Annotated in this window: 50 protein-coding genes and 1 pseudogene (2 of these 51 cut by a window edge); 18 read left to right on the forward strand and 33 right to left on the reverse strand. The window is 72.5% G+C overall.

Features of this window, described 5'->3' with window-relative positions; all coding sequences use genetic code 11:
- Positions 1 to 1,480, forward strand: partial view of a ricin-type beta-trefoil lectin domain protein gene (locus tag ACFZA0_RS21410; RefSeq protein ID WP_391019195.1) — the 3' portion only. It extends 410 nt beyond the left edge of the window; 1,480 of the gene's 1,890 nt are visible here — the last part of the coding sequence; its start codon lies off the left edge, out of view; the stop codon is at positions 1,478 to 1,480.
- 33 nt (positions 1,481 to 1,513) lie between these two features.
- Here ACFZA0_RS21410 and ACFZA0_RS21415 read toward each other — a convergent pair whose 3' ends face one another.
- Both ACFZA0_RS21415 and ACFZA0_RS21420 read right to left on the reverse strand, forming a co-directional pair.
- Positions 1,514 to 2,836, reverse strand: coding sequence for an MFS transporter (locus tag ACFZA0_RS21415; protein ID WP_391019198.1), 1,323 nt, complete (start codon positions 2,834 to 2,836; stop codon positions 1,514 to 1,516).
- Positions 2,837 to 2,882: 46 nt separating this feature from the next.
- The gene (locus tag ACFZA0_RS21420; RefSeq protein ID WP_391019201.1) at positions 2,883 to 3,335 is read right to left on the reverse strand and encodes an ATP-binding protein; all 453 of its coding nucleotides are present in this window, start codon (positions 3,333 to 3,335) and stop codon (positions 2,883 to 2,885) included.
- Between the two features lie 112 nt (positions 3,336 to 3,447).
- Here ACFZA0_RS21420 and ACFZA0_RS21425 point away from each other — a divergent pair, with 112 nt between their 5' ends.
- Positions 3,448 to 4,281, forward strand: a complete 834-nt coding sequence (locus tag ACFZA0_RS21425; RefSeq protein WP_391019204.1) for a Scr1 family TA system antitoxin-like transcriptional regulator — start codon at positions 3,448 to 3,450, stop codon at positions 4,279 to 4,281.
- Entirely contained in the window at positions 4,278 to 4,466 is a 189-nt protein-coding gene (locus tag ACFZA0_RS21430; RefSeq protein WP_391019206.1) for a DUF397 domain-containing protein, read from the forward strand. The genes ACFZA0_RS21425 and ACFZA0_RS21430 overlap by 4 nt, the downstream gene beginning before the upstream one ends.
- On the opposite strand, the gene ACFZA0_RS21435 is transcribed toward ACFZA0_RS21430, so the two are convergent.
- Positions 4,450 to 4,671 carry a DUF6980 family protein gene (locus ACFZA0_RS21435; protein ID WP_391019207.1) on the reverse strand — a complete coding sequence of 74 codons (222 nt, stop codon included), beginning with the start codon at positions 4,669 to 4,671 and terminating at the stop codon, positions 4,450 to 4,452. The genes ACFZA0_RS21430 and ACFZA0_RS21435 overlap by 17 nt on opposite strands.
- A gap of 232 nt (positions 4,672 to 4,903) precedes the next feature.
- Between ACFZA0_RS21435 and ACFZA0_RS21440 the strand changes: the two genes are divergently transcribed.
- From ACFZA0_RS21440 to ACFZA0_RS21465, 6 genes and pseudogenes are all read left to right on the forward strand, one after another.
- Positions 4,904 to 5,257, forward strand: a complete 354-nt coding sequence (locus ACFZA0_RS21440) for a hypothetical protein (RefSeq protein ID WP_391019210.1) — start codon at positions 4,904 to 4,906, stop codon at positions 5,255 to 5,257.
- A gap of 55 nt (positions 5,258 to 5,312) precedes the next feature.
- Positions 5,313 to 5,528 (forward strand): annotated as a pseudogene (locus ACFZA0_RS21445) (IS5/IS1182 family transposase); the annotation flags it as partial.
- Positions 5,529 to 5,734: 206 nt separating this feature from the next.
- Positions 5,735 to 6,229 (forward strand): hypothetical protein, encoded by a 495-nt coding sequence (locus ACFZA0_RS21450; protein WP_391019213.1) that lies wholly within the window; start codon positions 5,735 to 5,737, stop codon positions 6,227 to 6,229.
- A gap of 36 nt (positions 6,230 to 6,265) precedes the next feature.
- Complete coding sequence (locus ACFZA0_RS21455) at positions 6,266 to 6,589, forward strand: hypothetical protein (protein WP_391019216.1); 324 nt, start codon at positions 6,266 to 6,268, stop codon at positions 6,587 to 6,589.
- Positions 6,590 to 6,995: 406 nt separating this feature from the next.
- A complete protein-coding gene (locus ACFZA0_RS21460) occupies positions 6,996 to 7,202 on the forward strand; it encodes a hypothetical protein (RefSeq protein WP_391019219.1) in 207 nt (68 codons plus the stop codon).
- Between the two features lie 11 nt (positions 7,203 to 7,213).
- A complete protein-coding gene (locus ACFZA0_RS21465; protein ID WP_391019221.1) occupies positions 7,214 to 7,522 on the forward strand; it encodes a hypothetical protein in 309 nt (102 codons plus the stop codon).
- A 125-nt stretch (positions 7,523 to 7,647) separates the two neighbouring features.
- On the opposite strand, the gene cimA is transcribed toward ACFZA0_RS21465, so the two are convergent.
- Positions 7,648 to 9,252: a citramalate synthase gene (gene cimA / locus ACFZA0_RS21470; RefSeq protein WP_391019223.1), complete on the reverse strand. Its 1,605-nt coding sequence runs from the start codon at positions 9,250 to 9,252 to the stop codon at positions 7,648 to 7,650.
- Positions 9,253 to 9,663: 411 nt separating this feature from the next.
- Between cimA and ACFZA0_RS21475 the strand changes: the two genes are divergently transcribed.
- Both ACFZA0_RS21475 and ACFZA0_RS21480 read left to right on the forward strand, forming a co-directional pair.
- A complete protein-coding gene (locus ACFZA0_RS21475; protein ID WP_391019226.1) occupies positions 9,664 to 10,224 on the forward strand; it encodes a hypothetical protein in 561 nt (186 codons plus the stop codon).
- Positions 10,221 to 10,721 carry a GNAT family N-acetyltransferase gene (locus ACFZA0_RS21480; protein ID WP_391019229.1) on the forward strand — a complete coding sequence of 167 codons (501 nt, stop codon included), beginning with the start codon at positions 10,221 to 10,223 and terminating at the stop codon, positions 10,719 to 10,721. Before ACFZA0_RS21475 ends, ACFZA0_RS21480 begins: the two co-directional genes overlap by 4 nt.
- Positions 10,722 to 10,754: 33 nt before the next feature.
- Here the strand turns inward: ACFZA0_RS21480 and ACFZA0_RS21485 are convergent, their stop codons facing one another.
- The 4 genes from ACFZA0_RS21485 to ureA all read right to left on the reverse strand — a co-directional run bounded on the left by ACFZA0_RS21485 (position 10,755) and on the right by ureA (position 14,933).
- Complete coding sequence (locus ACFZA0_RS21485) at positions 10,755 to 11,372, reverse strand: TetR family transcriptional regulator C-terminal domain-containing protein (RefSeq protein ID WP_391019232.1); 618 nt, start codon at positions 11,370 to 11,372, stop codon at positions 10,755 to 10,757.
- 11 nt (positions 11,373 to 11,383) lie between these two features.
- Positions 11,384 to 12,427 carry an agmatine deiminase family protein gene (locus tag ACFZA0_RS21490; RefSeq protein WP_391019484.1) on the reverse strand — a complete coding sequence of 348 codons (1,044 nt, stop codon included), beginning with the start codon at positions 12,425 to 12,427 and terminating at the stop codon, positions 11,384 to 11,386.
- Positions 12,428 to 12,489: 62 nt separating this feature from the next.
- Positions 12,490 to 14,211 (reverse strand): urease subunit alpha, encoded by a 1,722-nt coding sequence (locus tag ACFZA0_RS21495; RefSeq protein ID WP_391019235.1) that lies wholly within the window; start codon positions 14,209 to 14,211, stop codon positions 12,490 to 12,492.
- Positions 14,208 to 14,933, reverse strand: coding sequence for an urease subunit gamma (gene ureA, locus ACFZA0_RS21500; RefSeq protein ID WP_391019238.1), 726 nt, complete (start codon positions 14,931 to 14,933; stop codon positions 14,208 to 14,210). The genes ACFZA0_RS21495 and ureA overlap by 4 nt, the downstream gene beginning before the upstream one ends.
- A gap of 147 nt (positions 14,934 to 15,080) precedes the next feature.
- Between ureA and ACFZA0_RS21505 the strand changes: the two genes are divergently transcribed.
- On the forward strand, positions 15,081 to 16,523 hold the full coding sequence (locus tag ACFZA0_RS21505; protein ID WP_391019241.1) for a cytosine permease: 1,443 nt from the start codon (positions 15,081 to 15,083) through the stop codon (positions 16,521 to 16,523).
- A gap of 161 nt (positions 16,524 to 16,684) precedes the next feature.
- Here the strand turns inward: ACFZA0_RS21505 and ACFZA0_RS21510 are convergent, their stop codons facing one another.
- A complete protein-coding gene (locus ACFZA0_RS21510) occupies positions 16,685 to 17,776 on the reverse strand; it encodes a branched-chain amino acid aminotransferase (protein ID WP_391019244.1) in 1,092 nt (363 codons plus the stop codon).
- Between the two features lie 279 nt (positions 17,777 to 18,055).
- Positions 18,056 to 19,099: a 3-isopropylmalate dehydrogenase gene (locus tag ACFZA0_RS21515; protein ID WP_391019246.1), complete on the reverse strand. Its 1,044-nt coding sequence runs from the start codon at positions 19,097 to 19,099 to the stop codon at positions 18,056 to 18,058.
- 164 nt (positions 19,100 to 19,263) lie between these two features.
- Here ACFZA0_RS21515 and ACFZA0_RS21520 point away from each other — a divergent pair, with 164 nt between their 5' ends.
- A complete protein-coding gene (locus tag ACFZA0_RS21520; RefSeq protein WP_391019249.1) occupies positions 19,264 to 20,880 on the forward strand; it encodes a fibronectin type III domain-containing protein in 1,617 nt (538 codons plus the stop codon).
- Between the two features lie 91 nt (positions 20,881 to 20,971).
- On the opposite strand, the gene ACFZA0_RS21525 is transcribed toward ACFZA0_RS21520, so the two are convergent.
- Both ACFZA0_RS21525 and ACFZA0_RS21530 read right to left on the reverse strand, forming a co-directional pair.
- The gene (locus ACFZA0_RS21525; RefSeq protein WP_391019252.1) at positions 20,972 to 21,109 is read right to left on the reverse strand and encodes a hypothetical protein; all 138 of its coding nucleotides are present in this window, start codon (positions 21,107 to 21,109) and stop codon (positions 20,972 to 20,974) included.
- Between the two features lie 244 nt (positions 21,110 to 21,353).
- Positions 21,354 to 22,310, reverse strand: coding sequence for a LysR substrate-binding domain-containing protein (locus ACFZA0_RS21530; RefSeq protein ID WP_391019255.1), 957 nt, complete (start codon positions 22,308 to 22,310; stop codon positions 21,354 to 21,356).
- Between the two features lie 104 nt (positions 22,311 to 22,414).
- Here ACFZA0_RS21530 and ACFZA0_RS21535 point away from each other — a divergent pair, with 104 nt between their 5' ends.
- Positions 22,415 to 23,410, forward strand: coding sequence for a zinc-binding dehydrogenase (locus ACFZA0_RS21535; RefSeq protein WP_391019258.1), 996 nt, complete (start codon positions 22,415 to 22,417; stop codon positions 23,408 to 23,410).
- A 36-nt stretch (positions 23,411 to 23,446) separates the two neighbouring features.
- On the opposite strand, the gene ACFZA0_RS21540 is transcribed toward ACFZA0_RS21535, so the two are convergent.
- From ACFZA0_RS21540 to ACFZA0_RS21550, 3 genes are all read right to left on the reverse strand, one after another.
- Positions 23,447 to 23,995 (reverse strand): GNAT family N-acetyltransferase, encoded by a 549-nt coding sequence (locus ACFZA0_RS21540; protein ID WP_391019260.1) that lies wholly within the window; start codon positions 23,993 to 23,995, stop codon positions 23,447 to 23,449.
- 149 nt (positions 23,996 to 24,144) lie between these two features.
- The gene (pruA, locus tag ACFZA0_RS21545) at positions 24,145 to 25,776 is read right to left on the reverse strand and encodes an L-glutamate gamma-semialdehyde dehydrogenase (protein ID WP_391019263.1); all 1,632 of its coding nucleotides are present in this window, start codon (positions 25,774 to 25,776) and stop codon (positions 24,145 to 24,147) included.
- A 68-nt stretch (positions 25,777 to 25,844) separates the two neighbouring features.
- A complete protein-coding gene (locus tag ACFZA0_RS21550; RefSeq protein ID WP_391019266.1) occupies positions 25,845 to 26,771 on the reverse strand; it encodes a proline dehydrogenase family protein in 927 nt (308 codons plus the stop codon).
- 142 nt (positions 26,772 to 26,913) lie between these two features.
- Here ACFZA0_RS21550 and ACFZA0_RS21555 point away from each other — a divergent pair, with 142 nt between their 5' ends.
- Positions 26,914 to 28,149 (forward strand): helix-turn-helix domain-containing protein, encoded by a 1,236-nt coding sequence (locus ACFZA0_RS21555; protein ID WP_391019269.1) that lies wholly within the window; start codon positions 26,914 to 26,916, stop codon positions 28,147 to 28,149.
- Between the two features lie 33 nt (positions 28,150 to 28,182).
- Here ACFZA0_RS21555 and ACFZA0_RS21560 read toward each other — a convergent pair whose 3' ends face one another.
- Entirely contained in the window at positions 28,183 to 28,776 is a 594-nt protein-coding gene (locus ACFZA0_RS21560) for a TetR family transcriptional regulator (RefSeq protein ID WP_391019271.1), read from the reverse strand.
- Between the two features lie 110 nt (positions 28,777 to 28,886).
- Between ACFZA0_RS21560 and ACFZA0_RS21565 the strand changes: the two genes are divergently transcribed.
- Complete coding sequence (locus ACFZA0_RS21565; protein WP_391019274.1) at positions 28,887 to 30,530, forward strand: MFS transporter; 1,644 nt, start codon at positions 28,887 to 28,889, stop codon at positions 30,528 to 30,530.
- Between the two features lie 90 nt (positions 30,531 to 30,620).
- On the opposite strand, the gene serA is transcribed toward ACFZA0_RS21565, so the two are convergent.
- The 6 genes from serA to ACFZA0_RS21595 all read right to left on the reverse strand — a co-directional run bounded on the left by serA (position 30,621) and on the right by ACFZA0_RS21595 (position 40,644).
- Positions 30,621 to 32,216 (reverse strand): phosphoglycerate dehydrogenase, encoded by a 1,596-nt coding sequence (gene serA, locus ACFZA0_RS21570; RefSeq protein ID WP_391019277.1) that lies wholly within the window; start codon positions 32,214 to 32,216, stop codon positions 30,621 to 30,623.
- Between the two features lie 285 nt (positions 32,217 to 32,501).
- Positions 32,502 to 33,503, reverse strand: a complete 1,002-nt coding sequence (gene ilvC, locus ACFZA0_RS21575; protein ID WP_391019280.1) for a ketol-acid reductoisomerase — start codon at positions 33,501 to 33,503, stop codon at positions 32,502 to 32,504.
- Between the two features lie 134 nt (positions 33,504 to 33,637).
- The gene (ilvN, locus tag ACFZA0_RS21580; RefSeq protein ID WP_391019283.1) at positions 33,638 to 34,162 is read right to left on the reverse strand and encodes an acetolactate synthase small subunit; all 525 of its coding nucleotides are present in this window, start codon (positions 34,160 to 34,162) and stop codon (positions 33,638 to 33,640) included.
- Between the two features lie 26 nt (positions 34,163 to 34,188).
- A complete protein-coding gene (locus ACFZA0_RS21585) occupies positions 34,189 to 36,039 on the reverse strand; it encodes an acetolactate synthase large subunit (RefSeq protein ID WP_391019286.1) in 1,851 nt (616 codons plus the stop codon).
- Positions 36,040 to 36,284: 245 nt separating this feature from the next.
- Positions 36,285 to 39,485, reverse strand: a complete 3,201-nt coding sequence (locus ACFZA0_RS21590) for an EAL domain-containing protein (RefSeq protein WP_391019288.1) — start codon at positions 39,483 to 39,485, stop codon at positions 36,285 to 36,287.
- Positions 39,486 to 39,681: 196 nt separating this feature from the next.
- Positions 39,682 to 40,644: an NAD(P)-dependent oxidoreductase gene (locus tag ACFZA0_RS21595; protein ID WP_391019291.1), complete on the reverse strand. Its 963-nt coding sequence runs from the start codon at positions 40,642 to 40,644 to the stop codon at positions 39,682 to 39,684.
- Positions 40,645 to 40,719: 75 nt separating this feature from the next.
- Here ACFZA0_RS21595 and ACFZA0_RS21600 point away from each other — a divergent pair, with 75 nt between their 5' ends.
- Positions 40,720 to 41,718 carry an aldo/keto reductase gene (locus ACFZA0_RS21600; protein ID WP_391019293.1) on the forward strand — a complete coding sequence of 333 codons (999 nt, stop codon included), beginning with the start codon at positions 40,720 to 40,722 and terminating at the stop codon, positions 41,716 to 41,718.
- Positions 41,719 to 41,846: 128 nt separating this feature from the next.
- On the forward strand, positions 41,847 to 43,034 hold the full coding sequence (locus ACFZA0_RS21605; protein WP_391019296.1) for a PQQ-dependent sugar dehydrogenase: 1,188 nt from the start codon (positions 41,847 to 41,849) through the stop codon (positions 43,032 to 43,034).
- A 54-nt stretch (positions 43,035 to 43,088) separates the two neighbouring features.
- Here ACFZA0_RS21605 and ACFZA0_RS21610 read toward each other — a convergent pair whose 3' ends face one another.
- The 11 genes from ACFZA0_RS21610 to ACFZA0_RS21660 form a co-directional block, all read right to left on the reverse strand.
- A complete protein-coding gene (locus ACFZA0_RS21610; RefSeq protein WP_391019299.1) occupies positions 43,089 to 43,424 on the reverse strand; it encodes a DUF6191 domain-containing protein in 336 nt (111 codons plus the stop codon).
- A gap of 198 nt (positions 43,425 to 43,622) precedes the next feature.
- Positions 43,623 to 44,255, reverse strand: coding sequence for a hypothetical protein (locus ACFZA0_RS21615; protein ID WP_391019302.1), 633 nt, complete (start codon positions 44,253 to 44,255; stop codon positions 43,623 to 43,625).
- A 283-nt stretch (positions 44,256 to 44,538) separates the two neighbouring features.
- Positions 44,539 to 46,050: an Asp-tRNA(Asn)/Glu-tRNA(Gln) amidotransferase subunit GatB gene (gatB, locus tag ACFZA0_RS21620; RefSeq protein WP_391019304.1), complete on the reverse strand. Its 1,512-nt coding sequence runs from the start codon at positions 46,048 to 46,050 to the stop codon at positions 44,539 to 44,541.
- A gap of 15 nt (positions 46,051 to 46,065) precedes the next feature.
- On the reverse strand, positions 46,066 to 46,308 hold the full coding sequence (locus tag ACFZA0_RS21625; RefSeq protein WP_391019307.1) for a hypothetical protein: 243 nt from the start codon (positions 46,306 to 46,308) through the stop codon (positions 46,066 to 46,068).
- Positions 46,305 to 47,798, reverse strand: a complete 1,494-nt coding sequence (gatA, locus tag ACFZA0_RS21630; RefSeq protein ID WP_391019309.1) for an Asp-tRNA(Asn)/Glu-tRNA(Gln) amidotransferase subunit GatA — start codon at positions 47,796 to 47,798, stop codon at positions 46,305 to 46,307. The genes ACFZA0_RS21625 and gatA overlap by 4 nt, the downstream gene beginning before the upstream one ends.
- Positions 47,799 to 47,803: 5 nt before the next feature.
- Complete coding sequence (gene gatC / locus ACFZA0_RS21635; RefSeq protein WP_067164579.1) at positions 47,804 to 48,100, reverse strand: Asp-tRNA(Asn)/Glu-tRNA(Gln) amidotransferase subunit GatC; 297 nt, start codon at positions 48,098 to 48,100, stop codon at positions 47,804 to 47,806.
- Between the two features lie 935 nt (positions 48,101 to 49,035).
- Positions 49,036 to 51,279, reverse strand: a complete 2,244-nt coding sequence (locus ACFZA0_RS21640; protein WP_391019312.1) for an EAL domain-containing protein — start codon at positions 51,277 to 51,279, stop codon at positions 49,036 to 49,038.
- A 275-nt stretch (positions 51,280 to 51,554) separates the two neighbouring features.
- Entirely contained in the window at positions 51,555 to 53,750 is a 2,196-nt protein-coding gene (ligA, locus tag ACFZA0_RS21645; RefSeq protein WP_391019315.1) for an NAD-dependent DNA ligase LigA, read from the reverse strand.
- A 16-nt stretch (positions 53,751 to 53,766) separates the two neighbouring features.
- The gene (locus ACFZA0_RS21650; protein WP_391019318.1) at positions 53,767 to 54,774 is read right to left on the reverse strand and encodes a methionine synthase; all 1,008 of its coding nucleotides are present in this window, start codon (positions 54,772 to 54,774) and stop codon (positions 53,767 to 53,769) included.
- A 73-nt stretch (positions 54,775 to 54,847) separates the two neighbouring features.
- Positions 54,848 to 55,537 (reverse strand): SDR family oxidoreductase, encoded by a 690-nt coding sequence (locus ACFZA0_RS21655; RefSeq protein ID WP_391019321.1) that lies wholly within the window; start codon positions 55,535 to 55,537, stop codon positions 54,848 to 54,850.
- Between the two features lie 81 nt (positions 55,538 to 55,618).
- Positions 55,619 to 55,994, reverse strand: the 3' portion of a protein-coding gene (locus tag ACFZA0_RS21660; protein ID WP_391019323.1) for a TIGR00730 family Rossman fold protein. 164 nt of this gene lie beyond the right edge of the window; the window shows 376 of its 540 coding nt (coding positions 165-540); the start codon falls outside the window, past its right edge — the gene reads right to left on this strand; its stop codon occupies positions 55,619 to 55,621.

The following is a 55,994-nucleotide window of genomic DNA, read 5'->3' on the forward strand; positions in this document are numbered from 1 at the left end:
CAACCCGATGGGCGCCTCCGACCTGGCCCGCTACGGCTACACGTACGACGACGTCGCGGCCGGGTCGAGCGACCCGAACCTCACCTCGTTCTCGATCGCGCACGACCTCGCGGACGTCGTCCCGCTGACGAAGCAGGCGCTCCAACTCGACCCGCAGCTCACGGTGATGGCGTCGCCGTGGACCGCCCCGGCGTGGATGAAGGACAGCGGCAGCCTCAACGGCGGCTGGCTGAAGGCCGAGGACTACGGCGCCTACGCGTCGTACTTCGTGAAGTATCTCCAGGCGTACCAGGCGCAGGGCGTGCCGGTGAAGTACGTGACCGTGCAGAACGAGCCGACGTGCTGCTCGGGCTACCCGTCGATGAGCTGGAACGCGTCCGGGCTGGCCTACTTCACCAAGAGCGAGCTGCTGCCCAAGCTCCAGGCGGCCGGCCTGAGCACCAAGGTGCTCGCGCTGGACTGGAACTGGGACACCTACGACGGCTACGCGGCGCAGACCGTGGGCGACGCGGCGGTCCGCTCGCACCCCAACTTCGGCGGGATCGCCTGGCACGGGTACGGCGGCGACGTCGCCGAGCAGACCACCGTGCACAACCTGTACCCGACGCTGGACGCGTTCGGCACCGAGCACTCGGGCGGCACCTGGATCGCCAACCAGCAGCGCGAGGACATGAACAACATCATCGACTACACCCGCAACTGGGCGAAGTCGGTGACCAAGTGGTCGCTGGCCGTGGACCAGAACATGGGCCCGCACAACGGCGGCTGCGGCACCTGCACCGGCCTGGTCACCGTGCACAACGGGGACGGCGCGAGCGGCACGGTCGACTACACCGTCGAGTACTACACGATGGGCCAGCTCACGAAGTTCGTCCGGCCCGGCGCGCAGCGGATCGCGTCCACGGCCTCCAATGCGGTGCCGAACGTGGCCTGGCGCAACCCGGACGGCTCGAAGGCGCTGATCGCGTACAACGACGCGTCCACCGCCAAGACGGTGACCATCAACTGGGGCGGCCAGCACGCCACTTACTCGCTCCCCGGCAAGACGTCGGCGACCTTCACCTGGTCGGGCACGCAGGGCTCGGGCGGCTCCGCGCAGACCGGTGCGTTCACCGGGCTCGCGGGCAAGTGCCTGGACGTGGCGTCCGGTTCGAGCGCCAACGGCACGGCGGTGCAGCTCTACGACTGCAACGGCTCGACGGCCCAGCAGTGGACGGTGCAGGCGGACGGCTCGGTCCGGGCGCTCGGCAAGTGCCTCGACGTGACGTCCGCCTCGACCGCCGACGGCGCCAAGGTCCAGCTCTACGACTGCAACGGCACGGGCGCGCAGCAGTGGTCCTACAACGCCTCGACCGGTGACGTGGTCAACACCGCGGCGAACAAGTGCCTCGACGTGACGGACAACTCGTCGGCGAACGGGGCGCGGGCGCAGATCTGGTCGTGCACGGGGGCGGCCAACCAGAAGTGGCATCTGGGGTAGCGGACACCCGCGCCCCCGGGCCGGTGGCCGGGGTCAGGCGGCGATCGCCGCCTCCTCGGCCGCCGCGCGCTTCTTCTCCCGCATCCGCACCGCGTGCGGGTTGGTGCGCTCGTCGTACGCCATCAGCCCCGGCAGGCACAGCACCAGCAGCCCCATCGCGCCGACGCACAGCAGGCCGCCGGACCACACCGACGTCCGCACCCCCCGCCACGCGGCGATCGAACCGGAGCGCACCTGGCCGAGCTGGGGCCCCACGGAGTACGACAGCAGTTCGATCCCGGCGAGCCTGCCGCGCAGTTCGTCGGGGATGGTCTGGTTCCACATCGCGGACCGGAAGATGCCGCTCACCATGTCCCCGCCGCCCGCGACGGCCAGGCACAGCAGCACGAGCCACACGTTCCCGCACAGTCCGGCGACGGCGATCGCCCCGCCCCACACCGACGCGGCGAGCACGACGGCCCGCCCGTGCCGGTGGACGCGGGACGTCCAGCCGCCGGTCAGCCCGACGACCAGGGCACCGGCCGGGGCCGCCGCGTACATCAGGCCGAGCGACCACTCGGCGTGCAGTTCGTCGGCGAGGAACGGCAGCACCGCGAGCGGCATCGCCAGGAACATCGCGGCGAGGTCGACCGCGTACGTACCCAGCAGCTCCTTGCGCCGCCAGGCGTACTGGGCACCCTCGGCGATGGCCCGCAGCGACGGCTTCACCGCCTCCTTCGCCGCCGGGGCGGCCGCGATCCGCACGATCAGCACCAGGGACACCGCGAACGTCAGCGCGTCCGCCGCGTAGGCCCAGCCGAGCCCGGCGTACGCCACGACGACACCGGCCAGGGCGGGTCCGGCGACCCCGCCGACGGTCCAGCGCAGGGAGTTCAGGGAGGCCGCGGCGGGCATGTGGTCGTGCGCGACGATCCGCGGCCACAGGGAGTCCAGCGCGGGGCGCTGCACCGACACCAGGACGGACGTCACCGCGGCGATCACGTAGAGCGGCCACACGGCGGGGTCGGGCAGCACCGCGTTGAGCAGCAGCAGTCCCGCCATCAGCCCGAGGCCGGCCTCGGTCCAGACGATCAGTTTCCGTTTGTCGACGGCGTCGGCGAGGGCGCCGCCGTACAGCCCGAACACGATGAGCGGCACCAGCTCGACGGCCCCGACCGCGCCGACGGCTGCCGCCGAGTCGGTCAGGTTCTTCAGCTGGACGGGCACGGCCACGAAGGTCAGGAAGCTGCCGAAGCCGGATATGAGCCCGGACAGCCACAGCCGCCGGAAGTCCTGGGAGGCGTGCCAGGGGGCGAGGTCGGGGAGCAGGGCGCGCAGGCGGGAGGGCGGCGGCGGTGCGGGTACGTCGTCGTTCACAACCGGCAATGATCCGTTGCCACTCGCGGTTCGGACAAGTCGGTATCTACGTGACCGTGATCTCCGCGGCCCGTGCGGTGCGTGCGGGCTCCGCGGCGCGGAACTCGCACCACACCGTTTTGCCGGGGTGCCGCGGCTCGACGCCCCACGTGTCCGCGAGGGCGGCGACGAGCAGCAGCCCGCGCCCGCCCTCCGCCTCCGGCGCCACCCGCAGCCGGGGCTCGCCGCCCCCGCTGTCGGCGACCTCGACGCGGAGCACTCCGTCGCCGCGCAGGGCGAGCCCCAGCCGGAACCGCCGCCCGGCCGGCACCCCGTGCAGTACCGCGTTGGTCGCCAACTCGCTTACGCACAGCAACAGTTCGTCGTACGGCTGGGGCACGCCCCACTCCCCCAGCACGGCTCGGGCGAACTCCCGCGCCAGGCGTACGGATCTGCGGTCGCGCGGACAGTCGACGGTGCGGGTGAGAGCGGCGGGGGCCTGGCCCGTTGGGACATTCATGAGACGACTGTCACAAGCTGTGACTACGCTCGGGCAGGGAGTGAGGTCGTAGAGAGATTCCCTACGAGTCCACTACGAGCGGTCGGCACGCGCGCGGGGGAAGGGACGGTGCATGCGCACGGGGAATTCGGGTTCGGGATCGCCGAAGAGGGTCAGCTCGTGGCGAGCGGTGGGTTCGCTCGTCGCCCACTACCGCAAACGGGCCGGGCTCACGCAGGAGCGGCTGGCGGAACTGGCCAGCATCAGCGTGGACACGGTGGCGTCGATCGAGCAGGGCCGGCTGGCTCTCCAGCCGGACAGGGCGGAACAGTTCGACCAACTGCTCGACACGGGCGGGGCGTTGGCGGTGCTGGTGGCGGAGATGCCGGTACGGGAGAAGGTCGTGCAGTTCGCGCAGTCGCTGGTGGACCATGAGCAGGAGGCGGTCAGCCTGCTGACCTACCAGACGCAGTTGGTACACGGGCTTCTGCAAACCCGCGAGTATTGCTTGGCGACCTTCGACGCCCGCTACCCAGCGCTCGGCAGCGAGACCGCTGAGCAATGGGTGAACGCCCGCATGGAAAGGCAGTTGATCTGGCAGCGCGAACAGCCGCCCGTGGGGCACTTCATCATGGAGGAGAGCATTCTGCGTCGCCGGGTGGGCGACGACCAGGTGATGCGGGACCAAATCCGCCAAATCCTGGAGTACGTTGCCCCGGTCCACATGAGCATCCAGATCATGCCGATGGACCGCATGCCACACGCCGGCCTGGCAGGACCCATGACACTGCTGGAAACCGCCGAGCGCCAGCACCTTGTCTACCTGGAGGTGCAGCGCGCCAGCTTCCTCGTGGAGGACCCCGTCGAGGTCAGTGACTACTACCTGAAGTATGGAATGCTGCGGTCACAGGCTCTCTCGCCGGATGAGAGCGTGCGCCTCTTGCGCGGACTGCTAGGAGACCGATGAGCACCACCCTTCAGTGGTTCAAGTCCAGCTACAGCAGCAACGAGGGCGGCGAATGCGTCGAGGTGTCCACCGCACCCTCCGCCGTCCACGTCCGCGACTCCAAAGTCACCCCCCGGACCGCCCCCGTCCTCCGCGTCACCCCCACCGCCTGGTCCGCGTTCCTCGAACTCACCCGTGCGGACTGACTGTTGAGGACCCCAGGCTCTGCCCGCACCAGGGGCAGAAGTCGACGGTGATGCTCGACGTGCCGCCGTCGTGGATGATCAGCCCGTACTCCCCGGAGCCGGCGTCGAAGACGATCAGCGCGTCCGGACAGGCGTGGGGATCGTCGTGCAGGTCGCAGCGCATGTTCGCGTGGCTGGTCATCGTCTCGCAGCAGTGGCTGGCCATGGCCCTCGGTTCCTCGTCCTGAGCAGGGCTGCCGCCCGCGTCTTCCTGCCAAGTTTCCCTGCCGCCGTTGGCCGGATGTCACCAGTGGCCTCGTTTCGTCACTTCTCTTGGCAAGGGCGTGTCCGACGGGTCGCGTGACAGTCTCGGGCGCTGGTCGTTCCCGTCGAAGTGGGGCGGGGTGGCTTGAACGTCGTTTCCTTTGGTTGTCAGTGCAGGGTGGGAGCCTCCTGGCATGAGTTACGACCTGGCTGTCTGGGAAGGTGACCGACCAGCGGACGACAGGAGCGCCCGCCGGACCTTCGAGGATCTGTACGAGCGCTACCTCGAAGGTGAGATCGAGGTAGCTCCATCGGAACGCATCACCGCCTATGTCGACGCGCTGCTCGAACGGTGGCCCGATGGGGAGGAGAGATCGCCTTGGTCGGTCGGGCCGTTGATCGCCGATGCCTCCGGTCCCGTCATCTACTTCGGGATGGCCTGGAGCCGAGCCGAGGAAGCATCGTCCTACGCGGCAGCCGTCGCGGACTCGATGGGGCTGATCTGTTTCGACGTGCAGGAGGACCAGATCAGAAACCGCGCACGCTGACCAGCCGGCGATAGCCGATGAGGGCTGCGGCGATGCCGACGAAGGCGAGGAGGTGCCGGATAACCAGCGTGCCAACCGGCGGCGGCGTGGACGTGCGGGCGGCCGGCCCGCGGGCTTCGGCATGGCGCGGTACGCCCGCAGGAACGAAGTCGAACACCTGATCAACAAGTTGAAGGCCAACCGGGCCGTGGCAATGCGCTTCGACAAGAGGGCCTCTGTCTTTCACGGGACGATCACCGTTCCCGCGATCCGGTTGTGGCTCCGGCCGTGACAGGGCCGGTCTCAGTTGGCTCCGTACTGCCGGGCGGTGTGCCGGATCTCGTGTGCACCACCTGGCCTCTCCAGGAGCATGGTCCCTATGAGTCCCGTCTCTGACACGGCGAAAGGGCGATCGGAGATGCGACCTTTTGGCCCTTCTGGGTGGTGATGCCGGTGACCACGTCATCCTGAGCACCGATCAGCGCTACGACAGGAAGCATGATCACTTCACTTCGCCGCGGCACGGTCCTCAGTTCGGTCGCCCTCGTGGCAAGCGTCATCGCTCCCGCGGTGGCCGGGCACGCCGAGACCGCCACGGCCCGGAACAGCGCGTCGTCAGTCAGCCGTGCCATCTGCGACGGGAAGTCGCAGAACACCACCGTCAAGGTCTACAAACGCGGCGCCACCAGCGTCCCCCTGCGATGCGGCACCTCAACGTGGGGCTTCCGCCACGTGCAGCATCGCTGGAACGATGCCTTCGACCGCGAGATCGCCCTGGCCGTGTCACGGGGCGAATCCAACGCGAGCCACACCATCTACATCACGTACAGGAGCAAGTGCAAAGAGCACTTCCGCGTCGTCGTGAACCATGGCGCGCTGAACGGCAAGGGCGTCGCTCCCCAAGGCGTCATCACGGCGTACCACCGGGTCGTCTCGGGTGCTGCCGGTGCAGAACGAGCCGCAGGGCCCTGCGGCGTCCTTGAAAGCATCTGACAACGACCGTTCATCCCAGCCCGAAGGGAAGTCTCCATGGCATGGGACCACGAAGCGGTCCTGCACGGACTGCAGACAGCCGTGCAACCCGACGGCCCGGCGGGAGCCACCATCCATATGCGTCATGTCAGGCTCCGTGAGCCTTCAGACCGTACGGAGGGCGCGGTGACCGCCGAATTGAGGGTCACTCAACCCGAAGGGGGGACCGAGACCTGGGCCTTGCATCTCCCGCTGGACACCCGCGACGCATCCTTGCCCGAGCAGGCACTGGTCGCGACCGTCCAGGCAAACGTCATGGAGTGGTGGCACCTCAAAGACCAAGACCCCCAGACAGCCCGGCTGGCCCGCCGCATCTCTTGACCGTCACGGCCTGGAGGAGGTCAGAACACCGTGACTCCGACGATGGGTCTCCGGTCGTCGGAGCCACGGTCGGACGGAGCGCCACGGCAGTCGGCAGCGGAGTGCGGCTGCACCGGGCCGCCTCGCACGCACCACGGGCACCAGGCCACGGGTCGCAGCGACTGGCAGATCACGCCACCGGCCGCCCCGGCGAGCCAGAGGTGGCAGATGCGGTTCCAGCAACGACCACTCGCGATTCGTTCGATCCCCCGCCCCATGACCGGACCAACGAGCATCCAGTCAGAGGGTCCCCTGATCCGCCGGACAGGCCACTACGACCCCCGGATCTACTCCGCGCTGCCCAGCGCGGTGGCCACCGCCGGCAACCGGCGGCTGCACACGACGAGCAGACACGTGGACCGCATCGTTGTTCGAGACTCGCTGGACCACCAGGACGAAGCTGAAGGCAGGCGACCGCCTCGACCTTGAATTGAGTTTGAAAACACGGGAGTTGCAGGGCGACCTGCCGACCGTCGAATACCCGACGGTAAGCTTGATCGACATGGGCAACCACATCACCCAGCGGCAGACCGGCCGAACCACGCTGTCACGGAGCGATTCGACGTGGGAATAGTCCCCGACTGGGTGTTCATCCTGCCCGCGGTGATCCTCGTGGGATGGGTCCCGGTCTGGTGGGTGAGCCGGCGGCTCCGGTGGATTCTGTTGGCCGGCGCGGGAGTTGTCTGCGTGTTCTTCGTCGTCGCCGGCCGCGACGCGAACGCGCGCATGCCCGACCCGCCGGCCGGTTGCGCACCGCTCTTCGCGTGCATGGACTACAGCGCGGTCGATGTGATCGTGTCCGGTCTGCTCGGTCTTGTGTGCTGCCTGGTGCTGGTCGTGCTGACGCTTGTGGGTGAGCTCGTCGTGCACGTCCGGCGTCGGGCCTCTGCCTGACCGGGGCCTGTCCTGCCCTGCACTGCCCTGTCCGAACTGCCGCCCCCGCGGCGGCGGTTGACCCGCCGCCGCTCTCCCCCCGGGGCACGGGACCGGGGAACCGGACCGCCGCCGCTGCTCCTGCTCTACTCCGCCGGCTCGACGCCCGCGCGCAGCAGGCCGAACGTGTACGCGTCCTCCAGTGCCTGCCAGGACGCCGCGATGACGTTCTCCGCCACGCCCACCGTTGACCACTCGCCCTCGCCGTCCGACGTGGCGATCAGGACGCGGGTGGTCGAGGACGTGCCGTGCCTGCCCTCCAGGGTGCGGACCTTGTAGTCGACCAGTTCCAGGCGCGCGAGCTGCGGATAGATCTTCTCCAGGGCCACCCGCAGCGCCCGGTCCAGGGCGTTGACCGGGCCGTTGCCCTCCGCCGTGCTGACGTGGCGCTCGCCCTTCGCCCAGAGCTTCACCGTGGCCTCGTTGGCGTGCGTGCCGTCGGGGCGGTCCTCGACGATCGCGCGCCACGACTCGACCTTGAAGTACGTGCGGGCGCGGCCCTCCGCCTCGGCGCGCAGCAGGAGTTCGAAGCTCGCGTCGGCCGCCTCGTAGGTGTAGCCCTGGAGTTCGCGCTCCTTGACGCGGGCGACGACGCGGCCGACCAGTTCGCGGTCCCCGCCGAGGTCGACGCCGAGTTCCTTGCCCTTCAGCTCGATCGACGCGCGGCCCGCCATGTCGGACACCAGCATCCGCATGGTGTTGCCGACCTGCTCGGGGTCGATGTGCTGGTACAGGTCCGGGTCGACCTTGATCGCGGAGGCGTGCAGGCCGGCCTTGTGGGCGAACGCCGAGACGCCCACGTAGGGCTGGTGCGTGGAGGGGGTCAGGTTGACCACCTCGGCCAGCGCGTGCGAGATGCGGGTCATCTCGCGCAGCTTGCCCTCGGGCAGCACCTTCTTGCCGTACTTCAGCTCCAGGGCGGCGACCACGGGGAACAGGTTGGCGTTGCCGACGCGCTCGCCGTAGCCGTTGGCCGTGCACTGCACGTGGGTCGCGCCCGCGTCGACGGCGGCCAGCGTGTTGGCGACCGCGCAGCCGGTGTCGTCCTGCGCGTGGATGCCGAGCCGGGCTCCGGTGTCGGCGAGGACGGTCGTGACGACCGCCTGTACCTGCGCCGGGAGCATCCCGCCGTTGGTGTCGCACAGGATGACGACGTCCGCGCCCGCCTCGGACGCCGCGCGGACGACGGCCTTCGCGTATGCGGGGTTGGCGCGGTAGCCGTCGAAGAAGTGCTCGCAGTCGACGAAGACCCGGCGGCCCTGGGCGACGAGGTGCGAGACGGTGTCGCGGACCATCTCCAGGTTCTCGTCGAGGGTGGTGCGCAGGGCGAGTTCGACGTGCCGGTCGTGCGACTTGGCGACCAGGGTGATCACGGGGGCGCCGGAGTCCAGCAGCGCCTGGACCTGCGCGTCCTCGCTCGCCCTCCCGCCTGCCCTGCGGGTCGCGCCGAACGCGACGAGCTGGGCGTGCTGGAAGGGGACCTCCGCCTGCACCCGGGCGAAGAACTCGGTGTCCCGGGGGTTGGCGCCGGGCCAGCCGCCCTCGATGAAGCCCACACCGAAGTCGTCCAGGTGCCGTGCGATGGCCAGCTTGTCCGCGACGGTGAGGTTGATGCCCTCCCGCTGGGCGCCGTCGCGCAAGGTGGTGTCGAAGACGTGGAACGAGTCGTCGAGCTCGCTGGTTTCCGTCATGGTCTGAAGACTCCTGTGTTGGATCTCGGTCTACCGGAATAACCGGCTCCACCGTCCTCCAATAATCCCTCGCGCTTCGCCGCCGGTTGCTGGTGGGCCGGAAAACGAAAAAACCCCTCGCGGGTGCGAGAGGTCTGCGCGCGGGTCGAGGGCGAGGGTGTCCGTCCGTACGTGGTCGTACGGGACGGTCACTGCGGACCGGCGCGCCTGCTGCCAATAATCATGGCGAATGAGAGCACGGGGGAAGTCTGGCACAGGCCCGGGGCGCCGCACCGGGTGTCTCACGATACGGTCCGCATTCGCTCGTGATACGGGCCACTTCCCGGCGGGCCCCGGCGTCCCCGGACGACCGCCGGGGACCGGGTCCGGCCCCCGTGGTCCTCTCCCCCGGCGGGACGGCAGGATGGGCACATGTCCGAGCCGACCGCACCCGCGTCCCCACCCGTCCCCCACGCCCCGTCCGTTGCCGCGCTGCCCGCGGCCGTGGACGCCGACGCCCTGCTCTCGCTGGCCGGGGAGCACCACACCCGTGCGGTGCGCGCGCTCGGCGTCGAGCACGCGGCCGGGCACCTGGTGAAGGTGTACGCGATCGAGGCGCCGGGACGCCGGCTGTCCGCGTCCGGCACCCGGGCGGCGCTGCTGGCCGCCGCCGACCACCTGGCGTCGGGCGGGCTGCGCGGTTCGCTGGGCCTCGCGACGCTGATCGTGCACGCGGGCGGCGACGGCGACTACGTCCTCGTGCACACCTGGATCGAGGGCTACATGTCCGACCTGCTGATCCTGACCGGTCCCGCCGACCGGCCCGGTGAACTGCGGCCCGGCCGCCAGGGGCTCGCGCCCTGCGTGTGGGAGGCGGCGGTGTTCGCGCACGAACGGGACGCCCTCGTGCGGCACGTGCTGGTCGGCTCCGGGCCGCTCACGGACCGGCTGGCGGACTGGGGCGCGGACGTGCTGGAAGGCGACGTGCGGTGACGGGCTCCGCGGGTGTCCCCCGGGTGCGGGCCGCGCGCCCCGGGGACATGGCCCAGGTGGCCGAACTGGCCGCCGAGCACGCGGCGTTCGAGAAGGCGTCGCCGCCGCCCGCCGACCTGGCGGCGCGGCTGGAGCGGCTGCTGTTCGCGGACGGCGCGCGGCTGCGCTGCTTCGTCGCAGACCCGGGCGGGGACGACGGCCGTCTGCTCGGGTACGCGACGTGCGCGCCGGAGATGTCCACCTGGCACGGCACCGAGTACCTGCACATGGACTGCCTGTTCCTGCGCGACGGCTCCCGGGGCCACGGTCTGGGGCCCCGGCTGGTCGCGGCGGTGGTCGAGGAGGCCCGGCGGCTCGGGCTGGACGCCGTGCAGTGGAACACCCCGGACTGGAACGTCGACGCCGTCCGCTTCTACGACCGGCTCGGCGCCCGGTCCTCCACCAAGCGCCGGTTCACGCTGGAGGTGGAACCGGCGGCCGCGCGAGGGCGTAGCTGAATAACACGCTGTGCGGTCCCCGCGTGCGCGTGGTCAAGGCCTGAGGTCGTCGGCCGCGCCCAGCGTCTCGTCCGTGAACTCCCTTACGTGCTCTAGTACTTGTGCCCGGTCCGCGCCCCGCAGGCCGATCGCCACGTGGATCGAGAAGCCGTCGAGCAGGGCCCTCAGCCGGGCGGCGAACCGGTCGGGGTCGACCGCGCGGAACTCGCCGCGCGAGACGCCCTCCGCGACCAGTGCCACCAGGTCGCGGTGCCAGGCGCCCTCGATGGCGGCCTGGCGGTCGCGGGCGTCGTCGCCGGCGTCCTTGGAGCGGTTCCAGACCTCCAGCCACAGCGTCCAGTGCGGGTCGCCGTGCCCCTCGGGGACGTACAACTCGACGTATTCCGCGAGGCGTTCGCGCGCCGAGGTGTCCGTGCGGGTGAGGAGCCGGCCGCGGCGGGCGCCGAGGCGCTGCTCGCTCCACTCCAGGGTCCGCAGCAGCAGTTCGTCCTTGGAGCGGAAGTAGTACGCGAGGTGGCCGCTGCTCATGCCCACCTCGCGGCCCAGCGCCGCCATGGTCAGCTTCTCCAGACCGCGCTCGGCGATCATGCCCATCGCGGCGGCGAGGACGTCGTCGCGCGGCGGCGCGTTCCTGCGCGGCCCGGCCACCATTCCCGCTCCCCTCAGTCCACTCTCGGCTGCTGCTGCGTGATGCAGTGGATGCCGCCACCGCCCGCGAAGATCGTACGGGCGTCCACGAGGGTGACCGTGCGGCCGGGGAACAGCCGGCGGAAGACGGCCGCCGCCTCCTGGTCGCGGGGGTCGTCGAAGCCGCACAGGACGACGCCGCCGTTGCAGAGGTAGTGGTTGATGTACGAGTAGTCGGCCCAGTGGCCGTCCGCCTCCAGGACGGTGGGCGCGGCGACCGGCACGACCTCCAGCGGGCGGCCCGCGGCGTCGGTGCTCGACCGCAGGATGCCGTGGATCTCCCGGGTGACCTCGTGGTCGGGGTGGGCCGGGTCCGGCTGGTGGTGGGCGACCACGACACCGGGGCGGGCGAACGCGGCGACGATGTCGACGTGGCCCAGGGTGCCGAAGCCGTGCGGCGGGTAGTCGCCGGTGAGGCCGCGCGGCAGCCAGACCGCCTTGCGGGTGCCGAGGTGGGCGTGCACCTCGGCCTCGACCTCGGCGCGGGTCCAGCCGGGGTTGCGCTCCGGGCCGAGCTGCACGGTCTCCGTGAGCAGGACGGTGCCCTCGCCGTCCACGTGGATCGCGCCGCCCTCGTTGACCAGCCGCGAGGCGTACGTACGGGCCCCGGCGAGGCCCGCGACCTCGGCGCCGATCCTCGCGTCGTGCTCCCAGCGGGCCCAGCTCTGGGCGCCCCAGCCGTTGAACGTCCAGTCCACGGCGGCCAGTCGGCCCCTGCCGTCGGTGAGGAAGGTGGGGCCGATGTCCCGCATCCACGCGTCGTCCAGCGCGCGCTCGACGACGTCGACGCCGGGGCCCAGCAGGTCCCGCGCCGCGGCGGAGGAGCCCGGACCGCAGACCACGGTGACCGGCTCGAAGCGGGCGACGGCGCGGGCGACCGCCGCCCAGGCGGCGCGGGAGGCCGCGAGGTCCCGGGGGTCGTCGAAGGTCGGGTTCGGGCCCGGCCAGGCCATCCAGGTGCGCTCGTGGGGCGCCCACTCGGGGGGCATCCGGAAGCCGTCGGCGGCGGGGGTGCGCACGGCGGCCGGCTCCGCGGCGGTGCTCGGGCTCTGGGGCTGCGCAGTCATCGTGGCGGTGGTCCTCACAGGAAGTACAGGCGGTTGAGGGAGACCGACTCCGCGGGCTCCGAGCGGACGGGGTCGCCGTCGAGGGTGACCAGACCGGTGCGTCCGTCCACGTCGACCGACCCGGTACGGGAGTTGAGCAGCAGGTCGGCGGGGCCGATGCCGCGCGTGCCGCGAACGGCCACGCGGCGCCTGCGTGTCGGCATCCTGTCGTCGGCGGTTTCCAGGGCGGCGCGCGCGACGAACGCGACGGAGAGATCGGCGGCGGTGGCACCGTGCGCGCCGAACAGCGGTCCCAGCACCAGGGGTTCGCAGGTGTCGGTGGCGGCGTTGGGGTCGCCGGTGACGCCGTACGCGGGAAAGCCGGACTTCAGGACGAGTTGGGGCTTCGCGCCGAAGTACTCCGGCCGCCACAGCACGATGTCCGCGAGCTTCCCGGTCTCGATGGAGCCGACCTCGTGCGAAATCCCGTGCGCCACGGCCGGGTTGACGGTCAGCTTGGCGATGTAGCGCAGGACCCGGGCGTTGTCGTCGTCGGGGCCGTCACCCTCCAGCGGGCCCCGTTCGGCCTTCATCTTCGCGGCCATCGCGAGGGTGCGGCGCACCGTCTCCCCGGCGCGGCCCATGCCCTGGGCGTCGGAGGAGGTGATGCCGATCGCGCCCAGGTCGTGCAGCACGTCCTCGGCGCCCATCGTCCCGGCGCGGATGCGGTCGCGGGCCATGGCGGCGTCGCCCGGCAGGTCCGTCTTCAGGTCGTGGACGGAGACGATCATGCCGTAGTGCTCGGCGACCGCGTCGCGGCCGAAGGGCAGCGTGGGGTTGGTGGACGACCCGATGACGTTCGGGACGCCCGCCATCCTCAGCACGTTGGGGACGTGGCCGCCGCCGCAGCCCTCGATGTGGAAGGCGTGGATGGTGCGGCCCTCAAGGACGCGGAGGGTGTCCTCCACCGACAGGCACTCGTTCAACCCGTCGCTGTGCAGGGCGACTTGGACATCGTGCTCCTCGGCGACCCGCAGCGCGGTGTCCAGCGCGCGGGCGTGGGCGCCCATGTCCTCGTGCACCTTGAAGCCGCAGGCGCCGCCCTCCGCGAGGGCCTCGACGAGCGGGGCCGGGTCGGAGGACGAACCCCGGGCCAGGAAACCGATGTTGACGGGCCACGCGTCGAAGGAGTTGAACGCGTGCCGCAGCGCCCAGGGCGAGTTGACGCCGACGCCCCACACCGGGCCGAACTCCTGGCCGATGATCGTGGTCACCCCGGAGGCGAGCGACGCCTCCATGATGCGCGGGGACAGCAGGTGCACGTGCGGGTCGACGGCGCCGGCGGTGGCGATGAGCCCCTCGCCGGAGACGATCGAGGTCCCGGTGCCGACGACGACGTCCACCCCGTCGAGGGTGTCGGGGTTGCCGGCCCGGCCGATCGCGTGGATGCGGCCCTCCCGGATGCCGACGGACACCTTGCGGATGCCCTGCACGGCGTCGATCACGACGACGTTGCTGATCACGACGTCGCAGGTCTCGCGGACGGCGGCGGCCTTCAGGTGCAGTCCGTCGCGGGCGGTCTTGCCGAACCCGGCCAGGAACTCGTCGCCGTACCGCTGGGAGTCGGACTCCACGCGGACCGTCAGTCCGGAGTCGCCGAGCCGGATCCGGTCGCCGGCGCGGGGGCCGTGCGTCGCGGCGTACTCGTACGGGGTGAGGCGGCGGGCCTCGGCGGGGTGGCCTCCGGGGCGGCTCATCGTTCGTCCTCCTGGTCAGGGGATTCCGGTTCCGGCGCGCCCGCCGGTACACCGAGGTAGCCGCAGGCGGCGGCCCGGCGCAGCGCCTCCTCCTTCGCCCCCGGTGCGTCGAGGGGGCCGTCGACCAGCCCGGCGAACCCGATCGCGACGCGGTCGCCGCCGATCGGCACGAGCCCGACCTCGGCGCTCTCGCCGGGGCCGAGGCGGACGGAGGAACCGGCGGGCACCGCCAGGCGCATGCCGTAACCGGCAGCCCGGTCGAAGGCGAGCCGCGGGTTGGCCTCGAAGAAGTGGAAGTGCGAGGTCACGGAGACCGGGACGGCCGCGGTGTTGGTGACGGTCAGCCGCGACACCGGTGCCGGGTCGGTGTGCCCGGGGCCGGGCAGCAGGGCGCCCGGCGCCCCGTCGCCGAGTGCCCCGCCGCCGATCGGGTCCGTCACCACCGCGAGACGCGAACCGTCGTCGAAGACCGCCTCGACGTGCACCTCGGTCACCACGTCGGCGACGCCGGGCAGCACGTCGGCCGGGCCGAGCACCGAGCGGGCCGCCGCGACCGCCTCCGCGAGGCGCCTGCCGTCGCGGGCCGCCTCGCACACGGTGTCGGCGATCAGGGCGGTGGCCTCCGGGACGTTGAGCCGCAGGCCGCGGGCGCGGCGGGCGCGGGCCAGTTCGGCGGCGCCGAACAGCAGCAGCCGGTCTCGTTCCGTGGGGGTCAGACGCACGGCGCGGCACCTCCGGGGGCGGGAGTACGAGGAACGGACTTTAGAACAACACTCTAACCACGCGATTCATCGGCGCGAAACATTGACGTCGGACCATCGACCACGTCACATTGAACGTCGTTCTAAACGATCGAGGGAGAGCGCCCCATGCCCATAGAGCAGCGCGGAGTCGACACCGTCCCCGACGCGGAACGCACCAGCGGACCGCACGACCTGGTGTCGATCCTGCTCGGGTCCAACCTGTGCCTCGGCGTGATCGTCTTCGGCTGGCTGCCGCCCTCGTTCGGCCTCGGCTGGTGGGCCTCGGTCTCCTCGATCGTGGCGGGCACGGTCGTCGGCACGCTGTTCACCGCGCCCCTCGCCCTGGTGTCGCTGCGCACCGCAACGAACCTGTCGACGTCCTCGGGCGCCCAGTTCGGGGTGCGCGGGCGGCTGGTGGGCTCGGTGGTCGGGCTGCTGCTGGCCCTCGGCTACACCGCCCTGACCGTGTGGATCGGCGGCGACGTGATGGTGGGCGTGCTGCACCGCCTGTTCGGACTGCCGACCGGTGGCACCGCCTACGCGGTGGTGTACGCGGTGCTCGCGGTCGCGACGGTCGTCGGCGCCGTCTACGGCTACCGGGTGCTGCTCTCGATCTCCCGCGTCCTCGCCGTGGGCATGACCGCGCTGCTCGCCGTCGGCGTCGTCGCGTACGCGCCGCACTTCACGACGGCCGCGCTGCCCGGGGCGGGCGGCTACCTGCTCGGCGGCTTCTGGCCGACCTGGCTGCTGGCGACGGTGGCGGCCGGCCTGTCCGGGCCGATCGCCTTCATCACCCTGCTCGGCGACTACACCCGCTACATCTCCCCCGTGCGGCACACCTCCCGCCGGGTGCTGCACGCCACCTGGGCCGGGCTGGTCGCGGGGCTGCTGGTCCCGCAGCTCTTCGGCACCTTCACCGCGTACGCGGCCCACGCGGCGCTCGACTACGCCGGCCCCCTGGTCGACGCCTCCCCCACCTGGTACCTGGTGCCGCTGCTGATCGCGGCGTCGGCCGGTTCGGTGGGCAACTCGGGCCTGATGCTCTACTCGATGGGTCTCGACCTGGACGCGATCCTGCCGCGCGCCTCGCGCGCCCGCGCCACGTGCGCCGTCGCCGTGGTCGCGACGGCCTGCGTGTTCGTGGGGCACTACGCCTGGAACGCGCAGTCGGCGATGACGTCCTTCGTGCTGCTGCTCACCGCGATCGGCACCCCGTGGGCCGTCATCACGCTGATCGGCTTCGCGCGCTGCCGCGGGGTGTACGACGCGGACGCGCTCCAGGTCTTCAACCGCCGCGCGCGGGGCGGCGCCTACTGGTTCCGGGCCGGCTGGAACGTCCCGGCCACCGTCGCCTGGGCACTCGGCGCGTCGGTCGGGCTGCTGGCCGTCTCGCTGCCCTCGTACCAGGGGCCGCTGCTGTCGCTCACCGGCGACGTGGACTGCAGCTTCCTGCTGTCCGGGCTGGTGGGCGGCCTGCTGTACCTGGTGCTCACGCGCCGCCCGGCGGGCCCTCCCGCGCCGGACGGGCGGGCGGGCGTACCGCTGGAACGGGTGGGCGGGGAACGGTAGTTGCCGGGGCGGCGAGGCGACCGGGGCGCGCGGGGCCGCGCGCCGCGGCCCCGCTCCCGGAACCCCGCCCGCAACGCGCCGGCCCCGGACCGCGCGTGCGGTCCGGGGCCGGTGACACGGTGCAGCGGCGCCCCCGTGACGGGGGGCGACCGCCCTGCCGGTCAGCCCAGTTCGTGCATCCAGCCGTGCTTGTCCGCGGTGATGCCGCGCTGGATGTCCAGCAGCGCGCCGCGCAGCCGCAGGGTGACCTCGCCGGGCTCGCCGTCCGCCGACTGCTGCCACTCGGCGTTCGCGCGCTTGACCGTGCCGACCGGGGTGATCACGGCCGCCGTGCCGCAGGCGAAGACCTCGGTGAGCGAGCCGTTGTCCGCGTCGTGCTGCCACTGCTCGATGGAGACACGGCCCTCCTCGGCCTCGTAGCCGAGGTCGCGGGCGACGGTGAGCAGCGAGTCGCGGGTGACGCCCTCCAGGATGGAGCCGGTGAGGGTGGGCGTGATGATCTTGTTGCCGTACACGAAGTACAGGTTCATGCCGCCCAGCTCCTCGACCCAGGTGTGCTCCACCGCGTCGAGGTAGCAGACCTGGTCGCAGCCCTGGGCCGCGGCCTCGGCCTGCGAGAGCAGGGAGGCGGCGTAGTTGCCGCCGGTCTTCGCGTCGCCCATGCCGCCGGGCACCGCGCGGACGCGGTCCTCGGCGACCCAGATGGAGACCGGCTTGACGCCGCCCGCGAAGTAGGCGCCGGCCGGGGAGGCGATGACGATGAACAGGTACTCGTTGGCCGGCTTCACCCCGAGCCCGACCTCCGTCCCGATCATGAACGGGCGCAGGTAGAGGGACTCCTCGCCGCCGTGCGCCGGCACCCATGCCTTGTCCTGCGCGACGAGCAGGTCGCACGCCTCGACGAACGTCTCGACCGGCAGTTCCGGCATGGCGAGGCGGCGGGCGGAGGACTGGAAGCGGCGCGCGTTCATCTCCGGGCGGAAGGTGGCGACCGAGCCGTCGGGACGGCGGTAGGCCTTCAGGCCCTCGAAGATCTCCTGCGCGTAGTGCAGGACGTTGGTGGCCGGGTCGAGCGGGATCGGCGCGTACGGCACGAGCTGGCCGTCGTGCCAGCCGCGGCCCTCGGTCCAGCGGATCGTCACCATGTGGTCGGTGAAGTGGCGGCCGAAGCCGGGGCTGGCCAGGATCGCGTCGCGCTCCGCGGCGGAGAGCGGACTTGCGGAGGGCTTGAGCTCGATCGTGGGCGTCGTCATGAGTGGTTTCGTCCTTCACCGGTTGTAGTGACGGGCCGCGCACACGCCCGCACGGCCGGTGGCCAGTGTTAGGACGTCCGAGCATCCCCCCGTACCGCGGCTCCGCGTTCGATTATCGCGCGGCGCCGGTGGTGGTGGAAAACGGGGTGGACGCGACCCTGGGTTCGATGGTGACACCCGGCGACGAAACGGAAAAGCCGCCGGGTGCGGATGCGGCCCGGCGGCTTCGAGGGGGAACCCGCCCCGGAGGGGGGTTCCCGTGCTTCGAGTACGCGGCCGTCAGCCGGCTACTCGTACGGCGAGCGCGTCGCCGATCTCCGTGGTCGAGCGGGGCGCCTCGTCCTGGCGGTCGGCGAGGTCGGCGGAGACGGCGTCCTCGATGCGGGCGGCCTCGCCGTCGTAGCCGAGGTGGCGCAGCAGCAGGGCGACGGACAGCACCGTGGCGGTGGGGTCGGCCTTGCCCTGGCCCGCGATGTCCGGGGCGGAGCCGTGCACCGGCTCGAACATCGACGGGAACGCGCCGGTCGGGTTGATGTTGCCGGAGGCGGCGACGCCGATGCCGCCGGAGACGGCCGCGGCGAGGTCGGTGATGATGTCGCCGAAGAGGTTGTCCGTCACGATGACGTCGAAGCGCTCGGGCTGGGTGACGAGGTAGATCGTCGCCGCGTCGACGTGCACGTAGTCGGTGGCCACGTCCGGGTACTCGGCGGCGACCTTGTTGAAGACGTTCGTCCACAGGTGGCCGGCGAAGGTCAGTACGTTGTTCTTGTGGACCAGCGTGATCTTCTTGCGCGGACGGGCCTGGGCCCGCTCGAACGCGTCGCGCACGACCCGCTCGACACCGAAGGCCGTGTTCACGGAGACCTCGGTCGCGACCTCGTGCTCGGTGCCCTTGCGGATGGTGCCGCCGTTGCCCGTGTACGGGCCCTCCGTGCCCTCGCGGATCACCACGAAGTCGATGTCGGGCCGGCCGGCCAGCGGGCTGGCGACGCCGGGCAGGAGCTTCGACGGGCGCAGGTTGACGTGGTGGTCGAACGCGAAGCGGAGCTTCAGCAGGAAGCCGCGCTCCAGCACGCCGGACGGGACCGACGGGTCGCCGATGGCGCCGAGCAGGATCGCGTCGTGCCGCTGGAGGTCGGCGAGGTCGGCGTCGGTGAGGGTGTCGCCGGTGGCGTGGTAGCGACGGGCGCCGAAGTCGTACTCCTTGGTCTCCAGCTTCACATCCTGCGGGAGGACGGCGGAGAGGACCTTGAGGCCTTCGGCCACGACTTCCTGGCCGATGCCGTCACCGGGAATCACTGCGAGATCGATGCTGCGAGACATGGCGGCAGCGTACTCCTCGTCCCATGGAATGACACTCGTGTCCGGCATGCGGACGGGGTGGGCGCGGCTCGGGCACGGCTCGGGTCTCACCGACACCGGGGCGCCCGGCACCGTTCACCCGTACGCGGCAGGGGCGTTGGGGCACGGCGGGAAGTATCCCCGCCATGACCGCATCCTTCGGGACAACACCCCCGGAACACCCGGAACCTCCCGTCCCCGCCGTCGGCATCCCGTCCCGGCTCGCGCGCTCGATGAGCATGGCCGAGCAGTACGAGTACCTGCGCACCCGGCTGACCCGGCGCCGCACGCTGGTGACGGCGGGCGCCGTGGCGGGCGGCCTGCTGGCGGCCGGCTGCTCGGCGGACGGGGCGACCCCCGCCGTCCGGCGGACGACGGCGGGGCCGGCGTCCGCGACCGGGGCCGCCGCGGGCTCGGCGGTCGTCCCGTTCGGCCGTCATCTGGCGTTCGGCGCCGATCCGCGCACCCGGATGCGGATCTCCTGGCAGGTGCCGCTCGCGGTGCGGCGGCCGTTCGTACGGATCGGCACGGCACCCGACCGGCTCGGCGCCCGCGTCGACGCCGAGCTGCGCGCCCTGCGCACCCCGGAGCAGCCGGGCGTGCGCGCGGCGGTCGAGCAGTACTACGCGCACGCGGCCCTGGACGGGCTGACACCGGGGACGACGTACTACTACGGCGTCGGGCACGACGGCTTCGACCCGGCGTCGGCCGCCCGCCTGCACACGGTGCGGTCGTTCCGCACGGCGCCCGCGCGCCCGGAGGCGTTCGTGTTCACCGCGTTCGGCGACCAGGGCGTCAGCGAGGCCGCGCTCGCCAACGACCGGGTGCTGCTCGCCCGCGACCCCGCGTTCCACCTGCACGCGGGCGACATCTGCTACGCCGACTCCAAGGGGCTGGGCAAGGAGTCGGACATCTACGACCCCCGGGTGTGGGACCTGTTCCTCGCGCAGAGCGAGCCGGTGGCCCGGTCGGTGCCGTGGATGGTGACGACCGGCAACCACGACATGGAGGCCTGGTACTCCCCGGACGGCTACGGCGGCCAGCTGGCCCGCTGGTCCCTGCCGGACAGCGGCTTCGACCCGCGCGGCACGCCGGGCGCGTACACCTTCACGTACGGCAACGTGGGCGTGGTGGCGCTGGACGCCAACGACGTCTCGTACGAGATCCCCGCCAACCTCGGGCACAGCCAGGGGCGGCAGACGGCCTGGCTGGACCGGACGCTGGGCGGGCTGCGGGCGTCGGCGGCGGTGGACTTCGTGGTCGTCCTCTTCCACCACTGCGCCTACTCGACGTCGACCCACGCCTCGGACGGCGGGGTGCGCGCCGCGTGGGTGCCGCTGTTCGACAAGCACCGGGTGGACCTGGTGATCAACGGCCACAACCACGTCTACGAACGCACCGACGCGCTGCGCGGCGGCGCGGTGGGCCGGACGGTGCCGGTCGGCGCGAGCACCGACCCGACGCGGGACGGCGTCGTGTACGTGACGGCGGGCGGCGGCGGCAAGGACCTGTACGCCTTCCCCATCGGGGTCGCCGACACCTACGAGGGGCACACCCGAGGGCACCGCGAGGTCCCCTCGTACCACTGGACGAAGGAGCGGCACCGCTCGGCGGAGCACGCCGAGTGGTCGCGGGTGCGGTACACCGGCCACTCGTTCCTGTCGGTCGCGGCGCGGCCGGGCCCCCGGCCGGTGCTGGAGGTCTCGGCGCTGTCGCAGGAGGGCCGGCGGGTCGACCACTTCGAGGTGCGGCGCGGCGGGTGAGCGACGCCCGTGCCGCACCGCACCTCACCGGCACGGCTCCCGGTCGGCGGGTGAACCCGCTTGCGGGCGCGGGCTGTTGAGGGCGGTGGCGTCAGCGGCCGTGGCCCGTCTCGCCGCCGTTGTCGCGGCGGTCGAGGGCGCGCTGGAGGGCGGCTGCGGCGTTCTTGCGGTCGGACTCGCTCGTGCGGGAGGCGTGGCGGACGCGGCGGCGGACGGTCGTCTCGGCCATGGGAAATCGACTCCTTCGAGATTCCGGAGTGCGGAAGGGATTGCGAGACGCCGAGGGGGGCGGGGAGCCGTGCCGCAGGGGTTGCCTGCGCGGGGCACGCTCACGACCGCCGATCGCCGGATCTGGCGAGACGTTCGGCTCCTACAAAGCTAAGGGAGCGGAGGTCATCTGTCTCCACAATTACTCGGACTTCCTACTATCTGAGACGGAAACTCAAGCCGAGTGTGCTTCACCTGCGGAAACGTCAGACGGCCAGGTGGCGTACGGCGTCGTGCCGGACCGCGCGCAGCTCCCGCACGAGAGAGCGCACGGCGAGGGTCCGCGCCGACTCGGGAGTGGTGACGTGACCGATGCGACGGGTGGGGCGGCCGGGACCGAGAGCGGTGATCTCGACGGTGAGCGGTGCTCCGCTCAGGGAGAGCACCGGCATCACCGCCATGCCGAGACCGATGCCCACCATCGAGAGCACCGCCCCGTCGTCCTCCGCGCGCACGGTCGCCGTCGGCAGCCAGTCCTGCGCGGCCCACCACCGCCGCGTGGACGACGAGCAGTTCTCGGTCCAGTCGACCAGCGGCAGCGAGCGCGGGTCGGGATGCCCGGCCGGGTGGACCAGGGCGTAGGGCTCCTCCAGGAGCACCTCCCCCACCACCCCCGGCGGCAGCGGCACGGCCGTGCCCAGGGTCGCGATCCCGATGTCGGCCCGCCCGGCGGCGACCTCCCCGGCCACCCCGGCGCCGACCTCCCGCACCACGCGCACGGTCGGCTCCAGGCCCGGATGCCGTGCGGCCAGCCGTTCGAGGGCCGGCGGCAGCAGGTGCAGGGCCGCGCTGCGGAACGCGGCGACGCGCAGCGGCCCGGCCGCAGTGTCGCCGCCGTCCGGCCCCGCGCCGGCGCCCCGCGCCTCCGCGACCAGCGCCTCCAGCATCCGCAGCACCCGCCGGGCGTGCGCGACGGCGCGTTCACCGGCGGCCGTGGGGCGGGCGCCGTGCCGGCCGCGGTCGAACAGCACGACGCCCAGCTTGCGTTCGAGGGTGCGCACGGCGTGGGAGACGGCGGACTGCGTGGTGCCGAGGGCGGCACCGGCCGCCGAGAAGCCGCCCTCGCGGGCCACGGCGACCAGCACGCGCAGCTCCTGCGGCGCGAGGTCGGGGACGGAGGCCGGCGCGCCCCGGGTGCTCGGTCGCGGACCAGGTGTGCTCATCGTGGGGGCTCCCGCCTGCGCGTATGCGGACGTCTCATGGACCCGGACGTTCCATGAGCCCAACCCGGTGCCCGGCGCCGGAATTCCGCCCTAGCGTCGCCGCCATGACCGAGACCGCGCTCACCGTGCAGCAGACCTCCCGTCCGACCGGCTTCCCCACCGCCGCCCACTTCCGCTTCGCGGAGTCGCCCGTGCCGGAGCCCGCGCCCGGCACCGCCCTGGTGGAGAACCTCTACTGGTCGGTGGACCCGTACCACCGGGAGATGATGGACGGCGACTTCGCACTGGACGCCCCGCTGGAGGGGCGTGCGCTCGGCCGGGTCGTCGCGTCCCGCGAACCGGCCCTGCCCGAGGGCGAGATCGTCTTCCACCGGCACGGCTGGCGCACCCACTCCGTGGTCCGCCCGGACGAGGTCCGGCACCTGCCGCACCATCAAGGGGTGCCGCTCTCGGCGTACTTGGGCGTGCTCGGCGGCACCGGGCTGACCGCGTACACGGCCCTGACCCGGATCGCCCGGCTGCGCGAGGGCGACGACGTGTTCGTGTCGGCCGCGGCCGGCGGTGTCGGCACCGCCGCGGGACGGTTCGCGCGGCTGCTGGGCGCCGGCCGGCTCGTCGGCAGCGCGGGCGGCCCCGCGAAGGTGGCGTACCTGACCGAACGGGTCGGCTACGACGCGGCGTTCGACCACCGGGCGGGACCCGCGGCCGACCTCCTCGCCAAGGCCGCGCCCACCGGGATCGACCTGTTCGTCGACAACGTGGGCGGCGGTCAACTGGGCGCCGCGATCAGCGCGTTGCGGCCGCGCGGCAGGGTCGTGCGGGTGGGCACGATCAGCCAGTACAACCACCCGGACGCCCCGCCCGTCGTCCTCGACCACGCCGGGGTCGTCGAGAAGAGCCTGCGTATCGAGGGGTTCCTGGTGCGCGACCACCTGGATCTCCAGGAGGAGCTGTACGCGTTCGCCGTGCCCCATCTCCTCGCGGGACGGCTGGAGTCGGACGAGACGGTCGTCGACGGCTTCGAGCGGATCGTGGAGGCGTTCCTGTCGATGCTGCGGGGCGGCAACACGGGCAAGACCCTGGTGCGCGCGACGCGGTGAGTCCAACCCGCCCGCACGGCAGCAGAGTTGACGGGCTCAGAGCACGTCGCCCTCGCGCCAGTCGAAGACCAGCGGGTGCGCCGGGTCGAGGGGCGCCCCCGGCGTCGGGCGGACGAAGGTGCTGTCCTCCTCGTCGGACAGCCGGACCGGGCCCTCGGGACCGTGGGCGTGGACCTGCCCCGCCCACAACTGCCAGCCGCGCGAGCGGTACAGGTGCGCGCCCTCGTCGCTGGCGGAGAGCGCGCCCAGCTCGTACCGGTCGTCGAGGACGGCCTCCAGTTCGGCCATGACCAGGGCGCCGAGGCCGCCGCGCCGCGATCCCGGCCGCACGGCGACCGCCTCGACGTACCCGGTGCGCAGGACCCGGCCGCGGTGCTCGACCTCGCGCGGGACGACGCAGCCGTGGGCGGCCAGGCCCCGTTCGTCGGACAGCAGGACGTGGGTGCCGCCGAGGGCGTGCGCCCAGTCGTCGTCGCCGAAGCCGCCGTCGAAGGCCGCGTCGAGGAACGCGTGCAGCTCTCCGAGTGCGGCGAGGCCGAGCTCGCCGGTGCTGACGACGCGGGCGGTGTGCGGGCGGAGAGTCATGAGGTCAGTGTGGTCGAAGCAGCGGCCGCGCGGGGGCTGTTGGGGCACCGGGACGATTTTCCGGGTCCGGAACGCGCACGGGCCGGGCCCCGCTCCGAGGAGCGGAACCCGGCCCGGTGACCGGCCCGTTGGGGGGAACGGGCCGGAGATCAGCCCATGTGCGGGTAGGTGTAGTCGGTCGGGGAGACCAGCGAGTCCTTGATGGCGCGGGTCAGCGTCCAGCGCATCAGGTTCTGCGGGGCACCGGCCTTGTCGTTGGTGCCGGAGGAGCGGCCGCCGCCGAAGGGCTGCTGGCCGACGACGGCGCCGGTCGACTTGTCGTTGATGTAGAAGTTGCCGGCGGCGTAGCGCAGCTTGTCGGCCGTGTGGGCCGCCGCGGCGCGGTCGTTGGCGATGACGGAACCGGTCAGGGCGTAGTCGGAGACCGACTCCATCTGCTCCAGCATCTCGTCGTACTTGTCGTCCTCGTAGACGTAGACGCCGAGGAACGGGCCGAAATACTCGGTCGTGAAGACCTCGTTCTCCGGGTCGGTGCACTCGACGACGGTCGGGCGCACGAAGTAGCCGACCGAGTCGTCGTAGCTGCCGCCCGCGACGACCGTGCAGGTCGGGTCGCTCTTGGCGCGGTCGATGGCGGCCTTGTTCTTCGCGAAGGCACGCTCGTCGATCACGGCGCCGATGAAGTGCGACAGGTCGGTGACGTCACCCATGGTCAGGCCGTCGACCTCCGCCGCGAACTCCTCCTTGAAACCGGAGTTCCAGATGGAGGCGGGGATGTAGGCGCGCGAGGTGGCCGAGCACTTCTGGCCCTGGTACTCGAAGGCACCGCGGGTCAGCGCGGTCTTCAGCACGGCGCGGTCGGCGCTCGGGTGGGCGACGAGGAAGTCCTTGCCGCCGGTCTCGCCGACGAGGCGCGGGTAGGCGCGGTACTTCTCGATGTTGTTGCCGACGGTCTTCCACAGGTGCTGGAAGGTCTTCGTCGAGCCGGTGAAGTGGATGCCCGCGAGGTCGCGGTGCTCCAGGGCCACCTCGGAGACGGCGATGCCGTCGCCGGTCACCAGGTTGATGACGCCCTTGGGCAGCCCGGCCTCCTCCAGGACCTGCATGAGCAGGACGGCGGCGTGGGTCTGCGTCGGGGACGGCTTCCACACCACGACGTTGCCCATGAGGGCCGGGGCGGTGGGGAGGTTCGCGGCGATGGCCGAGAAGTTGAACGGCGTGATCGCGTAGACGAAGCCCTCCAGCGGGCGGTGGTCCATGCGGTTCCACACGCCGGCCGAGTTCGCCGGGGGCTGCTCGGCCAGGATCTGGCGGGCGTAGTGGACGTTGAAGCGCCAGAAGTCGACGAGCTCGCAGGGGCAGTCGATCTCGGCCTGCTGGGCGGTCTTCGACTGGCCGAGCATGGTGGAGGCGGCCAGCGTCTCGCGCCAGGGGCCGGACAGCAGCTCGGCGGCGCGCAGGATGATCGCCGCGCGGTCGTCGAAGGACATCGCGCGCCACGCGGGGGCGGCGGCCAGGGCGGCGTCGATCGCGTCCTGGGCGTCCTCGCGGGTGGCGTTGCGGCCGGTGCCGAGCACGGCCTTGTGGTTGTGCGGCTGCACGACCTGGAAGGCGTCGCCGCCGCCGAGGCGCTTCTCGCCGCCGATGGTCATCGGCAGGTCGACCGGGTTCTCGGCCAGCTCCTTGAGCCTGGCCTCCAGCCGGGCACGCTCGGGCGAACCGGGGGCGTAGCCGTGCACCGGCTCGTTGACGGGGGTGGGGACCTGGGTCACGGCGTCCATGGGTTGCGTAACTCCTTTGCTGAGCGGGGCGCTTGAGCTTGCGGGGGCGGCGGGGGCCGGTCCGGGTGTCAGCCCTTGCTGATCATCGAGCGGAGGAAGAAGCGCAGGTTCGCGGGCTTCTCCGCGAGGCGGCGCATGAAGTAGCCGTACCAGTCGGTGCCGTAGGCGGTGTAGACGCGCATCCGGTGCCCCTCGGCGGCCAGGCGCAGGTGCTCGTCGCCGCGGATGCCGTACAGCATCTGGAACTCGTACTCGTCGAGCTTGCGGCCGGCCTGCCGGGCCAGCTCCTGCGCGATGGTGATCAGGCGCGGGTCGTGCGAGCCGACCATCGGGTAGCCGTCGCCGAACATGAGGATCTTCAGGATCCGCACGTACGCCTTGTCGATCTCCGCGCGCTGCTGGTACGCGACCGACGCGGGCTCCTTGTAGGCGCCCTTCACGATGCGGACGCGGCTACCGGCGGCGGCCAGGCGGCGGGCGTCGTCCTCGGTGCGGAACAGGTACGCCTGGATCACGCAGCCGGTCTGCGGGAAGTCCTTCCGCAGCTCCTCGTGGATGGCGAACATCGAGTCGAGGGTGGTGTGGTCCTCGGCGTCCAGGGTGACCGTGGTGCCGATCGCGGCGGCGGCCTCGACGACGGGGCGCACGTTGGCGAGGGCCAGCTCATGGCCGTTCTCCAGCGCTTGGCCGAACATCGAGAGCTTCACGGACATCTCGGCGCGGGTGCCGAGGCCGAGGTCCTTGAGGTGGTCGATCAGCTCCAGGTACGCGTCCCGGGCGGCGGCGGCCTGCTCCGGCGTGGTGATGTCCTCACCGACGACGTCCATGGTGAGTTCGAGGCCCTTGTCGGTGAGGTCCGTGATGATCGGCACGACGCCGTCGACGGTCTCGCCGGGGATGAAGCGGTCGACGACCTGCTTGGTGACCGGGGCGGCCGAGATCAGGCGGCGCATCTTGTCGCTGCGCGAGGCGGCGAGAATCACGGGACCCAGCACGGGGCACCTCCACTGACGGGGCCGTAACGGCCGTGACCCGGCCGATCTGGCACGGCACGGGGAACCACCGTGAAACCTAGGGACCCTTTCGATCCTCGGCCACGGACACCTGTCACGCATCCGTGCCCCGGATCTCAGACAGATGTATGAAGGTTTCCGGCGGGTGCGGGACAATGGCCTCGTGACGTCGGAATACAGGGGCGACTACCAGGAGCTGGTCGACGAGATCTCGGAGCTGCTGGACGCTCCGGCGACGCTGGAGAACCGCGACTTCGAGCTGATCTCGTTCGGCGTGTACGACAGTGAGCAGGACCTCGACGCCGCCGCCCTGGACCCCGTGCGCACCCGCTCGATCCTCACCCGCCGCTCGACCGCGGCGGTCCGCTCCTGGTTCGAGGGGTTCGGCATCACCCGGGCCACCGGCCCGGTCCGCATCCCGCCCACCCCGGAGGCCGGCGTGACCCGCGGCCGGATCTGCCTGCCGGTACGCCATCGGGGTGTCGTCCTCGGATACGTGTGGCTCCTGGACGGCGAGCCGGGCCCCACCGATCAGCAGCTCGCCGCCGCGATGGAGGTCACCGGGCGGATCGGCGCGCTGCTCGCGGACGAGGCGCAGGCCGGCGCCGACCTGACGCGCGAGCTGCGCGCGGTGCTGACGGCCGAACGGGGCTGGCAGCGGGACATGGCGGTGGCCGCGCTGCGCACGGCGCTCGGCACGCGCGGCGAGGGCCCGCACACCCTGGTGTGCGTCGCGCCGTGGCCCTCCGCCGACCCCGACGACGCCCCCTCCGCGCGGGCGGTGCCGCACGTCACCGCGCTGTGCACGGCGCCGTGGGGCGCGAGCGCGCAGTGCCTGGCGGTGCTGGTGCGGCTGCGCGCGACGGACGTACGGGCCCCCGCCCTGACGGTCGCCGCACGGCTGCTGCGGGAACGCGCGGAGACCTGGAGCGCGACGGACCGCACCGCGCGGGCCGCCGCCGGGGTGGGCGAACCCCGGGGCGGGCTGGGCGAGTTGGACGCGGCCTGGCAGGAGGCGGCGGGCGCGGCGCGGGCCGCGCTGGCGGAACCGCGGTTCGGCCCGGTCGCGGAGTGGTCCGCGATCGGGCCGTACCGGCTGCTCACGACGCTGCCCTCGGACGCGGCCCACGACCCGGCGGTCGCCGCCCTGCTCTCCCCCGCCCAGCGGGAGCTGGCCCGCACGGCCGAGGTCTACCTGGACTGCGCGGGCCAGGCCGGCCGCACCGCGGCCGAACTGGGCATCCACCGGCAGACGTTGTACTACCGCCTGTCCCGCGTCGAGCAGCTCACGGGCCTGGACCTGGACGACGGCGAGGACCGCCTGCTGCTGCACATGGCGCTGAAGGGGGCGCGGCTGTAGCGCCCCGGACGAGGGGCGCCGGGCGGTCAGAGGTCAGCCCCGCGGTCCCGCGTCCCCGAACCCCGCCGTCACCCGCAGCAACCCCTCCGTGAGCTGCTCGCCGCTCGGGGCCGACTCCGGGTCGAAGGTGTGCTGGACGATCAGGCCCGACATCAGGCACATGTACAACTGGCCGAGCGTGTCGATCTGTTCGTCGGTGACCTCCGGCTCCGGGATGTCGTGGAGCATCGACACCAGGCCGCGCCCGCCCTCCCGCTGCGCCACCGCCAGGTGCTCGCGGACCGCCGGGATGCTGTCCCCCATCGCGATGACCTCGATGCTCAGGTGCCAGATCGAGTCCGGTTTGCCCATCGTGGCAACGACGTTGGACCACACCGCGCGGAACCGCTCCGGCGAGCCCGGCGCCGTGGACGCCACGTCGGCGGCCGGGTCGAAGCTCTCGGACTGGTCCCCCACCAGCGCCACGTACGCCTCGGCGAGCAGGGCGTCCTTGGAGCCGTAGTGGTAGCCGATGGACGCCAGGTTGGCGCCCGACGCCCGTGCGATGTCGCGCGCCGTGGTGCGCGCGAACCCCTTCTCCAGCAGGCAGCGCCTGGCACCTTCGAGCAGATCCTCACGGTTTCCCATGCGCGCCACCCTACCCGCGCCTGGGACAACCGTCCCATACGGGCGTACCATACGAGCGTTCTATACGTGCGTACTAGACAAGCGTTTAAGACGCCCGTACATTCACCGTCATGACGAACCCGCCGAGCAATCCGCCGAGCACCCCGTCGTCCGCCGCCCCCAACTCCCTTGCCGGGCGCCGGGAATGGACCGCGCTGTGCGTGCTGATGCTGCCGCTGCTGCTGGTCTCCATGGACGTCTCCGTCCTCTACTTCGCCATCCCCGCGATCACCGCCGACCTGGAGCCCAGCTCGACGCAGCAGCTCTGGATCTTCGACATGTACGGCTTCGTGCTCGCCGGCCTGCTGCTGACCATGGGTTCGCTCGCCGACCGGATCGGGCGGCGCCGGCTGCTGCTGGCCGGCGCGGCGGCCTTCGGGCTCGCCTCCGTCGCTGCGGCCTACGCGCAGACCCCGGGCCAACTCATCGCGGCGCGGGCGGTGTTGGGGGTGGGCGGCGCCACCCTGATGCCGTCCACCATGGCGCTGGTGCGGCAGATGTTCCGCGACGCGCGGCAGCGGGCGAAGGCCGTCGCCGTCTGGTCCGGCGTGATGACCGGTGGCGTCGCGCTCGGCTCGGTGCTCAGCGGTGTGCTCGTCGAGAACTTCTGGTGGGGCTCGGTCTTCCTCGTCAACCTGCCCGCCATGCTGATGCTGCTGGTGCTCGGACCGATCCTGCTGCCGGAGTCCCGCGACCCCGCGCCGGGCCGCTTCGACCTGCTGGGCGTCCCGCTGTCGCTGGCCGCCGTGCTGCCGGTGATCTGGGGGCTGAAGGAGATCGCGGCCCACGGGGCACACCCGGGGTACGTCGCCTCCCTCACCGTGGGGCTGCTGTTCGCCGCCCTGTTCGTACGGCGGCAGCGCACCGCGGCGGTGCCGATGATCCCGCCGTCGCTGTTCCGGGCCCGCGGCTTCGGTGCCGCCGCGGGGCTCAACCTCGTCGCCGCGTTCGCGATGATGGGCTCGGCGTACTTCACCACGCAGTACCTCCAGTCGGTACTGGGCAAGTCCCCGCTGTCGGCGGCCCTATGGTCGCTCGTGCCGTCCGTCGTCATCGGCGCCGCCGCCCCGCTGGCGGCCTCCCTGGTGGCCCGCGGGGTGCGGCGCCCGGTGGTGGTGGCCGGCGGGTTCACCGTGTCGGCGGCCGGGTTCGCGCTGCTGGTCCCGGCCGGAACGGACTCGCTGTGGCTGGTGCTGGCCGGGGCGGGCGTGCTGGCGGCGGGCATCGTCGTGGTGATGTCGCAGATCACCGACCTGGCGCTGTCCACCGCACCGCCGGAGCGGGCCGGTACCGCCTCCGCCGTGCTGGAGACGGGCCAGGAGTTCGGCGGCGCCCTCGGCATGGCGGTGCTGGGATCGGTCGGCACGGCCGTCTTCCGCGGCGGGATGCCCGACGGCGCCCCGGGGCCGGCCCGCGAGACCCTGGGCGGCGCCCTCGCCGTCGCCCGCGCCCTGCCCGCACGCGCCGGGGCCGAGCTGACCGCGACCGCCCGCACGGCGTTCACCCACGGCATGACCGTCGCGGCGGTCTGCGCGGGCGCCCTGCTGCTGGCGGCGGCAGTCGCGGCCCTGCTGATGCTGCGCGGCGCGACAGGCGGGCCGGAAGGCGGAGGCGAGGACGCCGGCGGCGCCGGGGCGGCGGACCTGCCCGGTCGGCGGGCCGAACCCGGCACCCGGCCGGCACCCGCCAACGCCGCTCGGGCACAGGCGGGTTGAGCGCGGGAACGACGAGGGGCCCGGTCCGTCCGCAGCTGCGGAACGGGCCGGGCCCCTCGTCGTCGGCGGGCAACCGGCGCCCGCCCGTGGTCAGTTCTGCAGGTTGACCGAGCGCACCGAGGTGGCGCCGGTCTCGGCGGCGATCTCCGCCAGCACCGGCGCGGGGACGGTGTCGTCCACGGTCAGCACGGCGAGCGCCTCGGCGCCCGCCTCACCGGCCCGGGAGACCTGCATGCCCGCGATGTTGATGCCCGCCTCGCCGAAGACCCGGCCGACGGTGCCGACGACACCGGGACGGTCCTCGTAGCGCAGGACGACCATGTGGTCGGCGAGCGCCAGGTCCACGTCGTACTCGCCGACGGCGACGATCTTCTGGAGGTGCTTGGGTCCGGCCAGCGTGCCCGAGACCGCGACCTCCTCGCCGCCGGCGAGCGTGCCGCGGACGGTGACGACGTTGCGGTGGTTGGGCGACTCCGAGCTGGTGGTCAGCCGCACCTCGACGCCGCGCTCCTGCGCGAACAGCGGGGCGTTGACGTACGACACCGTCTCGGCGACGACGTCCTCGAACACGCCCTTGAGCGCGGACAGTTCGAGCACCTTCACGTCGTGCTGGGTGATCTCGCCGTACACCTCGACGTCGAGCCGCACCGCGACCTCGCCCGCCAGCGCGGTGAAGATGCGGCCGAGCTTCTCGGCGAGCGGCAGGCCCGGCTTGACGTCCTCGGCGATGACGCCGCCCTGGACGTTGACCGCGTCCGGGACGAGTTCACCGGCCAGCGCGAGCCGCACGGAGCGGGCGACGGCGATGCCGGCCTTCTCCTGCGCCTCGTCGGTGGAGGCGCCCAGGTGCGGGGTGGCGACGACCTGGTCGAACTCGAACAGCGGGGAGTCCGTGCAGGGTTCCTTGGTGTACACGTCGAGGCCGGCGCCGGCGACGCGGCCCTCCTTGAGCGCCGAGTACAGCGCCTCCTCGTCGACGATCCCGCCGCGCGCGGCGTTGACGATGCGCACGGTCGGCTTCACCTTGCGCAGCGCCTCGTCGCCGATGAGACCGACCGTCTCGGGGGTCTTCGGCAGGTGGACGGTGATGAAGTCGGAGACTTCGAGCAGCTCGTCCAGCGTGAGGACCTTGACGCCCATCTGCGCGGCCCGTGCAGGCTGGACGTAGGGGTCGTACGCGACGACCTTCATGCCGAAGGCCGACATGCGCTGCGCGACGAGGGCGCCGATGCGGCCGAGGCCGACCACGCCGAGGGTCTTCTCGGCGAGTTCGACGCCGGTGTACTTGCTGCGCTTCCACTCGCCGTTCTTGAGCGCGGCGTTGGCCTGCGGGATGTTGCGGGCCGTGGCGAGCAGCAGGCCGCAGGCCAGCTCCGCGGCGGTCACGATGTTGGAGGTCGGCGCGTTGACGACCATCACGCCGGCCTTGGTGGCGGCGGAGACGTCGACGTTGTCCAGACCGACACCGGCGCGCGCGACGACCTTCAGGCGCTTGGCGGCGGCGACCGCCTCGGCGTCGACCTTGGTCGCGGAGCGGATCAGGATCGCGTCCACGTCGGCGAGGGCGGGGAGCAGTTCGGCCCGGTCCGCGCCGTTGCAGTGGCGGATCTCGAAGTCCGGACCGAGCGCGTCCACGGTGGCGGGCGACAGCTCTTCGGCGATGAGTACGACAGGTTTCGAGCTCACGTGGGTCCTCACAAGTCCAAAGCGTGCGGACGGCCGTCCCGACGGCCGCAGGCGGAGGAGGGGTGCCGGGGCGTTGACTCCCCCGGCCGCGTGGAAGACGCACGACTCTGTGGGCCTGACGCGTATGTGTCCAGCAGTGTAGTGGCGCCGGCTGCATCGTCATGCGCCCCTGCGTAAGGATCACCCGTCCGTGGCTGGACGGGATGGACAACACCAGGACGCCGCAATGGGTCCGGATGTGCCCGGAGGGGCCGGGGAGTTGTGCCCCGGCCCCTCCGTGAAGGCTTACGCCTCCTCGTCGTTCACCCAGCTCATGAGCTTGCGCAGCTCCTTGCCGGTGGTCTCCAGGAGGCTCTTCTCGTCCTGGCTCTTGTACTCGTTGTACTTCTTCAGGCCCGAGTGGTACTCGTCCATCCAGTTCTTGGCGAAGGTGCCGTCCTGGATCTCGGCGAGGACCTTCTTCATCTCGGCCTTGGTGGCGTCCGTGATGATCCGCGGGCCGGTGATGTAGTCGCCCCACTCGGCGGTCTCCGAGACGGACCAGCGCATCTTCTCCAGGCCGCCCTCGTACATGAGGTCGACGATGAGCTTCAGCTCGTGCAGGCACTCGAAGTACGCGATCTCGGGCTGGTAACCGGCCTCGGTCAGCGTCTCGAAACCGGCCTTGACCAGGGCGGCGGTGCCACCGCAGAGGACGGCCTGCTCACCGAACAGGTCGGTCTCGGTCTCCTCGGTGAAGGTCGTCTTGATGACGCCGGCGCGGGTGCCGCCGATGCCCTTCGCGTACGAGAGGGCCAGCGCCAGGCCGTTGCCCGACGGGTCCTGCTCGACGGCCACGATGCACGGAACGCCGCGGCCCTCCTCGTACTGGCGGCGCACCAGGTGACCGGGGCCCTTGGGGGCGACCATGCAGACGTCGACGTTGGCCGGCGGCTTGATGAAGTCGAAGCGGATGTTCAGGCCGTGGCCGAAGAACAGCGCGTCGCCGTCCTTGAGGTTGTCCTTGATGGACTCCTCGTAGACCTGGGCCTGGATCGGGTCCGGGACCAGGATCATGATGACGTCGGCCTCGGCGGCGGCCTCGGCGGGCGTCACCACGCGCAGGCCCTGCTCCTCGGCCTTGGCCTTGGACTTGGAGCCCTCGTGCAGACCGACGCGGACGTCGACACCGGAGTCGCGCAGCGACAGCGCGTGGGCGTGGCCCTGGCTGCCGTAGCCGATGACCGCGACCTTGCGGCCCTGGATGATGGACAGGTCGGCGTCAGCGTCGTAAAACAGCTCGGCCACTTTGGGTTCTCTCCTTGGGGTGCAGGTGTTGCGTCCCACCGTATGACGGGGCGGGCGAGGGAGGTTCGGGGGTCTCGCGATGCGGGCGGCACCGCGGGGGCGGGCGGCCGTCGTCCGGGCCGCCCGCGCGGGGGTCAGGCGGAGCGGTCGAGGGCGCGCAGCGACCGGTCGGTGATCGAACGGCCGCCGCGGCCCACGGCGATGGTGCCGGACTGGACCAGTTCCTTGATGCCGAACGGCTCCAGCATCTTCAGCATGGCCTCCAGCTTGTCGCTGCCGCCGGTGGCCTCGATGGTGACGGCCTCCGGGGAGACGTCGACCGTCTTGGCGCGGAAGAGCTGGACGATCTCGACGATCTGGGAGCGCGTCTCGTTGTCGGCGCGCACCTTCACCAGGACCAGTTCGCGCTGCACGGCGGCGGCCGGGTCCAGCTCGACGATCTTCAGGACGTTGACCAGCTTGTTGAGCTGCTTGGTGACCTGTTCGAGCGGGAGCGCCTCGACGTTGACCACGATGGTGATGCGGGAGATGTCGGGGTGCTCGGTGACACCGACCGCGAGGGAGTCGATGTTGAAGCCGCGGCGGGAGAACAGCGCGGCGATCCGGGCGAGGATGCCCGGGGTGTTCTCCACCAGGACGGAGAGCGTGTGCTTGGACATGGGGGACCTACCTCTTCCTGCGGCTCTCAGTCGTCTTCGTTGTCGCCGAAGTCCGGGCGGACGTCACGGGCGGCCAGGATCTCGTCGTTGGACGTGCCGGCGGCGACCATCGGCCACACCATGGCGTCCTGGTGGACGATGAAGTCGATGACCACGGGCCGGTCGTTGATCGCGTTGGCCTCTTCGATGCACTTGTCCAGGTCGTCCACGGACTCGCAGCGGATCGCGTAGCAGCCCATGGCCTCCGCCAGCTTGACGAAGTCGGGAACCCGCGTCCCGGCGCTCGGCTCCTTGCCGCTGGCCCCCGGTCCGGAGTGCAGCACGGTGTTGGAGTAGCGCTGGTTGTAGAAGAGGGTCTGCCACTGGCGGACCATCCCGAGGGCGCCGTTGTTGATGATGGCGACCTTGACCGGGATGTTGTTCAGGGAGCAGGTGGTGAGCTCCTGGTTGGTCATCTGGAAGCAGCCGTCGCCGTCGATGGCCCACACCGTGCGGTCGGGTGCCCCGGCCTTGGCGCCCATCGCGGCGGGCACCGCGTAGCCCATCGTGCCGGCGCCGCCGGAGTTGAGCCACGACGCGGGCTTCTCGTACTGGATGAAGTGCGCGGCCCACATCTGGTGCTGGCCCACGCCCGCGGTGAAGATCGTGTCGTCCGGGGCGAGTTGGCCGATGCGCTGGATGACCTGCTGCGGGGAGAGCGAACCGTCGGCCGGCTGGTCGTAGCCGAGCGGGTAGGTCTCGCGCCAGCGGCTGAGGTCCTTCCACCAGGCGCTGTAGTCGCCCTGGTGGCCGTCCGCGTGTTCCTTCTGCACCGCCTGCACGAGGTCGGCGATGACCTCGCGGGCGTCACCGACGATCGGCACGTCGGCGATGCGGTTCTTGCCGATCTCGGCCGGGTCGATGTCGGCGTGGACGATCTTCGCGTGCGGCGCGAAGCTGTCCAGCCGGCCGGTGACCCGGTCGTCGAAGCGGGCTCCGAGGGCGACGATCAGGTCGGCCTTCTGCAGCGCGGTGACGGCGGCGACCGACCCGTGCATGCCCGGCATTCCCACGTGCAGCGGGTGGCTGTCGGGGAACGCGCCGAGCGCCATCAGCGTGGTGGTGACGGGCGCTCCGGTCAGTTCCGCGAGGACCTTCAACTCGGCGGTGGCGTTGGCCTTCAGGACACCGCCGCCGACGTAGAGGACGGGCCGCTTCGCGGAGGTGACGAGCTTGGCGGCCTCGCGGATCTGCTTGGCGTGCGGCTTGGTCACCGGGCGGTAGCCCGGCAGGTCCATGACCGGCGGCCAGGAGAACGTGGTCTTCGCCTGGAGCAGGTCCTTCGGGATGTCGACGAGGACGGGGCCCGGACGGCCGGTGGAGGCGATGTGGAACGCCTGCGCGACGACCCGCGGGATGTCCTCGGCCGCGGTGACCAGGAAGCTGTGCTTGGTGACCGGCATCGAGATGCCGACGATGTCCGCCTCCTGGAAGGCGTCCGTGCCGATCGAGGACGACACCACCTGGCCGGTGATCGCGACCAGCGGCACCGAGTCCATGTGCGCGTTGGCCAGCGGGGTGACCAGGTTGGTGGCGCCGGGACCCGAGGTCGCCATGCAGACGCCGACCTTGCCGGTCGCCAGCGCGTATCCCTCGGCGGCGTGGCCCGCGCCCTGCTCGTGGCGGACCAGGACGTGGCGCACCCGGGTCGAGTCCATGAGCGGGTCGTAGGCGGGGAGGATCGTGCCGCCCGGGATGCCGAACACCGTGTCTACCCCCACCTCCTCGAGAGAGCGGATGAGGGACTGCGCACCCGTGACGTGCTCGGGCGCGGACGGCTGTCCTCCGGAACGGGGCCGCGGCTGCGGGTGACGGTCCCCGGTGGCCTGCTCGGTCATCGGCATTCTCTTCTCGAAGCTGAGGGTGTTTTGCGTACTTCGTGCGGTGTTCTGGTGTTGTCCGGAGGGTGTCCGTGCAACAAAAAACCCCTCGTGCCGTGAGGCAAGCGAGGGGAGCGCGCCGGTGTGGGTCGCTGGGGATTCCGGATGCCCATCCGGTGGTTCCCAGCTCAGCCGACGCGCTGTCCAAGTACGAGAATTCGGGTGCGCATGGAACTGACCCTCCCCCCGGCACGCACTCAGTGTCAAGTGGGTGGGACGGGAGTCTCATTATGTGAGCGCAGGCTTGAGCCTCCCCCGAGGATCGCTGCAACGCCGGGCAGCACGGTGGCCGGAGCGCCCGCGGCGAAGGCGATCTGGCTGGTGGGGTGCGGTACCGGGTAGCGGCCGGACACCAGCGCGCGGCGCAGCCGGTACTCGTCGAGGCCGGCGGAGAACGCCATGCCCTGGCCGTGCGTGCAGCCCATCGCCCGCAGCGCCTCGACCTGTTCGGGCAGGTCGACGCCGTCCGCGACGGACTGCATGCCGAGATCGGTGGCGATCCGCAGCAGCCCGCTGGTGATCTTGTGGAGCCGGGCGGACTCCACGACTCCCTCCACCAGGCCCCGATCCAGCTTCAGGACGTCGACCGGGAGCCGCCGGAGGGCGGTGATCGCCGCATAGCCGGAGCCGAAGCCGTCCAGCGCGATACGGACGCCGACGCGCCGCAGGGCGTTGAGGCGGCGCTCCAGTTCGTCGAGGCCCACCCGCGGGTCGGGGTCGGCCAGTTCGATGACGAGGGAGCCCGACGGCAGACCGTGCCGGGTGAGCAGCGCCTCGACGGACCCCAGCGGCAGGGAGCGGTCGAGCAGGCGGCGGACGCTGGTGCGGATCGTCACCGGCACGGGCAGGCCCGACGCGGCACGCTCGGCGGCCTGCGCGACGGCCTCCCTGAGGACCCAGCGGCCCAGTTCGGCGGTGCGGTCGGCGTCCTCGGCGACCCGCAGGAACTCGGCGGGCGTGAACGGCACGCCCTGCGGGGCGCGCCAGCGCGGCTGCGCGGCGACGGAGGTGATCCGGCCGTCCTCCAGCCTGACCACGGGCTGGTGCAGCAGGGCGAACTCGCCGTCGCTCAGGGCGGCGCGCAGCCGCGTGGCCAGCTCCGCCTTGCGGGCGACGTCCTGCTGCATCTGCGGCGCGTACAGCTCGACGCGGCCCTTGCCCGTGGACTTGGCGCGGTACATCGCGAGGTCGGCGTTGCGCAGCAACTCGCCCGCCCCGACGGCCGGTTCGGCGAAGGCGACGCCGATGGACGCGGCGACGCGGACGTCGTTGCCGTCGATGAGGTACGGCTGCGAGAGGGTCAGCCGCAGCCGGTCGGCGAGGTCCAGGATGTGCTGCTCGCGGGCGGCGTGGTCGCTGCCGCCGTCGCCGACGATCAGGGCCGCGAACTCGTCGCCGCCGAGCCGCGAGGCGGTGTCCCCGTGCCGGACGGCGTCCTGGAGCCTGCGCGCGGCCTGCACCAGCAGTTCGTCACCGGCCTGGTGGCCGATGCTGTCGTTGACGGCCTTGAAGCCGTCGAGGTCGATGAAGAGCACGGCGGTGCCGCGGTCGGAGAGCCTGCGGCCGGCCAGTGCCTGCTGCACCCGCCGGGTGAACAGGGCGCGGTTGGGCAGGTCGGTGAGCGGGTCGTGCTCGGCGTTGTGCTGCAACTGGGCCTGGAGGCGCACGCGTTCGGTGACGTCGCGGCTGTTGAAGATCAGCCCGCCGTGGTGCCGGTTGACGGTGGACTCGACGTTGAGCCAGCCACCGGCGCCGGAGCGGAAGCGGCACTCGATACGGGTGGTGGGCTCCTCGACGGGGCTCGCGGTGAGGAAGCGGCGCACCTCGTGCACCACCTCGCCGAGGTCCGACGGATGGATGAGGCCCGCCAGTTCGGTGCCGACCAGGTCCTCGGCGGCCCGTCCGTAGACGCCGGCGGCGGCCGGGGAGACGTACCGCAGGACGCCGTTGGGCGCCGCGATCATGATGACGTCGCTGGAACCCTGCACCAGGGAGCGGAAGTGGTTCTCCTTGTGCGCCAGTTCCTGCGTGAGGGTGATGTTGTCGAGCAGCATGATGCCCTGCCGGACCACCAGCGCGAGCACGACCGCGCCCGCGGTGACCAGCACGACGCGGTCGACGCTGTTGCCGCTGAGGACGTTGTAGAGCACGCCGAGCGTGCAGACCGCGGCGGCCAGGTACGGCGCGAGGGCCGCGAGCGAGCCGGAGATGGGGCGGGCCACCGCGTACCGGCCGGCCTCGCCGGGCAGCGGGGACGGGACCGCGGAGGTGTCGGGCCCCGGGGACGGCCGCCCCGGTACGTGACCGCGCACCACCCGGGTGTGCCCGTCGCCGTCCGCGTCGGTGCGCGGGGCGGCCCAGGGCGCGTACGCGAGGAGCAGCGAACCGGCGAACCAGCCGGCGTCGAGCAGTTGCCCGGAGCGGTAGTTGTAGTGCAGCAGGGGCGAGGTGAACAGGGCGTCGCACATCACGGTCAGGGCGAGGGCGCCGATGGCGGTGTTGACCGCGGAGCGGTTCATCGCGGAGCGCCGGAAGTGCAGCGCGAGCACCATGCTGACGAGGGCGATGTCGAGCAGCGGGTAGGCCAGCGACAGCGCGGCGTGCGCCACGCTCGGCCCGTCGAAGCGGGCGGCCTGCGCGAGCGCGAGGCTCCACGACAGGGTGAGCAGCGAGCCGCCGATCAGCCAGGCGTCGAGGCCCAGGCAGATCCAACCCGCCTTGCTGACCGGCCTCTTGGCGAGGACGAGCAGGCCGACGATGGCGGGCGGGGCGAAGCAGAGGAAGAAGAAGTCCGCGCAACTGGGGCTGGGCACCGGCTCGTCGAGGACGACCTCGTACCAGCCCCACACCGCGTTGCCGAGGGCCGCCATGGTCGAGGAGATCCCGAACAGCAGCCAGGCCGGTCGAAACCGGACCCGCCGTCGGCGCGCGTAGAGGAAGCACGAGACGGCGGCGCTGCCGGCCGCGAGGCTGAGGCCGAAGTCCCCCATGAACAGGGCGGCTTCGGGCGATCCCCAGCCCACGGCGGAACCCACCGCGTAACCGGCGCAGACCAGGGCGAGCAGCAACTGGCGGGCCAGGCTGCCCGCGCCGCCCGCGGCCGGCGGGCGGGGCAGCAGCGGCCCCGGGCGGCCCTGCGGGCGCGGGGCCGCGTCGAGAGTGCCGGCGGAGGACGGCGACGGGCTCACCGGGGCCTCCCGGTCCGTGCCGCCGACGGGTCCTGGTCCCGCCGCGCCGCCGGTGACTGGCGCCTGCGGCCACCGCGGCCGCGGGGCGGGTGGCCCTGCGGGCCGGGCGGGCTCTCCGGCCTGCCGGGGTGTTCGGCGCGGGGGCGGCGAACATGCGCCGCCGTCGTGCGCCAGGGTCGCCGCCGGCGGTTCCGCCGCGTCGGATCGCTCGTCCATTGGCCGTGCATCGCCCGTCGCCCCCCTCACAGTCTGAAACGTGTCCCCGGCGCCGAACGGTCAACGGCGCAGCCCCTGTCGGGACGATACACCAGTCTCGTCACTCAGGGACATAGTTCCTCTACGCTCCGTGACGACCAGGGGAGTTGCGGGCACGCTCCGCCTCCGGGGGCTCGCGGACGGTGCCCGAAACGGATCACGCGTCCTCCCCTCCCGTCGTCAGGATCACGTTACGCAGTGGTTCACCGCGCGTGTATCGATTCAACTGGTCGGCCAGCAACCGCTTGGCGCGCGGCAGGAAGGCGGAGGTCGGACCGCCGACGTGCGGGCTGATCAGCACGCCCGGCGCGCTCCACAACGGGTGCCCCGCGGGCAGGGGTTCGGGGTCGGTCACGTCAACCGCCGCCGTGATGCGCCCCGTTGCCAGCTCGGCCACCAGCGCTTCGGTGTCGACGACCGCGCCCCGGGCCACGTTGACCAGCAGGGCGCCGTCCTTCATGCGGGCCAGGAACTCCGCGTCCACCAGGTGGCGGGTGGCGTCGGACAGCGGTGTCGACAGGATCACGACGTCCGCCTCCGGGAGCAGGGCGGGCAGTTGGGCGACCGGGTGGACCGGGCCGCGCTCCGTCGTGCGCGCGGAGCGGGCGACCCGGTCCACCCCGGCGACCTCGAACGGCACGAGCCGGTCCTCGATCGCGGCGCCGATCGAGCCGTAACCGACGATCAGCACCCGCCGGTCGGCGAGCGCCGGGTGGAAGTCGCCCTGCCAGTGCTGCCGTTGCTGCTGCCTCACGAAACCGGGCACCCCGCGCAGCGAGGCGAGGGTGAGGGTGAGCGCCAGTTCCGCGGTGCTCGCCTCGTGGACGCCGCGGGCGTTGCACAGCCGCACCCCGGGCGGCAGCGAGGAGACCGCGGGCAGCACGTCGTCGATCCCGGCGGTGAGGGTCTGCACCACCTCCACGTTGCGCAGCCGCGCCAGCGGCCGGGTCTTGACCGGCTGCCGCTTCATGTACGGCACGACGTACACGGCGCAGTCCGCCGGATCGCCGGGAAACTCCTGGTCGCCGTCCTCACCCCCGTCCCAGAACAGGTAGCGGGGCCCCTCGGGGAGTCCCTCGATCTCCTCCGGGCGGACGGGAAGCCATACGTCGGTGCTCATGCCAGGAGGCTATGTCAGGGGCCGTGCAGGCAGAGGTTAGGTTGGGGGTGGCGGGAGAGGGAGGGGCACGACCAGGTGGAGCGCAGGACGATCGGCGCGACGGGACTCTCGGTGGGCGCCGTCGGGCTGGGGTGCATGCCGATGAGCTGGGCCTACAGCGGCTCGCGCCAGCGCGGCGACGAGTCGCTGCGGACCGTGCACGGCGCGCTCGACGCGGGGACCACGCTCCTGGACACCGCCGACATGTACGGCCCGTTCACCAACGAACTGCTGCTGGGGCGGGTGTTGAGACAGCGGCGCCGGGAGGCGTTCGTGTCCACGAAGGTCGGCCTGCTGGTCGGCGAGCAGCACCTCGTCGCCAACGGCCGCCCCGGGTACGTCAGACGTGCCTGCGACGCCTCGCTGCGCCGCCTCCAGACGGACGTCATCGACCTGTACCAACTGCACCGCGCCGACCCGGAGGTGCCCGTGGAGGAGACCTGGGGCGCGATGGCGGAGCTCGTACGGGCGGGAAAGGTACGGGCGTTGGGGCTGTGCGCGGTGGGCGCGCGCGCCCGGCGCCGGCCGGGGGCGGGGCTGTTCGACGCGACGGTGCGTCAACTGGAGTGCGTGCAGCAGGTGTTCCCGGTGAGCGCCGTGCAGGCCGAACTGTCCGTGTGGTCGCCCGAGGCGCTGGAGCGGCTGCTGCCGTGGTGCTCCGCGCGCGGCGTCGGGTTCCTGGCGGCGATGCCGCTCGGCAACGGCTTCCTCACCGGGACGCTCGTGCCGGGCGAGGGGTTCGAGGCGGACGACGTGCGGGCCCGGCATCCGCGCTTCACCGCCGAGATGATGGCGGCGAACCAGCCCGTCGTGGCCGGCCTGCGCCGCATCGCCGCCCGGCACGGCGACGACGTCACCCCCGCGCAGGTGGCCCTCGCGTGGGTGCTGGCGCAGGGCCCGCACGTCGTGCCGGTGCCGGGGGCGAAGCGGGCGCGCTGGGCGGCCGAGAACGCCCGCGCCGCCGCCCTGGCGCTGACGCCGCGCGACCTCGCGGAGGTGGCCGCCCTGCCCGCCGCGCGGGGCTCCTGGGACTGACGGGACGGCCCTCGCGCGGGGACGCCGGGCGCGGACCACGCGCGTACCGGTGCCCCGGACCGGGAACCAGGGGGACGCGGGCGGTGTAGACAGGAAGAGACCGCCGCGCCGAGAGGACCCGAGGGACCATGAACGTGCACCGTCGAACCGCACAGGCCGCCTCCGCCCCGGCCGCCGTGCTCGCGCTGCTGCTGGCGGCGGGCTGCTCCTCCGGGGACGGCGGGTCCGCCGACGGGGGCGCCACCCCCGGCGCCCCGGCCACCGCCGCGACGTCGCCGTCCGCGGCCCCGTCGCCGGAGACGGCGTCCGCGCCGCCCGCGAAGGGCACCGTGCGGGTGCTGCGGACGGTGGCCACGGGGCTGAAGAGCCCGTGGGGCGTGGCCCCGCTGCCGGACGGCGACGGCCTCCTCGTCGCCTCCCGCGACGAGGGCACCGTCACGCGCGTCGACACGGCGACCGGGAAGAAGACCGAACTGGGCGAGGTCTCCGGGGTCTCCCCGGCAGGCGAGGGCGGCCTGCTCGGTCTCGCCCTCTCCCCCGACTTCGGCTCCGACCACATGGTCTACGCGTACTTCAGTTCGGCCTCCGACAACCGCATCGTGCGGATGCTCTACGACGACAAGAAGCCGGCCGGCGAGCAGCTGGGCGCCCCGAGCACCGTCTTCAAGGGCATCCCCAAGGGCTACATCCACAACGGCGGCCGGATCGCCTTCGGCCCGGACGGGATGCTGTACGCGGGCACCGGCGAGAGCGGCAAGCAGGGCCTGTCCCAGGACACCAAGTCCCTCGGCGGCAAGATCCTGCGGCTCACCCCGGACGGCGAGCCCGCGCCGGGCAACCCGTTCCCGGACTCGCCGGTCTACAGCTACGGCCACCGCAACGTGCAGGGCCTGGCCTGGGACCCGGAGCAGCGGCTGTTCGCGTCCGAGTTCGGCCAGGACACCTGGGACGAGCTGAACGCGATCAAGCCGGGCGCCGACTACGGCTGGCCGGACGCCGAGGGCACGTCGAAGAACGCGAAGTACACGAACCCGATCGCCCAGTGGCACACCGACGACGCCTCGCCCAGCGGCATCGCGTACGCCGACGGCTCGATCTGGATGGCGGGGCTGAAGGGCGAGCGCCTGTGGCGCGTCCCGCTCGACGGCACGAAGGCGTCGGCGGACCCGCAGTCCTTCCTGAACGGCAAGTACGGACGGCTGCGCACGGTGGTCGCGGCCGGGGACGACAGGCTGTGGCTGGTCACCAGCAACACGGACGGGCGCGGGGACCCGAAGGCGGGCGACGACCGGATCCTGGAGCTGCGGGTGTCCTGACGGGCCCGGGTCCGGGCCCGTCGTCGGGAGGCGGGCCGGGCACGGGCGGGACGCTCAGGGGGCGGCGGGGTCCGGCGGCACGGCGTCCGCCGCCGGACCGGCGTCCGCCGCCGGTCCGGCGTCGCCGGACGGTTCGGTGCCTCGGGACGGTTCGGTGCCTCGGGACGGTTCGGCGCCGTCAGGAGCCGGATCCGCCGGTTCTGCCGGGTCTGCCGGTTCCGCCGCGTCCCGGTCCCGCTTGCGGACCACCACCTTGCCGGACGAGAGGTCTATCGGGCCGCGCCCGGGATCGCCGTCGCCGACGTCCTCGCGCGTGAGCTCCAGCCGGTTCTGCTCGTCGTGGGTGTGCTTGCGGCCCGGGGAGAACAGTTCCTCGAAGGCGTTGAACACGGTGTCCCATCCCTTCGGCCGCGGGCGCGGTCACCCCTCCATGGTCACCCCGTCGCGTGCAAAGGGCACGAAATTCCGCTCCGGGCGCACGGGCGACGGCCGCGGTCCGGGCACCCGGACCTGCGGCGGGCACGCGAAAGGGCCCCGTCCGGCGCTCTCGCGCCCGGGATGCGGGGCCCTCTCGGAAGCGTTCGCGGGTCAGCTCGTGGACGGCAGCCCGAGCAGCACGTCCGTGTACTTCAGGACGGCGAGCAGCAGGCCGATCACGCCCAGCACGACACCCGCCCAGGACACGGACTTGATCCACACGGCCTGCGGCTTCCCGGGCACGCCGAACGCGGGCCGGACGAGCACGACGACGCCGACGATCAGCGCGATCAGCGCGAAGGCGCCGCCCCAGAGGGCGCTGGTCTGCCAGGAGTCGCCGTAGATCGACTTGACCTGGGTGGCGACGCTGGCGGAGCTGGACGTCTGGAGCTGGCCGACGAGCTGCTGGCGGGCGGCGGCGACGGTGCCGATCCAGCTGCCCGAGAGGGAGACGAAGCCGAGCGCGGCGGAGACCACGGCGGCGGCGCCCATGGCGACACCGGTCGAGCCGTCCTGCTCGTGCGCGTGCGCGCCGAACTCGTCCACGCCGAACGCCTCGTCGTCGGCGTCGGCGATCTCGTCGCTCTCCGCGGCCTCGTCGGTCGCGGGGGCGGTCACGCCGGGCGTGGTCGCTGCGGCGGCGTCGCTCTTGGTGACGTCCGTGGTGGGGCCCGTCCTTTCCTCTTCGGCCTTGGCCGCGGCGCCGTTCTCGGCCGCGGCCTCGTCAACAGTGTTGGTTCCCATGTCTGGCACGGTACGGACGCTCTCTGAGAGGGGTCTTAATAATCGTTTCCGGGGCTGCGCGCGCGTGCTTGGCGCCACGCGCGCGGGCAGGCCGACGATGCTCACCACTCCACACGGTGCATGCCACGCTCGTCAAACGTCCGGTCGACAATCGCGCGCATCGCACGTGTCACCCCGCTGTCGCCGCTCGTGCCACCGCCCCGGACGCGGCCCCCGGACGCACCGCGGGGGGCACGCGTCCCGAGGACGTCGCGCCCCCCGCAGGGATGCCGGTGCCCGGACGTCAGCCCTCGACGCCCAGCCGTTCCAGGATCAGTTCCTTCACACGGGCCGCGTCGGCCTGGCCGCGCGTGGCCTTCATCACCGCGCCGACCAGTGCGCCGGCCGCGGCGACCTTGCCGCCGCGGATCTTGTCGGCGACGCCCGGGTTGCCCGCGATGGCCTCGTCGACGGCGACCGTCAGCGCGCCGTCGTCGGAGACGACCTTCAGGCCGCGCTTGTCGACGACCTCGTCCGGCGTGCCCTCGCCCGCGAGGACGCCCTCGATGACCTGGCGCGCCAGCTTGTCGTTCAGGTCGCCCTTGGTGACCAGCTCGGTCACCCGCGCGACCTGCTGCGGGGTGATCGGCAGGTCTTCGAGCGAGGTGCCCGACTCGTTGGCGCTGCGCGCCAGTTCGCCCATCCACCACTTGCGGGCGGACGCGGCGTCCGACCCGGCGTCGATCGTCGCGACGATCAGGTCGAGCGCACCGGCGTTCAGGATCGACTGCATGTCGGTGGCCGAGATGCCCCACTCGTCGAGCAGGCGGGTGCGGCGCACCAGCGGCAGCTCCGGGAGCGCGGCCCGCAGCTCCTCCACCCACGCGCGCGGGGGCGCGACCGGCACGAGGTCCGGCTCGGGGAAGTAGCGGTAGTCCTCGGCCTCTTCCTTGATCCGGCCCGAGGTGGTCGAGCCGGTGTCCTCGTGGAAGTGGCGCGTCTCCTGCACGATCGTGCCGCCGCTGTTCAGGACCGCGGCGTGCCGCTGGATCTCGAACCGGGCCGCCCGCTCCACGGAACGCAGCGAGTTCACGTTCTTGGTCTCGGACCGCGTGCCGAACTTCTCCCGGCCGTGCGGGCGCAGCGACAGGTTCACGTCGCAGCGCATCTGGCCCATCTCCATGCGCGCGTCCGAGACGCCCAGCGCGCGGATGACCTCGCGCAGCTCCCGCACGTAGGCGCGGGCGACCTCGGGGGCACGCTCTCCCGCGCCCTCGATCGGCTTCGTGACGATCTCGATGAGCGGGATGCCGGCCCGGTTGTAGTCGAGCAGCGAGTGCGAGGCGCCGTGGATGCGGCCGGTGGCACCGCCGACGTGCAGCGACTTGCCGGTGTCCTCCTCCATGTGCGCGCGCTCGATCTCCACGCGGAAGGTCTCCCCGTCCTCCAGCTGCACGTCGAGGTAGCCGTTGAAGGCGATCGGCTCGTCGTACTGGGAGGTCTGGAAGTTCTTCGGCATGTCCGGATAGAAGTAGTTCTTCCGGGCGAAGCGGCACCACTCGGCGATCTCGCAGTTCAGCGCGAGGCCGATCTTGGCCGCCGACTCGACGCCGATCGCGTTGACGACGGGCAGCGCGCCGGGCATGCCGAGGCACACGGGACACGTCTGCGAGTTGGGCTCCGCGCCCAGCTCCGTGGAGCACCCGCAGAACATCTTCGTCTTGGTGCCGAGTTCGACATGGACCTCAAGGCCCATGACGGGGTCGTACGACGCCAGCGCGTCCTCGTACGACTCCAGTTCGGTCGTGGTGGTCACGGTGAAACTTCCCTCTCAGCCCAGCAGGACGTCGTCGTCGCCCAGCCGCTTCAGCTCGCGGTAGAGAATGGCGAGACCGGTGACGATGGCCGCGGCGGACACGGCCGCGTCGATCAGGCGCAGCGTGTCGTTCTCGACGCGCGCCTTCTTTGCCTGCTTCGCGACACTCAGCGCGCCGAACGCGGTGGTGGCGATGGACAGGTACGTGCCGGACTTGGACTTCTTGAAGCCCTTGGCCTTCGACATTGCGTTGCTCACAGCGACGGAGCCTCCTCAAGCAGCGGGTGCCCCCACCTTTCCACGAAGGCGGCCTCCACGGCCGCTCCGACCTTGTACAGCCGGTCGTCCTTCAGGGCCGGGGCGATGATCTGGAGGCCCACCGGGAGGTTGTCCTCGGGGGCCAGACCGCACGGCAGCGACATGGCCGCGTTGCCCGCCAGGTTCGTGGGGATCGTGCAGAGGTCGGCGAGATACATCGCCATCGGGTCGTCGGCCCGCTCGCCGATCGGGAACGCCGTGGTCGGCGTCGTCGGTGACACGATGACGTCCACCTGCTCGAACGCCTTCTCGAAGTCCCGCGTGATGAGCGTGCGGACCTTCTGCGCGCTGCCGTAGTACGCGTCGTAGTAGCCGGAGCTGAGCGCGTACGTGCCGAGCATGATGCGGCGCTTGACCTCGGGGCCGAAGCCGGCCTCGCGGGTCAGCGAGGTGACCTCCTCCGCGGAGTGCGTGCCGTCGTCGCCCACGCGCGCGCCGTAGCGCAGCCCGTCGAAGCGCGCCAGGTTCGACGAGCACTCCGAGGGCGCGATCAGGTAGTACGCGGAGAGCGCGAGGTCGAAGGACGGGCAGTCCAGCTCGACGATCTCGGCGCCCAGCTCCTTGAGCAGCGCCACCGACTCGTCGAACCGTTGGATCACACCGGCCTGGTAGCCCTCGCCGCGGAACTGCTTGACCACGCCGACGCGCATGCCCGCCACGCTGCCGTTGCGGGCCGCCTCCACCACCGGCGGGACCGGGGCGTCGATCGACGTGGAGTCCATCGGGTCGTGCCCGGCGATCACCTCGTGCAGCAGCGCCGCGTCCAGGACCGTACGGGCACAGGGGCCGCCCTGGTCGAGCGACGACGAGAACGCGACCATGCCGTAGCGCGAGACCGCGCCGTACGTGGGCTTCACGCCGACCGTGCCGGTGACGGCGGCCGGCTGGCGGATCGAGCCGCCCGTGTCCGTGCCGATCGCCAGCGGGGCCTGGTACGAGGCGAGCGCGGCCGAGGAGCCGCCGCCCGAGCCGCCGGGGATGCGGGTCAGGTCCCACGGGTTGCCCGTCGGGCCGTACGCGCTGTTCTCCGTGGAGGAGCCCATCGCGAACTCGTCCATGTTGGTCTTGCCGAGGATCACGACGTCGGCGGCCTTCAGCCGCTTGGTGAGCGTCGCGTCGTACGGCGGGATCCAGCCTTCGAGGATCTTGGAGCCGACCGTGGTCGGGATGCCCTCGGTGGTGAAGATGTCCTTCAGCGCGAGCGGGACGCCGGCCAGCGGGCCGAGCTTCTCGCCCCGCTCCCGCTTCGCGTCGACGGCGCGGGCCTGCGCGAGGGCGCCCTCGCGGTCGACGTGCAGGAAGGCGTGCACCTTCTCGTCCACCGCCTCGATGCGGGCGAGGTGGGCCTCGGTGACCTCCACGGCGGTGAGGTCACCGGCGGCGATCTTCGCGGCCGTCTCGGCCGCGGTGAGCTTGATGATGTCCGTCATGGCTGTTAGTCCTCCCCCAGGATCTGCGGCACCTTGAAACGCTGCTGCTCCTGGGCCGGGGCGCCGGAGAGCGCCTGCGCGGGGGTGAGCGACGGACGGACCTCGTCCGCCCGCATGACGTTCGTCAGCGGGAGCGGGTGCGAGGTCGGCGGCACGTCTTGGTCGGCGACCTCGCTGACGCGGGCGACCGCGCCGATGATGTCGTCCAGCTGGCCGGCGAAGTGTTCGAGCTCTTCGGGCTTCAGCTCCAGACGCGCCAGCCGTGCGAGGTGGGCGACCTCCTCGCGCGTAATGCCAGGCATGCAGCGATCCTCTGGGGTGAGTGGGGTTGGGCTTTGCGGCCAATCCTATGGCGCGGGCCCTTGTGGGCGTTAAACGGTTTGGCCGGGGGGTGGGGGCACGGGGCGGGCGGGGGTGTTCCGGGGGGTGGTGCGGCCGGGCCGGGCCGGGGCGGGGTGGGGAGGCGTTGCCGGGGTGCGCGGGGTGCGGGGACGTGCGCTCGGGCAACGGTGCGTTGCCGGGTGCCGGGGTGCGCGGGGTGCGGGGGCGTGCGGTCGGGCAGCGGTGCGTTGCCGGGTGCCGGGGTGCGCGGGGTGCGGGGGCGTGCGGTCGGGCAGCGGTACGTTGCCGGGTGCCGGAGTGCGGCGGGTGCGGGGACGTGCGTTCGGGCAGCGGTGCGTTGCCGGGTGCCGGGGTGCGCTGGGTGCGGGGGCGTGCGGTCGGGGGCGGGGCCGCGCCGGGGGTGTACGTCCTCGGACCGGCGCGAGGGAGCAATGCCCTGCATTTCGACCGGCGTTGACGCGCCAGTCGCTCCGGGCGCACACCCCCGGCACGTCCCCTCCGCGCCGTCGCCGGCTCTCCGTGCGCCTGGGTTCCCGCCGTCGCCTGCCCGCCGCGCGCCCAGTTCCCGCCGTGCCGGCTCTCCCTACGCCTGGGTTCCCGCCGCCGCCTGCTCGCCGTGCGCCCGGGTCCCGCCGTCGCCTGCCCGCCGCGCGCCCGGGTCCCGCCGTGCCGGCTCTCCCTGCACCTGGGTTCCCGCCGTCGCCTGCTCGCCGTGCGCCCGGGTCCCGCCGTCGTCTGCCCGCCGCGCGCCCGGGTCCCGCCGTGCCGGCTCTCCCTGCGCCTGGGTTCCCGCCGTCGCCTGCTCGCCGTGCGCCCGGGTCCCGCCGTCGCCTGCTCGTCGCGCGCCCGGGTCCCGGCGTCGTCTGCTCGTCGCGCGCCCGGGTCGGTGGACGGTTCAGCGGCCCTGGTCGTCCTGTGCCGCCGGGAGGGCCGCCGCCGGGCGCTGCCAGCCCCGGGAGCCTCGGGCCCGGAGCCAGGCGGTGGTCTCGTCCGGGGGCATCGCCGCCGCCACCAGCCAGCCCTGTACGGCGTCGCAGCCCAGGTCGCGCAGGCGTTCCCACGTCTCGTCGTCCTCGACGCCCTCGGCCACGACCACCAGGCCGAGGGAGTGGGCGAGGTCCACCGTGCAGCGGACGATCTCCGCGTCCTCCGTGTCCACCGCCAGGCGGGCCACGAACGAGCGGTCGATCTTCAGTTCGCTGACGGGGAGGCGGCGCAGGTGGACCAGGGAGGAGTAGCCCGTGCCGAAGTCGTCCAGCGACATCTTGACGCCGTGGCCGGTGAGACCGGCCAGGGTCGCCGCCGCGCGCTGCGGGTCCTCCAGGAGTACGTGCTCGGTGATCTCCAGCTGGAGCGAGCCCGGCGGGACCCCGTGCCGGGCCAGGCGGGCCGCCACCGAGCCCGCGAAGCCCGGGGTGTGGACGTCGCGCGGCGAGACGTTGACGGCCACCGGTACGAACAGGCCCTGCTTGCGCCACTCGGCGACCTGGGCGAGCGCCGTCTCCAGGACGTACTCGGTGAGGTGGGGCATCAGGCCCGACGACTCCGCGATCGCGATGAACTGGTCCGGCGGGACCTTGCCGCGTTCCGGGTGCACCCAGCGCATCAGCGCCTCCAGGCCCGCGACCTGGCCGTCGAAGCGGACCTTCGGCTGGTAGTGCAGCTCGACCTCGTGCGCGTCCAGCGCGCGGCGCAGGTCGCCGAGCAGGCCCAGGCGGTCCGGGGTGTTCGAGTCCCGCTTCGACTCGTAGACCTCCACGCCCGTGCGGTCCCGCTTCGCCTGGTACATCGCGATGTCCGCCCGGCGCAGCAGCCCCTCGGCGTCGAGGGCGTGGTCCGGGAAGACGGCCACTCCCGCGCTGGCCTCCAGGACGAGGGTCAGGCCGTGCACGTCCAGGGGGCTGCTCAGCGCCGCCACGAGGGTGCGCGCGACCCGGGCCGCCGAGGTGGTCGAGTCCGCCACCGGGAGCAGGACCGCGAACTCGTCGCCGCCCAGGCGGGCCGCCTCCGCCCCGCGCGGCAGTGCCGAGCGCAGGCGTTCCGCGATCAGCAGGAGCAGGCGGTCGCCCGCGCGGTGGCCGAGCGTGTCGTTGACGGAGCGGAAGCGGTCCAGGTCGATGAGCATGAGGGCCGCGCGCTTGCCCGCGCGCTCGGCGTCGTCGAGCGTGGTCCAGATGCGTTCGAGAAGCCACTGACGGTTGGGCAGACCGGTGAGCGGGTCGCGCAGTTGTTCCTCCGCGCGGGCCCGCGCGATCCAGAGCGTGGAGTCGAGGGCGACGAGCGGAACCGCGAACAGAGGCAGCAGGATCGGTTCCGCGACGGCCACCACGCAGATCAGCGGGGCGATGCCGAGGAGGGCCACCACCACCAGGCCCTGGCGGACCAGCGCCGTGCGCGCGACGGTCGGCAGGCCGCCCGTGCGGGGGGCGTTGAGGTACCAGAGGAGGGTGCGGGTGATCAGCAGGTAGGCCGCCGCCACCAGGACCACCTCGGGCACGGCACCCGGTGTCCAGGTGTCAGGCCGCCACGGGTGCTCGACGGAGGGCACCGGGCCGAACAGGGCCAGGACGAGCGCGCCGGCGCCGATGCCGAGGATGTCGACGGCGCCCTGGAGGACGCCCTGCCGCCAGCGGTGCCTGCGCGCGACGCCGACCAGGACGACGACGGTGAGGCTGACCATCCCGGCCGGCACCCAGCCGTAGAGCAGCAGCACGGCGAGGGTGAGGGCCGCGCCCGAACCGGTGCCGCCCCACCAGCGGGAGCGGCCGAGCATGACGAGGTGGCCGACGATGATGCCGGTCAGCACGGCGAGCGCCCAGCCGACCGTGCCGGACGGGAACAGCGCGTGCGTACCGGTGAACGCCCGGAGGAATCCGGCGCCCAGCACGAACGCGGCGACGGCGACGACCGCCGCGGGCAGCGCGGGCCACGACGCGTGGCGTTCCTGGGCGGTGCCGGGCAGTCCGGGTGCGGCTTCGAGGGCGGGGCGCTGGATCTGCCGGCCGTGCGGGGCGCTGGGCAGTCCCGCCGGGCTGAGGCCGGGAACACCCGTACGGTCCACGGGACTCACCGGCGCCCGCCACGCGCCCACGATCCGGCGCAGCCGGGAGTCCGGGGCGGCGCTCTCGGTCGGTTCCATTCCGTCCCTCTCACAGCCGGCGGTGCCCACGCCACGCGGTCCGCCGCCGACGACCGGCGACGGCTCCCCGTCGGAACCCGTTCCCCGTGCGCGCCGGGGTCGGGGATGCCCCGACCGCAGGGCACGGCGGGCGCACATCCCAACAGTAGGCCGCTTGGGGCGAGTACGGGCAGCGGTCGTCGGCGGTTGCCCGAATGCGCCCCGGCCACCCGTATGCGTCTGGTATGCGCCGATCGGGTGGCCTTCGGGGGCGGGCCGGCCGCCCCCGCGGGCCTCTACTCCTCGGCGGGCAGGGCGACTTCGGCCGCCGCGTCGGGTCCCCGCTCCAGCAGGACGTCGAACCCGTCCTCGTCGAGGACCGGCACCTTGAGCTGCACCGCCTTGTCGTGCTTGGAGCCGGGGCTGTCACCCACCACGACGAACGACGTCTTCTTGGAGACGGACCCGGTGACCTTGGCGCCCCGGCTCTGCAGCGCGTCCTTGGCGCCGTCGCGGGTGTAGCGCTCCAGGGTGCCCGTGACGACGACGGTGAGTCCTTCGAGCGGGCGCGGGCCCTCGTCCTCGCCGGTGCTCTCGTCCTCCATCCGGACGCCCGCCGCACGCCACTTGCGGAGGATCTCGCGGTGCCAGTCCTCGGCGAACCACTCCTTGACGGAGCGGGCGACGATCTCGCCGACGCCGTCGGTGTTGCGCAACTCCTCCTCCGTCGCCGCGTCGATGCGGTCCACCGAGCGGAAGGCGCGGGCCAGTGCCTCGGCCGCGACCGGCCCCACGTGCCGGATGGAGAGGCCGGTCAGGACGCGGGCGAGCGGGCGGTCCTTCGCCGCCGCGATGTTCTCCAGCATCGACACGGCGTTCTTGCGGGGTTCGCCCTGCTGGTTGGCGAAGACGGTGGCGGTCTTCTCCTCGCCGGTCTTCGGGTCCCGCTTGGGCAGCCCGCTGTCCTGGTCCAGGACGTACGCCCTGATCGGCAGCAACTGCTCGACGGTCAGGTCGAACAGGCCGCCCTCGTCGGTGAGCGGCGGGTCGGCCGGCTCCAGCGGCCTGGTGAGAGCGGCGGCGGCGACGTACCCGAAGTGCTCGATGTCCAGCGCCTTGCGGCCCGCGAGGTAGAACAGGCGCTCCCTCAACTGGGCAGGGCACGCACGGGCGTTGGGGCAGCGGAGGTCGATGTCGCCCTCCTTCATCGGCCTGAGCGGGGTGCCGCACTCGGGGCACTCGGACGGCATCACGAACTCGCGCTCGCTGCCGTCCCGCAGGTCCGCGACCGGGCCGAGGATCTCCGGGATCACCTCGCCGGCCTTGCGCAGCACCACGGTGTCGCCGATCAGCACGCCCTTGGCCTTGACGACCTGCTGGTTGTGCAGCGTGGCGAACTCGACCTCGGAACCGGCCACGGTGACCGGCTCGACCTGCGCGTACGGCGTGACCCGGCCCGTACGGCCCACGCCCACCCGGATGTTGACGAGCTTGGTGTTGACCTCCTCGGGCGCGTACTTCCACGCGATGGCCCAGCGCGGGGCGCGCGAGGTGGAGCCGAGGCGGCCCTGGAGCGGGATCTCGTCGAGCTTGACGACGACGCCGTCGATCTCGTGTTCCACGGAGTGCCGGTTGTCGGCGTAGTGCGCGATGAACTCCCGTACGCCGTCGAGCCCTTCGACCACGCGGTTGTGCGGGGAGGTGGGCAGGCCCCAGGAGTGCAGCAGTTCGTACGCCTGGGACAGCCGCGCCATGCCGGTGAAGCCGGGGGGCAGGGCGCCGATGCCGTGCACGACCATGTGCAGCGGGCGGGAGGCGGTGACACGCGGGTCCTTCTGGCGCAGCGAACCGGCCGCCGCGTTGCGGGGGTTGGCGAAGGGCTTGTCACCGGCCTCCACCAGGCGGGCGTTCAGCTCCTCGAACTTCTCCATCGGGAAGAAGACCTCGCCGCGGATCTCCACGAGGTCCGGGAAGCGGTCGCCGGTCAGCCGGTCGGGGATCTCGGCGATGGTGCGGACGTTGGGCGTGATGTCCTCGCCCGTGCGGCCGTCGCCGCGGGTGGCGGCGCGGGTGAGGCGGCCGTGTTCGTAGGTGAGGTTCACGGCGAGGCCGTCGACCTTCAGCTCGCACAGGAAGTGGTACGGGGCGCCGCCCACGTCCTTGGCGACCCGGTCGGCCCAGGCGGCCAGTTCCTCGTCGTCGAAGGCGTTGTCCAGGGACAGCATCCGCTCGTGGTGCTCGACGGACGTGAACTCCGTCGCGTACGCGCCCGCGACCTTCTGCGTGGGCGAGTCGGGGGTGCGCAGCGCGGGGTGCTCCTCCTCCAGGGCCTGGAGGGTGCGCAGCAGCTTGTCGAACTCCGCGTCGCTGACCACGGGCGCGTCGTTCACGTAGTACCGGAAGCGGTGCTCCTCGATCTGCTCGGCGAGCCTCGCGTGCTGCTCCCGTGCCTCGGCGGGCACCGTCGTCTCCGCCTGCTCTTCGCCGGCCACCGTAATCGTCCTCCCGTTACTCAGGGTTGTCGGCGAGGGATCTCGCCGCCCGGACGCAGTGGGCGAGCGCTTGGCGCGCGTACGCGGGGGACGCCCCCGCGAGGCCGCACGCCGGGGTGAGGGTCACCACCTCGGCGAGCAGTCCTGGTCGCAGCCCCAGCCTGCGCCACAGCGTCCTGACACCCATGACGCTACCGGCAGGGTCCGACAACGGACCGTCCACGCCGGGCACGACACCGGCGAACAGCCGCGTACCGCCCTCCACCGCCTCACCGATCACCTCGTCGTCACGCTCGGTGAGGAGCGAGAGGTCGAAGGAGACCGCCGCCGCCCCGGTGCGCCGCAGCAGCGCGAACGGGACGTCCGCTGCGCACGAGTGGACCACGACGGGCCCCGCCCCGTGCACCCCCACGACGTCACGCAGTACGGACTCCACGAGCTGCCGGTCGACGGCGCGGTGGGTGCGGTAGCCGCTCGCGCTGCGGACGTGGCCGCGCAGCACGGCGACGAGGGAGGGTTCGTCGAGCTGGAGGACCAACCGGGCGCCGGGAACGCGGCGTCGCACCTCCGCGAGGTGCTCGCGCAGGCCCTCGGCGAGGGAGCCCGCCAGGTCGCGGACGGCTCCGGGGTCGGAGAGCGCGACCTCTCCGTTGCGCAGTTCGAGCGCCGCCGCCAGCGTCCACGGGCCGACCGCCTGCACCTTGAGGTCGCCCTCGTACCCCTGGGTGAACTCCTCCAGGGCGTCGAGGTCCTCCCCCAGCCAGGACCGGGCGCGCTTGGTGTCCCGGCCCGGCCGGTCGCCCAGCCGCCAGCCGCTGGGCTCCACGCGCGCGTACATCTCGACGAGCATTCCGGCCGTGCGGCCGATCATGTCGGCGCCCGGCCCCCGGGCGGGCAGTTCGGGCAGGAAGGGGAAGTCGTCGAAGCTGCCGGTGGAGGTCCTGGCCGCCTCCCGGGCGTCGCCGCCCGGGAGGGAGCCGATCCCGGTGGCACCGGCGAAGCTGAACTGGCTGTCGTTGCTCACCCCGGCAGCCTACGTAACCGCCGGCACGCCACCGACCGGCGGCGGTCCGGGGACGGGGCCCGGGGCGGCCGGCTCAGCGGCCGGGGCGCACGGTGAGGTCGTTGACCTCGGCGTCGGCGGGCAGGTCGAGGGCCATCACGATCGTCGTCGCGACGGACTCGGGGTCGATCCACCGTGCCGCGTCGTACTCCTTGCCCTCCTGCTGGTGCACCTTGGCCTGCATGGGGCTCGCGGTGCGGCCCGGGTAGACGGAGGTGACCCGGACGCCGTTCGCGTGCTCCTCCTCGCGCAGGGCGTCGGCGAGCGCCTTCAGCCCGTGCTTGGAGGCCGCGTACGCGGCCCACTCGGCGTGCCCGGCGAGACCGGCCCCGGAGTTCACGAACACCACGTGCCCGCGCGCGGTGCGCAGTTGGGGCAGGAAGTGGCGGGTGAGTTCGGCGGGCGCGACGAGGTTCACGTCGAGCTGGTGGTGCCAGGACTTCGGTGTCAGTTCGCCGACCTTGCCGAGGTCGACCACGCCGGCGACGTGGATCAGCGAGTCGACCTGTTCGGGCAGGGTCTGGTGGGAGAACGCCCACGACAGCCGGTCGGGGTCCGCGAGGTCGCCGACGAGGGTCCGGGCGCCGGGGAACGCGGCGGCGAACTCCTTCGCGCGTCCCGCGTCGCGCGCGTGCAGCACGAGGTCGTCCCCGCGCGCGTGCAGACGTCGGGCGAGCGCCGCGCCGATGCCGGAACCGGCCCCGGTGATCACATGTGTAGCCATGCCGCCATGCTCGCACCACCGGGGCCGGCGCACCGTACGCAGGTCGCCCGCGGGCGCGCGCGGGCGTCCCGGGGAGGCCGCTCAGCGGTCGGCGAGGGCCTTCTCCAGGTACGCCAGCGCCTCGGCGGGCTCGGCGGCCACGTGCACCAGCTCGGCCAGCGGGCGCGGCAGGAAGCCCTCGGCCTCCATGCGCCGGAACTGCTCCGCGAGGCCGTCGTAGAAGCCCGCGGTGTTCAGCAGGACCACCGGCTTGTCGGTCCTGCCGTGCTTCTTCAGCTCCAGGATCTCGGTGGCCTCGTCCAGGGTCCCGGTGCCGCCGACCATGATCACCACGGCGTCGGAGCGCTCCAGGAGCAGCCGCTTGCGCTCGGCGAGGTCGGCCGCGATCACCATCTCGTCCGCGCCGGGGCGAGCCTTGGCCGCGAGGAACTCCACGGAGACGCCCACCAGACGCCCT

It is taken from the genome of Streptomyces sp. NPDC008150 (genome assembly GCF_042956945.1).
Classification (GTDB): Bacteria; Actinomycetota; Actinomycetes; order Streptomycetales; family Streptomycetaceae; genus Streptomyces.

What these genes read in the sequence shown, in the direction of transcription:
- ACFZA0_RS21420 (WP_391019201.1), bottom strand. Translation starts at nt 3,335, where the DNA reads ATGAATGTCCCAACGGGCCAGGCCCCCGCCGCTCTCACCCGCACCGTC.
- ACFZA0_RS21425 (WP_391019204.1), top strand. Translation starts at nt 3,448, where the DNA reads ATGCGCACGGGGAATTCGGGTTCGGGATCGCCGAAGAGGGTCAGCTCG.
- ACFZA0_RS21430 (WP_391019206.1), top strand. Translation starts at nt 4,278, where the DNA reads ATGAGCACCACCCTTCAGTGGTTCAAGTCCAGCTACAGCAGCAACGAG.
- ACFZA0_RS21435 (WP_391019207.1), bottom strand. Translation starts at nt 4,671, where the DNA reads ATGGCCAGCCACTGCTGCGAGACGATGACCAGCCACGCGAACATGCGC.
- ACFZA0_RS21440 (WP_391019210.1), top strand. Translation starts at nt 4,904, where the DNA reads ATGAGTTACGACCTGGCTGTCTGGGAAGGTGACCGACCAGCGGACGAC.
- ACFZA0_RS21450 (WP_391019213.1), top strand. Translation starts at nt 5,735, where the DNA reads ATGATCACTTCACTTCGCCGCGGCACGGTCCTCAGTTCGGTCGCCCTC.
- ACFZA0_RS21455 (WP_391019216.1), top strand. Translation starts at nt 6,266, where the DNA reads ATGGCATGGGACCACGAAGCGGTCCTGCACGGACTGCAGACAGCCGTG.
- cimA (WP_391019223.1), bottom strand. Translation starts at nt 9,252, where the DNA reads ATGACGGAAACCAGCGAGCTCGACGACTCGTTCCACGTCTTCGACACC.
- ACFZA0_RS21475 (WP_391019226.1), top strand. Translation starts at nt 9,664, where the DNA reads ATGTCCGAGCCGACCGCACCCGCGTCCCCACCCGTCCCCCACGCCCCG.
- ACFZA0_RS21485 (WP_391019232.1), bottom strand. Translation starts at nt 11,372, where the DNA reads ATGGTGGCCGGGCCGCGCAGGAACGCGCCGCCGCGCGACGACGTCCTC.
- ACFZA0_RS21495 (WP_391019235.1), bottom strand. Translation starts at nt 14,211, where the DNA reads ATGAGCCGCCCCGGAGGCCACCCCGCCGAGGCCCGCCGCCTCACCCCG.
- ACFZA0_RS21505 (WP_391019241.1), top strand. Translation starts at nt 15,081, where the DNA reads ATGCCCATAGAGCAGCGCGGAGTCGACACCGTCCCCGACGCGGAACGC.
- ACFZA0_RS21510 (WP_391019244.1), bottom strand. Translation starts at nt 17,776, where the DNA reads ATGACGACGCCCACGATCGAGCTCAAGCCCTCCGCAAGTCCGCTCTCC.
- ACFZA0_RS21515 (WP_391019246.1), bottom strand. Translation starts at nt 19,099, where the DNA reads ATGTCTCGCAGCATCGATCTCGCAGTGATTCCCGGTGACGGCATCGGC.
- ACFZA0_RS21520 (WP_391019249.1), top strand. Translation starts at nt 19,264, where the DNA reads ATGACCGCATCCTTCGGGACAACACCCCCGGAACACCCGGAACCTCCC.
- ACFZA0_RS21525 (WP_391019252.1), bottom strand. Translation starts at nt 21,109, where the DNA reads ATGGCCGAGACGACCGTCCGCCGCCGCGTCCGCCACGCCTCCCGCACG.
- ACFZA0_RS21530 (WP_391019255.1), bottom strand. Translation starts at nt 22,310, where the DNA reads ATGAGCACACCTGGTCCGCGACCGAGCACCCGGGGCGCGCCGGCCTCC.
- ACFZA0_RS21535 (WP_391019258.1), top strand. Translation starts at nt 22,415, where the DNA reads ATGACCGAGACCGCGCTCACCGTGCAGCAGACCTCCCGTCCGACCGGC.
- ACFZA0_RS21540 (WP_391019260.1), bottom strand. Translation starts at nt 23,995, where the DNA reads ATGACTCTCCGCCCGCACACCGCCCGCGTCGTCAGCACCGGCGAGCTC.
- pruA (WP_391019263.1), bottom strand. Translation starts at nt 25,776, where the DNA reads ATGGACGCCGTGACCCAGGTCCCCACCCCCGTCAACGAGCCGGTGCAC.
- ACFZA0_RS21555 (WP_391019269.1), top strand. Translation starts at nt 26,914, where the DNA reads ATGTATGAAGGTTTCCGGCGGGTGCGGGACAATGGCCTCGTGACGTCG.
- ACFZA0_RS21560 (WP_391019271.1), bottom strand. Translation starts at nt 28,776, where the DNA reads ATGGGAAACCGTGAGGATCTGCTCGAAGGTGCCAGGCGCTGCCTGCTG.
- ACFZA0_RS21565 (WP_391019274.1), top strand. Translation starts at nt 28,887, where the DNA reads ATGACGAACCCGCCGAGCAATCCGCCGAGCACCCCGTCGTCCGCCGCC.
- ilvN (WP_391019283.1), bottom strand. Translation starts at nt 34,162, where the DNA reads ATGTCCAAGCACACGCTCTCCGTCCTGGTGGAGAACACCCCGGGCATC.
- ACFZA0_RS21585 (WP_391019286.1), bottom strand. Translation starts at nt 36,039, where the DNA reads ATGACCGAGCAGGCCACCGGGGACCGTCACCCGCAGCCGCGGCCCCGT.
- ACFZA0_RS21590 (WP_391019288.1), bottom strand. Translation starts at nt 39,485, where the DNA reads ATGGACGAGCGATCCGACGCGGCGGAACCGCCGGCGGCGACCCTGGCG.
- ACFZA0_RS21595 (WP_391019291.1), bottom strand. Translation starts at nt 40,644, where the DNA reads ATGAGCACCGACGTATGGCTTCCCGTCCGCCCGGAGGAGATCGAGGGA.
- ACFZA0_RS21605 (WP_391019296.1), top strand. Translation starts at nt 41,847, where the DNA reads ATGAACGTGCACCGTCGAACCGCACAGGCCGCCTCCGCCCCGGCCGCC.
- ACFZA0_RS21615 (WP_391019302.1), bottom strand. Translation starts at nt 44,255, where the DNA reads ATGGGAACCAACACTGTTGACGAGGCCGCGGCCGAGAACGGCGCCGCG.
- gatA (WP_391019309.1), bottom strand. Translation starts at nt 47,798, where the DNA reads ATGACGGACATCATCAAGCTCACCGCGGCCGAGACGGCCGCGAAGATC.
- gatC (WP_067164579.1), bottom strand. Translation starts at nt 48,100, where the DNA reads ATGCCTGGCATTACGCGCGAGGAGGTCGCCCACCTCGCACGGCTGGCG.
- ACFZA0_RS21640 (WP_391019312.1), bottom strand. Translation starts at nt 51,279, where the DNA reads ATGGAACCGACCGAGAGCGCCGCCCCGGACTCCCGGCTGCGCCGGATC.
- ACFZA0_RS21655 (WP_391019321.1), bottom strand. Translation starts at nt 55,537, where the DNA reads ATGGCTACACATGTGATCACCGGGGCCGGTTCCGGCATCGGCGCGGCG.